The sequence below is a fragment of the Parabacteroides sp. B2-S-102 genome (assembly GCF_023656665.1).
GTDB lineage: Bacteria > Bacteroidota > Bacteroidia > Bacteroidales > Tannerellaceae > Parabacteroides > Parabacteroides distasonis.
In genome coordinates, this window is sequence record NZ_JAMOKM010000010.1 from 115,344 (window position 1) to 173,014 (window position 57,671).

The following is a 57,671-nucleotide window of genomic DNA, read 5'->3' on the forward strand; positions in this document are numbered from 1 at the left end:
AAAAACAAGGATAAAAATAAGCCGTATAAAATTCGCTTTCTCATCTTCTTTAGTTTATAAGTAAAGGATCCGTTACTCCCCATGTAAACTGGGTACTATCTTTCGGATTAATTTGATCGATATAATGAATCCGAACATACATATCCGCGTCGCGTCCACCTTGTTCTCGCATATCCTTGATAAAATTCGCCAGATTAAAGGCATTGATAACCGCGATAGCCTCCTCTGCCTTATCCTCCGGCTTTCCGGTCGTAGCGGCAGCCCGTAAATATAAGGAATAAATTGATTTCCGATTTTCCACAACAGCTTCCTGAGCCGGATCGTAAGTCAATTGCCAATTTAAAGTCCGATCTTTTGTCGTCCAACAAGCAGAGGGCAGAAATAAATAGTCTTCTAATTTGATGTATAAAACAGAATCATTGGGGTTGACCGCAAGTACCGGTTGCTCATTAGTCAATAATTTATGCGTATCCGTAAGAGGGCTCTCAGCGTTTTGCTGGTTAACAGCGGTTTCCCCTTGTATCGTCACCGTATAATACCCTTTTTGTTCCGCATTCGTATTTTCCGGTAAGCTAGGATCATAATCAAAGCTCACTAACAAGCATTTACCCTCTGAGTATGAGCTCAGCTTCGTCGAATAGATCCAACCGAACCGGGTATTAGCCATCATCAACGCGCTATCTCCATGTTGACGAACCACAGCGGCGGTCGTTCCCGGATTATAGACGTTATTTATGTCTTTTAGGCAAGAAGTAAACAGACTCATGAAAACCGCCACCCAGACAAAACCTATTAAATTCTTGTATCTCATTTCACAATACTCCTCTTAAAGTACGCAAAGATACGATCTTTACCCATATACATAAAAAAAACGGCAAAAAAATAGGGCGTATCGATAATCTTCTTATCGGTACGCCCTCAACTTCTATACTAATTTCTTTATGAGTTTTTCACGACTTGGAATAGAACGGTATAAGAAGCCCATTTCAAATCCGTACTATCTTTTTCATTAATCGTATTTAGATAATTGACCTTAAGATTAAAAGACTTTGAATCTTTATTAGCCTCAGCGCTATTCACAGACTCCAATACAGACTTAACATTAAACGCACGGACTTCTCCTATAGATGATGCCGCAGAACCTGTTCCGTCCGCTACTTTAGCGACACGCAAGAACAAGTCATATGTCGGGACATTATCCACCATAGTAGGCTCCTTTGAACGATCCCAATATAAAGTATAAGAATTTTTCTGATCCTTAAACATATCCATTGTTATAAAGAAGAATAAATAACCGTCTACATACACCCCATAGTCGCCATTGCTAAATAGGTTTTTTACAGGTATCTCATTCTGAAGTAAACTGGCCGAATCTGGCACATTATAAAAGACTGGCTGTCCTTTTGTTATCTCATCTGCCACAGAGATTGTCGCTGTTAAATAACCATTTGTCGCCGCATTCGCATTCTCCGGAGAATTTAGGTCTAATTCATAGTTGATCAAGTAACAAGCTCCGTCAACTACTTGTGCCGATAAAGACGGAGAGTATAATGCTCCCATATTTGTATTCAGTACCGTTTTATATGTCTTTTCAGAAAGACCTGCGACACCAAAGCCGGCACGAGTCACCGTATTATTCGATTCTCCAAGACAAGAGGTCAACAACAATAATGACGCAGCCGCCGCTGCTCCAATTAATTTAAATGCTTTCATAATTCAATTTTTCTATTTTTAAGTATTTGTATTTACACTGTTAATCTATCGAGTATTAAAAACCAAAACGAAATCCGAACTGAAGGCTCATGTTAAACGGCTTCTCCGAATGGATGGTTTCGATCTCGCTACCATTATCAAAATAATAGCTGGCTCCCACCTCTGCGAAAGCGCTTACGAAACGGATAATCGGATAACTTACGCCGGCACGGGCATTTACAGACCATAGCCATTCTTTCATTCGAATATGTTCACTTTGCTTTGCGATCTCTACCTCATCCGAGAATAATTTCATTCTACGTTTGCCAGCGACATTCATTTCCGCCATACCTCCGGCTGAGGCGTAAAACATAAAACGATTCCATTCCGCGATCTTATAAGTCAATGATAATGGAATTCCTATAAAATGCAATCGCTGATCATTCTCTATATGGTACGTATTATTCGTACTCCACTCCGATCTTAAGTAAGAATAAGTTAATCCAGTCTGCAAAGAAAAACGATTATTCAAATAACGACTAATTGAGATACCCACCCCAATAGGCGTCTTATGATGAATATCCGTCTTAGCAGGATCTTTCTTCTCCGCATCGAACGAATTTAAGCTCATCAGATTCTCGCTCTTAAGCACACTGCTATTCGTCACATACTGAGGGACCAGATTATCAGCGCCCATGGAAAGACCTCCACCTCCCATACCGAACCCCCATTTCCGAGACGCGGTCTTCTCTGGCTTCTTTTTAGTAACAGGAGTAGCATCCGCGACAAGTACATCATTCTTGAGAACAACTATCTCATCATTATTCCTTTCAACCTCCGGTTCAACGGTATTTTTCTCATTCGCCGATCTATCAGCAGACATTACCTCCGACTCAGAAATAGGCCGATCCTCTGCACTCTCTACATTTTGCCGGAACGCTGCCATCCTAGCCTTAGCTCCCACTTTAACCGCTCCAGATGCCGCTTTTGCCTTCACGACCGCAGCAGCAGGAATAGTCGCTAATACGGGCGCTTGCTCCATCGTTTTCTCTATCGGAACAACCGGGGTATCCACGGATGTCGACTCTTGTGAAGACTGTATTTCTTGGGCTATAGGTAGATCTTCCATCTCCCTGTCATATAAATAGATACCACCCGATACGACCAATAAGGAGATCACGGCGGCGGCAACCCAGTAGCGAAGCGTACGACGCAAAGGAACCGGAGCCTTTCCGGGCAATCGATCGGCTATAGCCTCCCAGTCGCCGGGTAGCGTATCCATCTCGAAATCCTCTAGCTTCGACCGGATCGCATCATCCCATATATCTCTTTCCTTTTTACTCATCTTATCTCAATACAATGCGTTAATTCTACGTTGTAATAACTGCTTGGCACGGGTATATTGTGAACGGGAAGTACTCTCTGTTATGTTCAACATCTCACTGATCTCCTTATGAGAATATCCCTCTATCGCGAACATATTGAATACGGTACGGAAGCCAACCGGCAACTCCTTCACTAGATTCATCAACTCAGCCGCCGACATGTCCGAGATAGCCGAACTATCGGGTTGAATCAGTTCCGCCGTATTGTCAAGATCGGTCGCTTCACGCAACACATCCGACTTTCGCAGATATTCCAACGCACAATTAACAAAGATCTTCCGCATCCACCCCTCAAATGAACCACTCCCTGTATAGGAATCCATACTGGTAAAGATTTTCACGAAGCCATCCTGCAACAAATCACGAGCCGTTTCCCTGTCGTTCACATAACGAAGGCAAACTCCCATCATTTTTCGGGAATATGCATCATAAAGCTCTTTTTGAGCTCGTCTCTCCCCCTTCCGACAACCCTCTATCAGTTGTAGCTCATTCATTCAGTCGTGCCTTGAACGTCTCCCTTCTGGAGACTGTACAATATTAGGATGTAAATAATTAAACAAACGCTGCATTCCGTAGAAAAATTATTTCATAAACAGGGCGGACACTCCGGCCCGCCCTCACGGAACATCTGCAAAGATAAGATGTTCTTATGAATTTCCATGTTAATGAGCGTGAGTATGCTCACTTTTTTTCGCCGGAGGTACCGGACAACCGGCGCCATTATCTACCGGAACCGCTTCCATACCGATCTTTTTGAATGCCGCGGCCAAGCGGGTCTTCGAAGTCTTATCCGTCTTGTAAGTCACAATGGCCGTACGGGTACTCAGATCACATTTCAAGTCGGTCACTCCTTTCTCGAAAGCGATATTTTTCTCGATCTTCTTGATACAGTGATCACAATCCATCGCTTCGATAAAGAATGTCACAGAGTCCTTCTTCTTTTTCGCGTCTTGGGCGAATGTCATCGATACCGTACATACAGCACAAAACAGCAACATAATTAATCGTTTCATAATCAATCATTTTTAATATTAACAATTCTAATTATCCATTCATATCTACCAAAAGAAAAGCACCACTATAGGCATCGGGCTACACGTATATAGGCGTAGGGCCACACCAGTATACGCATAGGCCTACACGTATATACGTGCGGGCTTATACGTATATACGTGTCAATCCCTGCTTATATTAAAGCGGATACCCGCATAAATTTTCCGTCCATGCACCGGTCCCCACACCATAGATCCATCGAAGTTATCCCCTCTGGGATTGCTGGCATCGATAATCGGATTCGGTTGTTTGTAATTAAACAGGTTCTCCGCTCCCACGTAAATAGACCATTGACGGAAATATTTCGTAATCTGCGCATTCACTACCGTATAAGCCTTAAAATTCGGCTCCCATAACGGATTAGATGCATCCGGTGTCGGCATACGGCCACCTCCATTAAACTGGCTGGTCAAATCAAACTGCCATTTTTTCAACGGGGTTTGATAAGAAGCGGTCAATAAACCTTTATAATCACTAACCAACGGCTTTTTCAATCGATGCGCCCCCCCCTCCTCATTCCGGTAATCGGTCTTCGCATCTGTATAACGATAAGCGGCCGTTAACGTAAATCCCCGGAAAAAAGGATAGGAAGCCTCCACTTGGAAGCTATTCGAATAGGAACGCCCATCCAGATTGTAGAAACGAACCGCATGAGGATCACTATCCATATCCACCACGATTTGCTTCAAGAAATCGGTATAATACCATTCCCCGCTCAAGCTCAGTTCCTTCCCGAACAAAGGTATATAAAATGACAGATTCAGACCGGTATTCCACGCTTCTTCTTGATCCAGATTGTCGGCGATATACATTTTTCGACTACTGGATAACAAAAAGTTGTTCTCTGCCAGCACATTCGCTGTCCGAAATCCTTTACCTGCCGAAGCCCGGATATGGAACCAGTCAAAAGGATTATATTTAATATGTACACGAGGGGTTACAAAGAAATCATACAACGTACTATAATCCGCACGTACACCCGCCAATAAGATCAGTTTATCATTCAGATTGAACGTATATTGGGCATAAGCTCCCGGCACGACTTCCGTACGGTCATAGGCATGACGGACCGACTCTCCTCCCGCATATTGAACCAGATTCTCGTCGAAACCATCATAGTTCATACTTAATCCGGTACTCAAGCTATGCATCGGCGTAAACTCCTTTTCATACAGCAAACTGGCATATACATTATTCTGATATACATTATAGGGCGTACGGTCATATCTTGATTTTTGCTCATGATAAGAACCGGAAAGTATCAATGCCACGCTCTCTACCTTTTCCTTATCGATAATATAGGCCTGCTTCGTAAATAATTCGGCCCGGTTCGTATTTAAATGAATCCGATACGGGTCGGTGAAATCATGGTGTTTCGTATCCTGCCCACCGGTACGGCTCTCATGCAGATAGCGAACTCCGTATTGAGCCACGTATTTATCCAATTTATGATACCAACGATTCATTACGTTCACCTGTTCCCTTAGCGGCGTATCGAGAAAACCATCGTCATTACCGTCATGTTGCATTTTATCATTCGAGTAGTGTACCAATAAACCGGTAGAGAGCTTGTCGTTGATATGCCAAGAAGCATCCGCATTCCCTTCATAACGTCCGGCATCACTAGCGAACACATTAGCAGAGAAAATATCCGCCGTAGGGGGCTTCTTGAATTCCACGTTGATTTGTCCGGCCAACGCCTCATACCCATTCTTAACCGAAGAGGTTCCTTTAGACACCTGAATACTTTCCATCCAAGCTCCCGGAACATAATCCAAGCCATATAAGGAAGCGGCCCCCCGGAAATTCGGGTAATTCTCGGTCAACATTTGTACGTAGGTTCCCGCCAATCCCAACAGCTTAATTTGCCGGGCACCTGTAGCCGCATCCGAGTACGATACATCGACAGACGGATTTGTCTCAAAGCTCTCCGCCAGATTACAGCAGGCCGCACGGCAAATCTCATCGTACGTAATTTTCTGAGTTTGCAATACGCTCGTACGGGAAGCGATGGTTCCCATCTTGCGCTCACTAACCACGACCTCATCCAAGGCGATCTCACCTTTTAAGATAATCTGCATAGCATCGTCCTTCTCATCCACAGGGGTGACCTCAGTCATATAACCGATATAGCTAACCACCAGATTCTTGGAGTCACCTTTTCGTTCTAACTCGAAATTTCCATCCACATCGGACGTGGTTCCATTTTGGGTTCCTTCCCAATATACATTTGCCCCGATAATAGGTTGTTTGTTTTCATCACATACACGTCCTTTCACTTTCTTGCCGGAATCCTCGGCCCAAGTCAAAGTAAAAGTCAAACAGAACAGTAAAAATATCAGATATAATTGTCTTAACATGATAGTTGTTATTTGATTGAATCGTTAAATACAGTTTCCGCAGGGATAGAGCATTCCCTACCTTAAAACCAAAGGGTATTCAGCGAGCAGCTTCCACCCTCACGAATACAATCAAATCAAAAGCGTAGTCAATAAAGAAAGGTACACACGAGGACAGGCTACGGGAGGACCTATCACCCTAATCTCATAGGAATCAGCAAATAAGGAAGCAATTTGTAAACTCTCGAAAATAGAGGAGAAGAGCAAATCATGTACGACTGGTTGCAGATCCGGTACTTGTATATTTACAGAATTCCAATCAAAATCAACCCGTTCAATGCCACAGCCATTCATGCCACAACACTCCACCGTATTATTCGCAAGCTTATCACGACTATGATCATGTCCATGAATCTCACAGCACTTAGCTTCCAATAAAGCCTCCACTCCCTCTTTCTCGCAAACGCCACAACAATAAGATACGAAATTAACCCCCGCTCCCCCATAAAAGATTAAGGAAGCAAGAATTACAAGAAACAAGGATGTGGCAAATCGTCTCATATGCCGCAAAAATAAGCAAAAAAACTCGAAATCAAAATACTCCCTTTACTTGATAAATTTAGACAGGTAATAATAGGTATCCGGAGAAGGTTCACTCTCTATCCGGTAACGGGTGGAAGCCGTTACAGAAAATGTATACCCACGTTCAGACTCTACATCGATAGGAAGAAAAAGCTCGTTGCCATAAATATTCGTAGCTAATATGGATTTTGCCGAAGCTGTGTCGATCGAATCCGTCAATGAATAATAAACGGTATAAGTTAAATCCTGCTTTTCCGACACAGGTTTCTGCCAAGTTAAGTGCAACTCATCGTCCAAACGTTCCACTTTGATCCCCTCCGGTGCGGCAGGTACCGAATCATTCAGCCAAGTCAATGGAGGCAATTGGGCCGGATATTTATAGTAATTGTCTCTCAACTCTTTATAAAGTCCTTTATCATTATACAGGACATTTCCACAACGAAAGAACGCACAGCCGGCTCCTCCGTAATAACGACTATAATCGATCTGGTCCGTTATATCATTCACGGCCCAGTCCGCCTCGCTCTTGTCCATTCGATAAGCTCCCAAGCCGGGTACGACCAAACGCCCGTTACAATTATCCACCCAATTATCCACGAAAGGAAAGAAATTCTTATGCAGGTAATACATCATCGGAACAATCATATCTTGTTTACCTTGTTGCATCCACATCTTAGGGTCTTGGAAGACACTTTCGTAAGCGGTCCAACCCGCGTTAGGTACCCGTTCAATACGATTATATTTCCCGAGTGGCGAACTGCTAACCTGTACCCAAGGTTTCGTTTGCTTTACCCAATCGTAAATACGATAAACCATCCGGTTGATATTCTCCCTACGCCAGTCTGCCAGAGACTTTTTCTTACCGGATTTATTATACAGCGCTTTATCCGGGAATTTTTTCGCCTCTTCCGGATAGCGGATATAATCAAAATGGATGCCATCTATATCGTAGCCATTCACGATCTCCTTGACTAAGGATAAGATATAATCAGCGGTCTCCGGTACACCGGGGTCCAAATACCACTCTCCATTATGCCGTTTGCAGAGTTTTGGTTTCTTTTTAACCACGGAAAGCTTTCCTTGCTCCTTCACGCTTTTTTCCGTTCCCAACGGGAAAGTCACGAACCACGCATGACATTCCATTCCCCGTTTATGGCATTCATCAACGACAAAAGCGAGCGGATCATATCCCGGTAATTCTCCATACTTACCGGAGAATGTCTTACTGACTGGTTCGATAGCCGAACGATACATCACGTCTCCCCTCAAGCGAGCCTGAATGAAGACCATATTAAAATTCGCTTCTTGAAGCCGGTCCAAGATATCAAGCAATGCCTGTTGCTGGGCTTTTCGTCCCGCCTCGGTAGTAGCCGGTTTATGAGGCCAATCCAGACCATAAACCGTAGTCAACCAAACCGCACGAATTTCCTTTTTTGGAGGCTCCACCGCTTGTAACAGACAAAAAACGGGTAAAGCCAGCGACAGGATAAGCAACAGACAAAACTTTCTCATCTTTATAATGCCTTATTGAGCCCGCGAATGTAGTATTTTTTGAGTCTCTTCCGGTAAATCAGTCGTAATAAAATCGACTCCCAGATCGATCATCTCTTCCATTAATTTAGGGTCATCTACGGTCCAGACATTCGAAGTCATGCCTAGGACTTTACAATCCTTCACCCAATCCGGATGAGATTGCAAGACTTTATAATGGTAGTCTAATCCTGTAAAACCAAGCTCTTTCAATTCCATCGGGGATAATTCTCCATTCAGATAAGAAACCTCAGATTTCGGACATAGACGGATAAATTCTTTACAAGCATCCATATTAAAAGATATGTAATCCGTACGTTTCGCTAATTTCATACGCTTCACCATATCTACAACAGCTTTAGCAGCCTCACGGTTGCGTTCCGGGGTCTCATGAGCTTTCAGTTCTAAAATTAACCGGACATTCTTCAATTTCTTCGCACGTTTCAAATATTGCTCTAAAGTAGGGAGCTTTTCGCCGTTGCTCAATTGCAAATCTTTCAATTCATCATAAGTACAGGATTGAATATGTTTTCCTTGGATATCATTATCATGGAATATTACCAGCACATTGTCCGCCGTAAGATGTACGTCGAATTCCGAGCCATAGGCACCAATCTCGCTGGCACGTTCCAAAGAACGGATAGAGTTCTGAGCAGAGCCCTCCGTTTTCCAATACCCCCGATGGGCGATCACTTTCGTGTTATCCTTTGCCGCTACCATTCCTGCCATCATCAGGCAAAGTAGCAAAAGAAGAGTAGATTTTAAATTCATGGAAATTAAATTAGTTGACAAATGACAAGTGACAGTTGATAGTTGACAAGTGAAAGTTGACAGTTAAATACCGCTTGTCGCAACTGTCAACTATCAATTGTCAACTGTCAACTATTTTCCGATCTCTGATAAATAACGTTCAGCCTCGATAGCAGCCTTACAACCACTTCCCGCAGCGGTAATAGCTTGACGATAATGGGGATCAGCGACATCTCCAGCAGCAAACACACCCGGAACTTTCGTTCGGGGAGTTCCCGGAACTGTCTCGATATAACCGATCTCGTCCGTATCTATCCATGGCTTGAAAATATCCGAATTAGGTTTATGGCCAATCGCCAAGAAGAAACCATCGATAGCGATATCCACTTCCTCCTCATCCGGCTCTCCCATACGTTTTACCAAATGAGCACCTTCCACGCCATTCTCTCCAAATAAACCCAGGGTGTTATGTTCGAAAAGCACCGTGATATTCGGAGTCTTGAAGACACGTTCTTGCATTACTTTTGAAGCACGCAAATAGGGTTTACGCACGATCAAGTAAACCTGCTTCGCCAAACCTGCCAAGTAAATCGCTTCCTCACAGGCCGTATCCCCACCACCTACTACCGCTACCGTCTTTTTACGATAGAAGAAACCATCGCAAGTAGCGCAAGCGGATACACCCATACCCGCATATTTATGCTCATCCGGAAGACCCAGATACTTCGCGGAAGCACCCGTAGCGATAATCAAAGTCTCCGTCTCGATCACTTTCTCACCATCAATCGTAATTTTATAAGGAGCCTCGCCCAAATCAGCGGCGGTAGCGATACCGAAACGGATATCCGCACCAAAACGGACGGCTTGTTTTTTTAAATCTTCCATTAACTCAGGACCGGTTATACCGTCCGGATATCCCGGGAAATTCTCCACCTCCGTAGTTGTCGTTAATTGTCCCCCCGGCTGTATTCCTTCATAAAGCACCGGAGATAAATTCGCACGGGAAGCATAAATCGCTGCCGTATAACCTGCTGGACCCGAGCCTATAATAAGGCAACGTACTTTCTCATTCACTGAATCGCTCATAGTATCTAAGTATTAATTATCAATTTTCAATTCTCTATTATCGAAGGTCTATCACCTCTACGTCCGGATAATCCCCTTCGTTAAAAACAAAAAAACGATCCGGTTGGTTTATACCTGTTTTCAATTGGCTGATCTGGATCGTACTGCTAACGCCGTTTTTAGAAGTAACCGTGATACGAGCCGGGAAATTTGAATATTTCTCGATTTGCAACTCCACTTTCACGATATCCCCTTTTTTCTTCGGTGTCAATTCCACATCGTAAGCGGCTTTTCCGTTCGGTGCCGTACTCTCGCCTTTATAAGCCGCCGTGAATCCCTTCTTATAACTATTTAATAAAAGAGCGGGATTTGTAAATTGCAACTCTTCTCCCGTAGGATTCGTCACGTTCACCTCATCGTTCCGTTCCACATACGTCCATTGCGTCGTACCATTAAACCAAGTAAGCGCATCCGGCGTGACTAATGTAAACTTATCACCTTTCATCTGGATGGTTCCCTCAAAACTCTCTCCCGCATTCTGACCGGCAGAACGGGTAAACATCGTAAAAGAAGCGCTTATCCCGTTCGAATTCTCATAAGCAGCGGCCGCCTTCCCCAAGATATCATTCGCATTCTGGGCATGCGCCCCCACTCCTAGTCCCAACAGGAAACACAAGAATAGTCCGACAAACGCGATACACCGCCACACTCTTATTTTATGTTCTCTTCTCATATTTATTTCAAAGCATTTAATACTTGCTCCAACGAATACTCATCTTGCACCAATACTTGACGGGCCTTACTTCCCTCAAACGGGCCAACAATACCGGCAGCCTCCAATTGATCCATCAAACGTCCGGCACGATTATAACCGATAGCAAATTTACGCTGGATCAAAGAAGTAGAACCTTGTTGCTGAATCACGATCAAGCGAGCCGCCTCATCAAATAAGGGGTCTCGATCTGATAAATCGACAGCTCCCGAAGTCGATGCCTCTCCCCCTTCCGGTACATACTCCGGAAGCAGATAAGCGGTTTGGAAGCCAGCCTGCTCACCGATATAATCCACGATATCCTCCACCTCGGGCGTATCTACAAAAGCGCATTGCACACGAACCGGCTCTTGTCCCGCCACGACAATCAACATATCGCCCCGTCCGATCAAACGGTTAGCGCCCGGAGCATCCAGAATCGTACGTGAATCGATCATAGAAGCAACCTTAAAGGCAATACGGCTCGGAAAGTTACTCTTGATCGTACCGGTAATCACCTTTGTATCCGGGCGTTGCGTAGCCAAGATCATATGGATACCTACCGCACGGGCCTTCGCCGCAATACGAGAGATAGGCAACTCGATCTCACGTCCGGCCACTGCGATCAAGTCGGCAAACTCATCCACCACTGCCACGATATAGGGTAAGAAGCGATGTCCCTTCTGCGGGTTCAACCGCCGTTCGATAAACTTAGCGTTGTATTCCTTTATATTACGAACATTCGCGTTCACCAGTAAACGGTACCGGTCTTCCATCTCGATCACCAACGAGTTCAATGTAGCGACAGCGTCAGCTGGCTCCGTAACGATCGGCTTCTCCGCATTCGGAAGTTTCGCCAGATAATGACGTTCTATCTTGGAATAGATACTAAACTCAACCATTTTCGGGTCTACCATCACGAATTTCAACTCCGATGGATGCTTCTTATATAATAAGGAAGTGATGATCGCATTTAGACCGACAGACTTACCTTGCCCCGTAGCACCGGCTACCAATAGATGCGGTGTCTTACAAAGATCGAACATGAACACCTCGTTCGTAATCGTCTTACCCATCGCCACAGGCAACTCATACTTACCCTCAACGAATCGGCGTGAAGCGATAACAGATTGCATCGATACCGTCTGAGGATTCTTATTCGGCACCTCGATACCGATCGTTCCCTTTCCGGGCATCGGAGCGATAATACGGATCTGCAAAGCGGATAAACTCAAGGCGATATCATCCTCCAAGTTCTTGATCTTAGAAATACGGACACCCGCCTCGGGTACAATCTCATAAAGCGTAACCGTAGGTCCGACTGTTGCCTTGATCGAGGCGATCTTGATATTGAAATCTTCCAAGGCTTGCTTGATCAAGCGTTGGTTTTCTGCCAATTCGTCCCGATTGATCTCCATGCTCCCACTATCATACGCTTTCAGTAAGTCCAAGGTAGGAAATACATAACGGGAAAGATCCAAACGGGGATCATACGTACCCAAGGCCGAAGCATCGTAGGTTTCATCATTACCGGCGGCAACCTCCACCGTGAATCCAGCATCCTCCCCATCCTCTGATTCCGGGGTATTTATCTCATCTGTCTTTTCGCATATAGGATCGTCGTCACCTTTAGCGATCGTAACTACTAAATCATCACCAGCGACCTCTTCCTCCTGATATTCCGGTTCTGTTTTACGGTTTTCTTTCCCTTCGGCCTCCAACAATTCAGCCTCCGTATCAAACTCTTCGTAATCATCCATTTCGGGTTGTTCATCCGGTTGCTCTACGACAGGCTTAGAGCGAGGAGTTACAACATCCTCTTTTTGCGTCTGCTCCACTTCTACCTCATCCTCTTTCTTCTCACGTTTCAAACGGTTCCTTACCCAGCCCAAAGAGAATACGCGCTGTAAGAACGGGATTGTCTTCTTACTGGTAAAAATTGCGATGATTAAGAATGAGCCTAATAAAAGCAAGATCGTTCCGGGAATTCCGATATTGGTAATAAACATCTCCGAGATGTAATATCCGTGTTGACCGCCTAGATAAATAAACGTATCCTCATATCCCTTGATAAATATGAAAGCAAAAAACACAGATCCCCAGATCAACGCCGAAGCACTGAACAAGAAACGTCTCAACAAGGATACTTTATTTAAATTCATGAGTTTCGCCCCAACCGATCCCAAGAAAAAGAGGATCATAAAAGAAGAGATACCGAACCAACGGTTCATCAATAGATCAGACAAATACGCCCCGCGTACGCCCGTCCAATTCTCTACCGATCCTCGATTGGTCAACAAATCCCCTAAAGGAACATTCTCTATTTTACTTTGATCGGCGGCTCCTGTAAAGAAAAACGAAATCAAGGCAAGCCCTACGTAAATGGTTAGTATAGAGATAATCAAACCTGTAATGAAACGGGTCCGTTCATTTGTAAAAAAAGTCTTCAAGGCTGCGAACCAGCTCGGCTCTGTATGATTTTGCTTCGTTGTTGTTGTCTTCTTTGCCATAAATAGTTTCTCAATAATTCTTTTATAACACGCAAATGTACATAGAAAAATCGAGTCTGACGAACCTTTGAAAAAAAGACGTACGTGTTTTCTGAAAAACATGTACATGTTTTTACGGAAACACGTACATGTTTTTGGGGATAGATTTTAACGGCATTAAATAGATCTGTGCATCTCATGTCCTTCTACATAGATCGCACTATAAGGACGAGATGGACAAAGGTACTCGCAAGCACCACAACCAATACAAGTTTCCGTATTGATCACCGGGATCTTTAACGACTTCGGATCTGCAGGATCTTTCGCCACCATCTGGATCGATTTTGTCGGGCAATGGCGTTCACAATTACCACAACTCATACCGTCCGTATTGACAATACAAAGATCTTTTACCCATACGGCATGACCGATCTGTATAGCAGATTTGTCTTCTTTCGTAATCGGTTTGATCGCTCCCGTCGGGCAAACCTCCGAACATTTCACACATTCCGGACGGCAATACCCTCTATCGAATGCCATCTCCGGCTGCATCAGTTTCATCAGATCCGTAGACGGACGCAGGACATGATTCTCGCAGACAGATACACAAAGCTGACATCCCGTGCAATGTTGGGCCAGATTCCCAATACTCAAGGCTCCGGGAGGAACCAATGACGCCAAACGATTCGGCTCTTTACGTTCTTTAATCGGCGCAAAGCCTCCGTCTTTCTTCATCTCCACATAATCCTCCAGCTTTTTCTGCTGAGCATGCAAAACAGAAGACATGGCTACCAATGCCGTAGCTGACAAGGCTCGACGGCGGGAAACATCCGTAGTGTCCTTCGTTGAGGATTCTTTTACCGAAGTAGCTTTATCAGCCTTGTGTGCCCTCGTATACGAAATCGCGCCTTGACGGCAATTATCCAAACAGTCCATACAAGTCACGCAACGGCTATAATCGATCGCATGATTCTTAGAGTCGATACAAGAAGCCTTGCATTTACGTGCGCATAATCCGCAACCATTACATTTATCGGTATCAATGCGAGGTTTAAGTAAAGCATACTTCGACAAAAAACCGAGAACCGTACCTACCGGACAGATCGTATTACAATATGTACGTCCATTTCTCCAAGCTAAAATCGCCAATATGACAAAGCTCAGAATAGCGATTCCCATCGTAGCCAGGCTACGCACCCATACGTCCACCGAATAGAATGCGTAACTATCCATACGTTCTGCGAAATAGGCCAATAGATTGTTGCCCTCTTGATAGATTGGCGCAAATAAATTAGAAGCGATACGCCCATAAGCGCTATAAGGCGAAATCAACGCTACCAAGGAACCGACACCAGCAATACAAGCCACTATAAAAACAACCAAGGTACCATAACGTACCCACTTCAATGCGGGAGAATAGGAAAAGCGGTATTTCTTCCGTTTACAAGCAAACCACGAAATAATATCTTGCAATACCCCTAAAGGGCAGATAACGGAGCAATATACACGCCCCAATAAAAGAGTCAAGATTACCAACCCTACCACAACACCGACATTCAAAGCCAACAACGCAGGCCAAAACTGTATCTTTGCCAACCATCCGAACCAAGCGTGAATCGTACCCGTGAAATCAAGAAATAACAGGGTTATCAGCACAAAGCAAAAGGTGGCGGCGAATATTCTTATTTTTCGTAACATAATTTTCCGTTTGTTTAAAGGTTAACCATTCACTTTCAACTCTTCCACGAATTTATCGATACGCTGCATCTCTTTGGGGATATCGATACCCTGCGGACAATGAGGATTACATTGCTCACACCCTGTACAATGGTTCGCTTGACGCAACTTTGGGACACTCCGGTCATAACCGACTAAGAAGGCACGACGAGCTTTTGCGTAATTTTCGTCTTGCACGCTTTTCGGAACATTTCCTTCGTTCACACATTTATTATAATGTAAAAGAATGCCCGGAATATCCAACGCATATGGACAAGGCATACAATATTTGCAATCATTGCAAGGTATTGTAGGATATTTCATCATAAGCTGGGCCGTCTCTTCCAAAAAGTCTTTCTCCTCGTCCGTTACCGGAATAAGCGGGGAATAAGTACGGATATTATCTTGCAAATGCTCCATATACGTCATGCCGCTTAACACCGTCAAGACCCCATCCGGAGAGCCGGCGAAACGAAAAGCCCATGAAGCCACGCTATTCTCAGGCCGTTGCTGTTTCAAACGAGCAACGATATGATCCGGAACATTCGATAAGCGACCTCCTAATAGCGGTTCCATGATAACCGCCGGAATACCTCGCTTCTCTAATTCGCCATACAGATAATCAGCGTTTACGTTACGCCCCGAGGCATGTTTCCAGTCCAGATAATTCAGCTGGATCTGAACGAAATCCCATTTCACGCCCATATCCAACACATAATCAAACACTTTTACATCCCCATGAAAAGACCAACCTAGGTTACGGATACGTCCCGCTTCCCGTTCTTTCACCAAGAAATCAAGCATTCCATTATTTATATAGCGGTCATTGAAAAGCTCGATACCATTCCCCCCACCGATAGAGTGAAGCAAATAATAATCCAAATAATCGGTTTGCAAATCACGGAACGACTGCCGATACATCGCCAACGAGTTTTCTCTCGTATAGTTCTGGAAGTTTGACAGTTTAGTGGCCAAATAATAGGAGTTCCTAGGATGGCGTGCCAATGCGATACCGGTCGCTTTCTCGGACATACCTTGTACATAAACAGGAGAAGTATCAAAGTAATTCACCCCATGTTCTATCGCATAATCCACTAAACGATTCACGGCTTCTTGATCAATCTGGTCTTTACCGTCCGATCCTTGTTTCAAGGGCCAACGCATACAACCATATCCTAAAATAGAAACCTTATCGCCATTCGTAGGATGTTGGCGATAGGTCATTTTATCGGTAGGAACCTCACCTAACGCCACAGCCGCCCCCGGCTCATTCTTGGGAGCGCAACCGTAAAGCGCCGCCGAAGAGGCGACAGCCCCACCCCCAAATACCTTCAAGAATTTACGGCGATTCATCTCTTGAGGGTTCTCATTCTTTCCACATGAACTCATAACTCGATCGGTTTTTTTATCCTAATTAGTATATCCAACATTAGTCTATCATTAACATTCCTTCTATTAATTGCACAAAAATAATAAAACAGGAAATATATAGGAGAGCAATCCCCGACTAAAAAGAATATTCGGGACTTTATCACGAAAAAAACGGATTTTTGTTGTATTTTTGCGAATTGTTATCAAGAATGATTAGACGAACAGGCACATGGAAAAAGAAGAAAATCCGATATACGAGCGCAACACGCTAGAATTTGTTACGGTAGCACTGGAATATTGTACCTTTGTTGAGACCGCCGGAAATACCGGGCTTTTCGACTTCGTAGATAAGGCGACAAAACTCCTGCCTCTATTATACTTAAAGGCCAGCCTGTTGCCCGAAGTGGAATCTGAAGAGGAAACCGAACTCGAGCTTTCCGTTTCAGAAGACATGTACGAGTCGGTTCGTTCACGGATAGCCGGTTTGCTTGGCGAACGAGATTCCTATCTGGAAACATTTCATGCGGATATGCGGTATAGCGATACTCCTATCGCAGCATTTATTTCCGAGAACTTGGCTGATGTCTATCAAGATACAGGAAATTTCGTATCTTTATTCCGTCAAGGAAACGAGGAAGTTATGCAAGAGGCTATCGCTTTGTGCCGCACGAACTTCCAAGAATACTGGGGACAGCAATTATTGAATGCCTTGAAAGCGTTGCACGCTGTGCGTTACAGTGGTGATGAGGATTTGGAAAAGAATGAAGAGGAAGAATGATACAACAATTTATACATACAATTGCTAAAGAGGAAATAGCGAAACTTACCGTAGAGGAATTCAAGGGACGTATCATTACGATCCTTAGTAAAGAGGAGGCAGACAAGGCCGTTGAGTACTTGCTGCGTTTTCCGATCGTTGGTTTTGACACGGAGACCCGTCCCAGCTTTAAGAAGGGACAGCGTTACAAGATCTCATTGATGCAGATATCAACGGATGATACTTGTTTCTTGTTCCGCTTGAATCATATCGGTATACCGGAATCTCTGGAGAAATTCCTGAAAAGCAGTTCGACCTTAAAGATCGGGTTATCTTTACGGGATGATTTCGGGGCGATACGGAAGCGTTCGGATATAGAACCCGCCAATTTCCTTGATTTACAGAATTACGTAGGCCAGTTCGGCATCGAGGATGCCAGCCTGCAAAAGATATATGCGATACTTTTCCAAAAAAAAATATCAAAAGGACAACGCCTCACGAATTGGGAGGCGGATGTATTGACAGACTCACAAAAGAAATATGCGGCCCTCGATGCTTGGGCTTGCCTAAGAATATATAATTTATTGAATCAAGCATAAATGGAGTATTGTAAAGTTTTTCTCAAGCCTAAGAAAGAAGAATCGCTATTGCGTTTCCATCCATGGGTATTTTCCGGAGCGATCCAATCTGTTGAAGGCGACCCGGAAGAGGGTGACTTGGTAGAGGTATACGGAGCGAACCAGCGTTTTTTGGCGATCGGCCATTACCAAATCGGCAGTATCGCCGTACGTGTGTTATCTTTCACCCCAATCGCCATCGACGATGCTTTTTGGATCGAACGTATCCGTATCGCTTACGAACTCAGAAAGACCTTGCGGCTGGCTGGGGTAGAAAATAATAATACGTTCCGCCTGATTCACGGCGAAGGCGATAACTTACCGGGATTGGTGATCGATATGTATGCGCATACGGCGGTTATGCAAGCACATTCGGTAGGAATGCATTATGCCCGTCATCAGATCGCGGAGGCTTTGAAAGCGGTATTGGGCGATACTTTACAAAACATCTACTATAAATCGGAAGCGACTTTACCTTATAAAGCGAATTTAGGTAGCGAAGATGGTTACTTATTCGGAGGCGAAGTGGAAGATATCGCTATAGAAAACGGACTGAAATTCTGTGTAGACTGGCAGAAAGGCCAAAAGACAGGTTTCTTCGTGGATCAACGGGAGAATCGCTCTTTGTTGGAGCATTACGCAAAAGATCGCTCCGTATTGAATATGTTCTGTTATACGGGCGGTTTCTCTTTCTATGCGATGAGAGGAGGCGCTAAGGTGGTTCATTCCGTAGATAGTTCGGCGAAAGCGATTTCTTTGACGAAAAAGAATGTCGAGTTGAATTTCTCGGGAGATCCCCGTCATGAGGCATATGCGGAAGACGCGTTTAAGTATTTGGAAAAAATGGGAAGTAATTATGATTTAATCATATTGGACCCTCCTGCGTTCGCTAAACATAAGAATGTACTACGTAACGCCTTACAAGGGTATCGCAAATTAAACGCGATCGCTTTCGAGAAGATCAAGCCGGGAGGAATCTTGTTTACCTTCTCCTGCTCACAGGTTGTCAGCAAGGAAAACTTCCGTTTAGCTGTATTTAGCGCCGCCGCCCAATCCGGCCGTAGCGTTCGTATCTTGCATCAATTAACCCAACCCGCAGACCATCCGGTGAATATCTACCATCCGGAAGGGGAATATCTGAAAGGTTTAGTATTGTATGTAGAATAAGATATGCTCTTTGGGTGAAAACAAAGAATTAGTTTTCACCCAAAATTCAAGTTAATACCCCGGATTCTGTGTCAAGTTCGGATTCAAGGAACGGACTTTATCGGGAATGGGGAAAACGGTGGTATAGCCATTCGATTCATCGGGCAATTGAGGGCGATCCGTATAAGGGCGGGTAAACTTTCCAAAACGTACCAAATCCTGCCTCCTCCAGCCTTCCCAAGCCAATTCCAGTTGACGCTCAGCCAAAATATTTTCTAATGTCGCCTCACGAGGTAACATTCCCACACGGAAACGAACGGCATTCAACTCTTCATCCCCATTCTCTCCATTACGAACTTTCGCTTCCGATCTCATTAACAAGACATCCGCATAACGGAATAATACGATATCATTATCCGATAGCTTTCCATCTTTCGTCCCCATCTTATCGATCTCGTATTTCTTCATGCGGGCACCCGCCGTTTTCTCGGCAGGCAACCTAGACAAATCCAACCTAACTTCTAGAGGTAAATACACCAAAGGAGTCCCATTATCTAACCGAATCGTATCACCATTGAGGTCAAACATCGTATCGGCGTAATAATTCTCATAAAACCGGGTATCGACCGAGTCCGTCCCATACGCAAATACCCGAAGGGCCTCTATCGTAGCGCAAGAGCCGTTCTCTCCCCCCAATCCATATGCTTTGGCATGATTATAGTGACGGGAGCGGAAAAGATATTGCATTTGGTTCGTATATAAGTTCTTATCCATCGGAATCGTGAAAATATTCTCTCCGGACGATTCATTAAATACAGAAAAATTATCCGCATAGTTCGGAGATAAGCTATAGTTTAAGTCCGTTATTGAATCACAGTACGCCACAACCGTTTGCCAAGCGTTCAACTTCCTCTCGCCTACCCTAAAATAGATTTCCCGTCCATTCGGACGCAGACCATCCGTCCAGTCGTTATCCGTAAACACTTCTGCGTTTAAGGCCAACTTCGCCAATAAAAAATAAACAACCGGTCTCGTAATCCTTCCATAATAATCGCCGGGCGAATTACTATGCGCCGTACTCAATAACAAAAGGGATTCTTGTAATTCTTTTACAACAAAATCAAAGACCTCTTTCCGGTCACTCTGCCGCACGTCTTTCACCGGAATGGAAGAAGAAACGATAAGAGGGACACGGCCAAACATATCGACTAAATAATAATAATACATCGCACGCAAGGCACGAACCTCCGCCTCATACCGATCTAAATCGTTATAATCCGTTTTTTGCCGCAACTCGCCTAATATCTCTAAAGATTGATTGCTTAATACGATTACTTTATACAGATATTCCCAAGTAGCTTGGATAGCGTCACTATTCGTTCCCCACTTATGCAAGAAGAGACCTTGCCAGAAACCACCGTCATACCAGTCGCCGCCACGAGTCGGGAGCATGGCCTCGTCAGTCGTAAAGGTATTCAAGTCGTAGACACCCCGGTACGTTCCCTGCAATCCTTGGCTATCGCTATAACCGCCGATATAATTATATAAGGAAGCAACCGTATTCAGATAGACATTCTGAGGGGTATCGTACGCATCCTCCGGATAAAGCTGATCACGAGGGTCCTCTTTCAGATAGCCATCGCACGACGATAATATCAAACCCGCAAATATATAGGATAAAATAGAAAGCTTTCTCATACGAACACCTTTTTAAAAATTAAAACTCAACCCCATCGTATAGGAACGAACCACTGGATAAGATCGCTTATCGTCTATACCTAACGTATTATTTACGATAGAGCTATTTATCATCGGAGTCAATCCCGAATAACCTGTAATTGTCGCCAAATTATTTACGGAAACCGAAAGTCGTACATTTCTTACATATTTCCTTAAATTACCCAGAGGCACGTTCCAACCCAACGTCAAATAATCAAAATTGATATAATCCCCTTTCTCCAACCAATAATCCGTAGCCGTCTGATCTTGGATATTCCGGGATGGGGCTTCTCGCAACACGTTATAATCCGGGAATATATCCATATTCATATAAGTTAGCGATGTTCCATTATAAATCTTATGCCCAAAGGCTCCGTTAATCTGTACTGATAGATCGAATTGTTTATACCGGAAACTGATATTAGAGCCTAAAAGTGTTTTCGGCATGGCTTGTCCCGCAATATAACGATCCTCACCATCCTCCAAACTCACCCCGTTCCCGTTCAAGTCCTCAATCTCATACTTATAGCCGCCATTCCCATCGGAAACCAAACCTGTACATTTCGGTAAATAAAAAACACCCAAAGGCTGTCCGATCATTTGATAAACGATATGATTATACCCTCCATGGAAACCAGCCCCATTTAAATCCGAGATGCTGGTATATTCCGGGGCGGACATATATTCCCCTTTATAGTAACCGCTCAAGGAGAGCAATTTATTCCGTTGGAAAGTTACGTTTACGTTTATATTCAATTCCATATCTTTCGTACGCAAGGGCGTGACGCCAATACCCAATTCCACGCCACTATTTCGCATCGACCCCAGATTCGCCAACATTTTATTATAAGCGAAAGGCGGAACGCTTACATCGTACAAATACAACATATCATCCGTCTTGGAATTATAATAATCTACGGCGAGAATAAAACGATTGTCGAAAAACCCGGCATCGATACCGGCATTGAACGTACGTTTTACCTCCCATTTCAAGTCCGGATTCGCATTACGGATCGTACCCAAGGTAACGGTGGGCGCACCATTTACGGAAACAACCCCATTAGGCTTCATCAATCGCAAAGAATTGTAAGAATCGATCGCATCTTGATTACCGGATAGGCCATATCCCGAACGAATCTTTAAATTCCTTACCCACGAGACACCTTCCATAAACTCCTCTTCGGTCAACACCCAAGCGACAGAAGCCGAAGGGAAAAAACCCCATTTATTATTGGCCCCCACTTTCGAAGAGGCATCCGCACGGGCATTCACGGTAGCGATATACTTTCCATCATAAATATAATTCACACGTCCAAGGAAAGAAGCCAGATGAGGAGCCTCATAGTAAGAACCGGTCCCCTCCCATAAACGTACCGCACCTGCCTGTAAATTATCATAACCAAAACGATCGGTACTGAAATTCGTCGCAGTCGTATAAAAACCTCTCGTTATCATTTTCTGAGCTTCCGCCAATCCCAATACATTTAGTTGATGCAAACCAAAGTCTTTTTTATAGGCCAACATGAAATCTCCCAATAAAGATTCTGTTTTCCGCTCCCCCCGATAAGCCTGCCCATGTGCCCAAACCGAAGTAGGGAGGTATTGGGCGTTATCTATTACATTATAGGTATACGAACCGAAAGCCGTAAACATTAAATGCTTACTCAAGTTAAAAACCAGTTTTAAGTGCGTATTTATATGAGCATTCGAATCATCATCCTTCACCTCCAACCAAGCCAAAGGATTCGTGATCTGGCTAGCGTTAGTTATTTGATCCCAGCTACCCGTCTCCATATTCTTATGATTCGGAAATGTCGGGTTGAAAGTAGCGGCGGAATAGAACATCTTCTGTACGTCATTTAAATAAGCATTTTTCAGCAAGGAACCAAATATGCCTAAATCAAAGACTAGAAGATCATTGAACGCATGCTGTGTAATATTCAACTTGGTCGTAAAATTACGTGAGTTCGTATTTCGGATAACCCCTTCCCTTTCCACAAATCCCAAGGAGGCACGATAACTGGAAGTCTCCGAACCACCCCCAAAAGCGATATGATGATTCTGCACCAACCCCAACCGGGTGACCTCATCCTGAAAGTCCGTATTATTCCCTAAATCTAAAATACCGATATTACGTTCCTCCGCCAGTTTCCGGAAACCATTCGCCGATAACATATCCAAACTTTTATAAGCCGCCTCCACACCGAAACTCCCATCATAACTGATACTAAAAGCTCCCTGCCGCCCTTTCTTTGTCGTTACCTCGATAACACCGGAAGCGCCACGAGAACCATATTGAGCAGTCTCCGAGGCATCTTTCAAGATCGTGAAGTTCTCGATATCCGCCGGATAGATCGAGCTAAGCAAATTAAGATCGGCAAAAACCCCATCAATAATCACCAACGGATCATTACCTCCCGTTAAGGAAGTTGTACCCCGGACCCGGACGGCAGCCAAGGCAGCGGCGCTATTTCCTCCAACCGGGATACTAACGCCGGATACCCTTCCCCGAAGAGCGTCCAAGGGTGTAGAGATCAATCCCTCATTCATCCCCCCTTCATTCACCCGATTTACGGAACCGGATAAAGTACTACGATTGCCCGTAGCATATCCGACAGTGATCAACTCATCTATCAAATTGGAATCCGACAAGAGAGGCTTGATCGTATCCGGCAGAAGCGGCAGCTCCTGACCGTAGCCATAAGAGAAAGACAAGGCCCCGCACAGAAACAAAAACAGGACTTTTCGGATATATATAAGAACTTTCATAAGTACGTTGGATTTAAGATTAATAACCCATGTAAATAAAACTTCCCTCGGTTAAGTTTTGTTCGCCCCCAAGATACAACATTTCCTCAAGATCTTAAAAATAAAAGCGTACCAAGTTGTCAAGAAGCCTCGACAAGGCTTTAGCGATATTTAATAATGTCCCTCAAAAATATATACGGAAATATTTCTTTATTCCGTAATAGATTGTACCTTTGCCATCGTTAAAAAACATAGCGTATTATTAAGTAATAACATACTAAAACTTATTTATTATGTCAAAAGTAACAGTTGTTGGTGCCGGAAATGTAGGCGCTACTTGCGCAAATGTTCTTGCCTTCAATGAAGTGGCAGACGAAGTTGTAATGCTAGACGTAAAGGAAGGCGTATCCGAAGGTAAAGCGATGGATATGATGCAGACCGCTCAATTGCTAGGTTTCGATACTAAGGTTGTAGGTTGCACAAACGATTATGAGAAGACAGCTAACTCTGACGTTGTAGTTATCACTTCTGGTATTCCTCGTAAACCGGGTATGACTCGCGAAGAACTGATCGGTGTTAACGCTGGTATCGTTAAGAGCGTAGCTCAAAACATCTTGAAATACTCTCCGAACGCAATCTTGGTAGTTATCTCTAACCCGATGGATACAATGACTTATTTGTCATTGAAGTCTTTAGGCTTGCCGAAGAACCGTATCATCGGTATGGGTGGTGCTTTGGATAGCTCTCGTTTCAAATATTTCTTATCTCAGGCTCTAGGCTGTAACGCTAACGAGGTTGAGGGTATGGTAATCGGTGGTCACGGTGACACTACAATGATTCCGTTGGCTCGCTTGGCTACTTACAAAGGTATCCCTGTTAGCAAATTGTTAAGCGCAGAAAAATTGCAAGAGGTTGTTGCTTCCACAATGGTTGGTGGCGCTACATTAACTAAATTGTTAGGTACTTCTGCTTGGTATGCGCCGGGTGCTGCTGGAGCATTCGTTGTTGAGTCTATCATTCACAACCAAGGTAAGATGGTTCCTTGCTCTGTTTACTTGGAAGGTGAGTACGGTGAATCTGATCTCTGCATCGGTGTTCCTGTTATCCTTGGCAAGAACGGTATCGAGAAGATCGTTGAGTTGGAATTGACAGCTGAGGAGAAAGAATTGTTCGCTAAGAGCGCTGTAGCTGTTCACAAGACTAACGAGGCTTTGAAAGAAGTGGGTGCTCTTTAATTTGAATTTCTATTAAAGCGATAAAAGAGGCTGATCCTTCGGGGTTAGCCTCTTTCTTTTTATGTGGATACGGACAGTTACGACGGAATGAAGATAATATTCGTGTTTTTCAATCTCTGAAGATACATACGTATCTCCATTGATTTATTTCAAAAGATCACGGTAAAGCATTTATGACAAAAGTACAGTTTTTGTTTGAATATGAAAAGCCTTCACTAGTTCAATACGAGCTTCACTAAGTTTATTCGTTTCATCCCAAACCGGTAATTACTACTTCAACTTTCCAGCCTCATTCAATACTTTCAGGAAGTTGCTCCAAGCTTTCTCTATCTTTTGCATGTTTTCGTCCCTTTCCTCTTGGTTACTTACCTCATTTTGTAGAACATCTACAACAGGATATCCATCATATAAATAATATCTCTGATAATCCCCTAATAAGACTGGGGCATTATAGATAACGGAACTTATCGAAGAGATACTGCCTACCGTGAAGTGACCGTTTCCAGCTATCCGGAATTCAACCTTCTCATTGCCTCGCACGTCTTGCTTGATAGAAATATTCTTCTCGAAAACGATTTCTTTTGTAACTGAATTAAAAGATTTGATATCATCCGGGACTTTGATCACTTGTCCGGTAGTAGCCGTATCAAAATTTTCCTCATCATTATCGCAAGCGCAATAACCGATGAGAAATACAGACATGATAAGATATAATAAAAATGACTTTTTCATATTAAACCTCCTTTATTGGATTTCATTGCGTGTTGTCTTATTAGAAAGACACTTAAAAAGAGACAAATGCTGCACGTTTACCATTATTTAACAAACATTATTAACCAAACCGTCCTTCCATTATATAAAAAAAGCCGGAGGAAATGATTTCCTTCGGCTTTTACCTATCGTTTGTTATTGGTATTTATTTGACAATACCTAATTTAGACTCACCAACGAAATCTATAATATGTTGGATCTCCTTACTCATCGGAACCTGATCCTTTATCATTAACAAGGCATCCGTAAGGCTGCTGTTTCCTTGGAAGATGATCCGGTACGCATGACTGATGTGCTTGATAACCTTTTCACTGAATCCCTCATGAGACATGATGAAAGAGTTCACGCCATAATACGTGGTAGGCTCTTGAGCCGCTACGATAAAAGGAGGTATATCCTTACGGAAACGACAGCCGGTTTGAATCATCGCCCAAGCCCCAACCCGGGATCCTTGGCTCATCAATACATTGCCTCCGAAGATCACATAATCTTCCAAGATACAATTTCCGGAAATCTTACTACCATAGCCGAATACACTACGGTTTCCGATCCGCGTATCATGAGAAACATGTACCCCCTCATGCAAGAAATTACCATTACCGATACTAGTACGTCCTTCCGCTGTCGAGGAACGGTTAATCACCACATTCTCACGAATCACGTTGTCATCTCCGATTACGGCGATCGTATCACCTCCCTTATAAAAGAAATCCTGAGGCTCAGCAGCGATAACAGCTCCGTTAAATACACGGTTGCGATTTCCCATGCGTGTACCGCTCATCAAGCTGGCATGAGGCATGATCTCGCAATCATCCCCGATCTCCACGTTCTTATCAATGTACGCAAAAGGATGAATCGTAACGTTCTTCCCGATCTTTGCGCTTGAATCTACATAGGCTAATGGACTAATCATAACTTTACTACATTTAAAGGTTATTATTCTCTACCACCACCGATGGCACTGTATAAACTGACAACCGCTTGCATACGTTGCACATTGTCGGATACTTCCGTCAACTGAGCGCTCAAGAGGCTCTGCTGGGCGGAAAGGATTTCCAAATAAGTAGATTGAGCCGACTGGAACAAGGCGCTGGTATAAGCCACCGCTTTCTCTAGCTGCTCGATCTGCGCTCTATCTTGGACAAGCTTCTTGCTCGTGGCATCATACTGATGTAAAGCATCACTCACCTCCTTACCTGCTTCCAGAATTGTCTGCTGATAATTCATTTGAGCGATCTTCTCTTCTGCCTTCGATACCTTCAAGTTAGCGACCAACTTACCATTGTTGAAGATCGGTTGGGCCAACGAAGCCAAAGCTTGAAACATAAATTGGCCCGGATTGGCGACAGAGATGCCTGAACCATTCGTCCAGCCTGCTGTCGCCGTGATATTCAATCCCGGATAAAAAGCGGCACGGGCTTTGTTCGTCGTATAATAGGCACTAGCAAGTGTCATCTCCGCGATCTTCACGTCCGGACGATTCTCCAACAATTGCAAAGGCACACCCACCATGATATCCTCCGGCATTACTTGTTCCTCCAAAGTACCCCGATCAATCTGTTGAGGGGCCTTAGCCAATAACACGGACAATGAGTTTTCCACGCTACGCACCTGGCTCTCCAACTCGATCAACGAGCCGGAAACCTGATGGTAAGCGGCACGCATTTGCGTCACGGCAGCCTCGGTAGCCATACCCGCTATCTTCATAGCCTCCATGACACGAACATTCTCTTTATAGATATCAACCGTCTTAGCGGTAATTTCCACCTGCCGATCAAGCATCAACAAGGTATAATAAGTATTCGCTATACCACCGATCAATTGAGAGCGCACGGCCTGTCTTGAATACTGGCTCTGTAAGTAGGAGGCTTTTTGGCCACGGCTCGCGTTCAAGAGCTTTCCGAATAGGTCAACCTCCCAGCTAGCGGCCAAAGGCGTTGAGTAAGCCTTTACGTATTCGCTATTTCCAATCGATGTAATCGTCCCTTGGGGAGCGAAATTAATAGAAGGCAAGAAAGACAGACGGGCGGAAGTCAACAATACTTTCGCTTCCTCTACCCGAAGAACGGCTGCCTGCATATCTACATTATTGGCTAATCCCTCCTCAATTAACGCCTGTAACTTCGGATCACGAAAAACTTCCTTCCAAGGAAGGTTTCCCATATTGGTCGTATCCGCGGAGGCTAATGTATCAGTCTCGGAAACCGGATCACGATAAATTCCCGTCGCATCGATGGAATCCGGACGCTCGTATGCCTTATAGATATGGCAACTGCTTAACAAAGCAGTCGCACATACCATATATATAATTTGTTTCTTCATTGTCATCTCTTATTTTATTTTAGCGTACTGTTCTATTTCCGTACTCATATCGCTGTTATCCAAATCTTCCCATTCGATCGGCTTGAATTTCTCCTGTAAGTACTGGAATACCACGAACAAAACCGGAACAATAAAGATCTGGAAGATCATACCGATGAACATACCGCCGATAGCCGCTGTACCCAATGTACGGTTACCGTGCGCTCCTACTCCGAACGCGAACATCATAGGCAACAATCCGACCACCATCGCCAATGAGGTCATCAAGATCGGACGCAAACGGGCGGCGGCTCCTAATACGGCAGCCCATGTGATACTCATACCCATACGACGACGTTCCAAAGCGAACTCTACGATCAAGATAGCGTTCTTCGCCAACAAACCTACCAACATGATCAAGGCGATCTGCATATAGATATTGTTAGACATGGTTCCTACGATCATCTTCAACGCCGGGATATTTCCCAAAGCGGCCCAACCTTGAACGAACAAGAAGCTACCCATCAAACCGAACGGCACGGAGAGCAATACGGACAAAGGAAGGATGTAACTCTCATACTGCGCACTCAACAGCAAGTAAACGAATACGAAACACAGCAAGAAGATCAAAGCCGTCGTACTGCCACTCGTACTTGCCTCCTCACGTGCCATACCACCTAACTCATAGTCGAAACCTGCCGGAAGCGTTGTCTTAGCCACCTCGTCAATCGCTTTCAACGCCTGACCACTGGTATAACCATCCGCCGGGGCAACCATGACCTTGATGGCGGTATACATATTGAAACGGCTGATGATATCCGGGCCATATACCTTCTTCATCGTAATGAACTGGGAAATCGGAGCCATATCGTTACCACTCTTTACCTTGATGTTCTTCATGGACTCCATATTCTTACGCAAATCAGGATCCGCTTGCACCATTACACGGTACATCTTACCGAAACGGTTGAAGTTAGAGGCATATAAACCACCATAATATCCCTGCAAGGTAGACAAGATGTCCTTCGGACTGATACCGGCTTTCTTACAAGCGGCAGCGTCGATATCGATCTCATATTGCGGGAAGTTCGGGTTAAACGTAGTTTGAGCGGACTTGATCTCCGGACGTGCCGTCAAAGCAGCCATATATTCCTTGGAGATATCAAAGAAACGATCCAAATTACCTCCGGTCTTATCCTGCATATTCAACTCAATATCACTGGACGCAGAGTAACCCGGGATCATAGGCGGCGTAAAGAACAATACCTGAGCGTCTTTCACGATCTTTTGGGCACGCATGAACAAACTACCATATACGATATCCGAGTTCTGCATCATAGAACGGTCTTCCCAGTCTTTCAACTTGATGATAAATGAGCCGTAAGAAGGTCCTTGACCACCGATAAAACTGAAACCAACAACCGCCGTACGCGACTCTACCGCCGGATCCGCAGCGATCAAACTATCGACCTTATTCATCACCTCATAGGTACGCTCCTGGGAAGTTCCCGGTGGTAACGTAACGGCACCCATGATCGTACCCGTATCCTCGTTCGGCACCATACCGGTAGGCGTAACCTGCATCAAGAATACCAATACGGCGATACAACCGGCGACAATACCGAATGAAAGCCATTTCTTCTGGATAAAGAACACGACCTGCTTCTTATACTTAGCTAGCAAAGAATCGTAAGCCGCATTGAATGAGGTATGGAAACGGGAAATAAATGTCGTTTTCTTTTCTTTATGCTCCTCATCATGCGGTTTCAGGAATATCGCACACAAGGCGGGACTCAATGTCAAGGCGTTCAAAGCGGACAAACCGATAGCGATCGCCATCGTCAGACCGAACTGGCGATAGAACGTACCGGCCGTACCTCCCATGAAACTTACGGGAATAAACACGGACATCATGACCAACGTAATGGAGACGATAGCGCCACCCAACTCACTCATGGCATCGATAGAAGCTAGTTTCGCCGACTTGTACCCTTGGTCCAACTTGGCATGGACACCCTCGACGACGACGATCGCATCATCGACCACAATCGCGATGGCAAGCACCATAGCACAAAGAGTCAACAAGTTGATACTAAATCCGATCAAGGATAACATAAAGAAGGTACCGATCAAGGCAACCGGGATAGCGATAGCCGGAATCAACGTAGAACGCAAATCCTGCAAGAACACATATACCACGATAAACACCAATACGAACGCCTCCAACAAAGTCTTGATTACCTCATGGATAGAAGCGAACAAGAAGTCATTGGCATTCATGGAAATATTCACCTTCATTCCGGGAGGCATTGTCAACTGGGTTTCCTCCAGCAAGGTTTCAATGTTACTAATTGTTTCCGTAGCGTTGGTTCCCGGCATCTGGTAAACGATACAGGTAACGGCGTCGTGACCATTTACACGGTTGATAAAGTTGTAAGTCAAACGCCCCAACTCGATATCAGCGATATCTTTCAAACGCAAGACCTCACCATCCGGCAAAGCCTTTACAACAATCTGCTCAAACTCATTAGCCTCTTGCAAACGTCCTTTATAGCGGATCGTATATTGGAAAGACTGATTTCCTTGTTCGCCGAACGAACCCGGAGCGGCCTCTACGTTCTGTTCAGACAAGGCAACGGTTACGTCGCTCGGACTTAATTTATATTGGGCCATCACATCCGGCTTCAACCAAATACGCATGGAGTAGTCCGTACCCAACACGTTGGCATCACCGACACCCGGCACACGCTGGACTTCCGGGATCAAGTTAATCTTCGCGTAATTCTCAAGAAACTCTGAGTCATAACGATCATCTTCCGCATATACGGAGAAAACCAACAACATTGAGTTCTGACGTTTCTGGGTCGTCACACCAATCTGCGTTACCTCGGCGGGCAACAAACCTTGTGCCATAGATACACGGTTCTGCACATTGACAGCCGCCATATCCGGGTCCGTTCCTTGCTTAAAATAAATGGAGATATCCGCGGAACCATTATTAGAGGCATTGGAACTCATATACATCATGTTCTCAACACCATTGATCTGGTCTTCCAAAGGCGCAATCACACTATTCAATACCGTTTGCGCATTGGCACCCGTATAAGTTGCCCTTACCGAAACGGTTGGAGGGGCGATATCCGGATATTGGGTAACCGGCAAGGAAATCAAGCCTAGGAAACCCAAGATGACAATCAAGATGGAAATCACCGTGGAGAGCACCGGGCGGTTTATAAATCTATCTAATTTCATATCTTTCGTTTTTACTCGACAAAAGCGAATATTTGTCTTATTCTATATACCTATTAATTAAAAGCAGTCTGCAAATTACCGTCATGCTGGTCTTTCAAGGCCTGATCGTACTTTGCCTTTTGCTGCTCACGAGTAATCGGCTGGATTTCCTGGCCGTCTTTCAAGATCTGTACGCCTTCCACGACAATCTTATCACCGGACTTCAAGCCTCCCGTCACTAAATAATTTTTGCCATCATTCAAATTGGAAACCTTGATCTCGGTATTCTTCACGGTATTATCAGGCTGCAATACAAATACGAATTTCTTATCCTGGATCTCCACGGTAGCCGATTGAGGGATCGTAATGATATCGTTCATCGTATATGGGAAGATGATATTACCAGTACCACCGCTTCGTAAGACATTTCCCTCGTTAGAGAAAATAGCACGCATGCTTACAGAACCGGTAGATTGATCGATGACACCGCTCACGGCATCAATCTTACCCTCATGATGGTACGTAGAGCCATCCGCCAATTGCAGTCTTACGGCCGGCATCTTCTCTAATTGCTCTTTCAAGGTACCACCGGCTTTCGTCAATGCCAATAGCTCCTTTTCCGTCATAGAGAAATACACATACATATCACCGATCTCAGATACGGTAGTCAACGGTTGAGCGATCGAAGCGCTTACCAAGCTACCTACACGATACGGGAATGTACCGACAACACCGTTCGAGGGACTTGTAACCGTACAGAAAGACAAGTTCTGGTTAGCGCTAACCAATTGAGCCTCCGCCTGCGCCAAGCTCGCTTTTGCCGACATCAGCTGGTTCACGGCAGTCTGATACTCGAAATCACTGATGATTTTCTGATCAAACAAAGTTTTCTTATTCTTCTCGGTCAATGTTAAAGTGCTTACGTTTGCCTTCGCCATCTCTACCGCGGCCTTAGCCTGACCTACCGCGGCAGCGTACTGCGTAGGATCAATTTGGAACAACGCCTGTCCTTTACGAACCGTAGCTCCCTCATCCACACATAATTTCACGATAAATCCAGAAACTTGAGGACGGACTTCGATATCCTGCGTACCTTTGATGGTAGCCGGATAGGATGTTGTTTGGTCGCTAGTCGTTGAATTGACCGCCATCACAGCGAACTCAGCATCCCCTAATTTCATACCACTCTGACTGTTTCCACAGGCAGTTAATAAAGACATACCAACCGCAAACAATGCGATCTGCCTTAACTGAGTAATCGTAATTTTCAGCATTCGTTTATCCATATTTGTATATAATTATATATTCAAGGCTGTTTTTCAGTTACCTTCTCTTTCTAACCCAAGTGGAGATCTTTTACATCTATTCACACAATAGGGTCTTTACTCGCTGTTTCATCCTACAAATGTAGAAACTTTTTACACGATTTTCTGTTTCCTACTTATCTTTTTCACCTAAATTAATAGCACTTAGAAGGAAGCACCTGTTGAAATACTTCTCTTTTGGTTTCAAACGAAAATAAAATTGTTTTTTTCAACAATATATTTTACATTTGTGTCCACACACAATAAACAAATATTATACATTATGGAACCTAAATTTATAATATCAGAAGTATTCAGTACCGCATGGAAGGGAACGAAGTCGCAACTATGGATATTAGCCGGATTATTAATCGGATATTGTATCTTGTCTTTCACGCTGACAGCGTTCGCAATGCCCATGCAAAGTTCTATTATCGGTAAAATCATCGTAAACGTGATCAGCGCGTTATTCTCCATTATTTTCTCCTTAGGATATATGAAAAATATATTTCAGGCGTTGGATGGGGAAGAACCTCAGTTTTCCGCATATGGACAACAGACAAAGAATATCATCACCTACTTTCTAGCGAGTCTTATCACGGGATTTGTCGTATTGGCGGGTTTCTTATTTTTTATCATCCCCGGTATTTATCTGGCATTGCGCCTTCAGTTCTTCCAAGCCTTTATTATCGAGGAAAACGCCGGGATTATCGAGTCTTTGCATAAAAGCTGGGAGATAACGAAAGGACAAGTATTGCCTCTGTTCATTCTGGCGTTGGTTATGATCGGGATCCTGATATTAGGATGTATTTTGTTCGGTATCGGAATTTTCGTCGCCGTTCCTCTTATCTATATGATGTATGGCTACGTTTTCCGTAAATTGAATACTCCTCTTCAAATACTCGAATAAACAGAGAGGACGAATACACACTACAATCTATGCCATGAATAAAAATTACAGGATAAAAGATATCGCCGAATTATCCGGCGTATCAACCGGTACGGTAGACCGCATTTTACATGAGCGGGGAAAGGTATCGGAGGATGCACGGAAAAAGGTGGAGAAAGTCTTAAAAGAAATTGACTATCAACCAAATCTGATAGCCCGTTCTTTAGCGTTGAAGAAAAAATATCATTTCATCGCTTTGATCCCTTCTTTCCATGAAGGGGAATACTGGGCGAAACTAAGCCAAGGGATCGAGAAAGCGGAACGGGAATTGTTTAGCTATAATATAGATGTCGAGCAAATCTATTTTGACCAATACGATAGCAACAGTTTCGACGAATTAATCCCGAAGATTGAGACCGCGGATTGCCAAGGGGTTATCATCGCTACATTATTCAAGCAAAGTGTCTTGACCTTGACCCAGCGGCTAGACCTGAAAGGTATTCCTTATATATTAATCGATTCTTTTATCGACCACACGAATTGTATCTCTTACTACGGAACGCATTCATATGATTCGGGGTATATAGCGGGACGCCTTTTATTCGAGCAAATCCGTGAAGAGGACGATCTAGTGATTTTCCGTTTCACCCGTAAGGGGGATTCATGTTCTACGCAAGTGCAGAAGCGAGAGGAAGGATTCCGGGATTATCTCGCCAATACCTCATTCAAGGGAAAGATTCATTTGCTGCATGTGCACGCGGATGACCGAGAAGAGAATACGAGACTACTGAATACTTTCTTCGACAAATATCCTCAAGTAAGAATCGGTATCATCTTTAATTCGAGGGCCCATTTCCTTGGAGATTATCTAAGTAGCGAACGACCGGACTATCCTTTCAAGCTTCTTGGCTACGATGTGATAGAACCGAATGTCCGTTATCTGGAAAACGGCTTGATCACGCATTTGATCGCCCAGCGACCGGAGGTACAAGGATATCATTGTATCAAGGCACTTTTCAGGCATTTGATCCTTAAGGAGAAAATTGAGCCTGTCAATTATATGCCGATCGATATCTTGGTAAAGGAAAATATACAATACTACAATAATTATATCTGATGAACTCCTTATTTAGCGTAAAAGAGAAAGTGATTTTGTTGACCGGAGGCTATGGTATATTAGGAGCCTGCATGGCCAAGCACTTGGCGAGAGAAGGCGCGTACGTCGTAATCCTCGGACGAAACGAGCAAAAAGGATCTGCCTTGGTTGGTGAGATTAAAGCGGAAGGGGGCGAGGCCTTATTCTTGGTTTCAAACGTACTGGATAAAGCCTTGCTGGAGCAAAACAAGCAAGAGATATTGAAAGCATATGGGAAGATTGATGTTTTAGTCAATTTGGCGGGTGGCAACCAAGCCGGAGCGACGATTCCTCCCGACAAGACGATCTTTGATCTGGATATCGATGCTTTCCGGACGGTCGTGGACCTGAACTTATTCGGGACCGTACTGCCGACAATGGTCTTCGCCGAGGTCATGGTGGGACAAGGGAAAGGAAGCATTATTAACATCTCGTCCGAATCGTCCCTACGCCCATTGACTCGTGTGGTTGGCTATGGATGTGCGAAAGCCGCTATCAACAATTTCACGCAATACATGGCCGGGGAGCTAGCGATTAAATTCGGAGAGGGCCTGCGAGTAAACGCCATGGCACCGGGATTCTTCCTTACCGAGCAGAACCGGGCATTGATGAGCAATCCGGATGGATCACCTAGTGATCGTTGCAACACGATCGTCGCGCACACGCCGTTCCGCCGCTTAGGAAAACCGGAGGAGTTACTCGGTACTTTACAATGGCTGGCGAGCGACGCCTCCGCATTCGTAACCGGTACCGTGATCCCCATAGACGGAGGTTTCGACGCTTTCTCCATCTAAATAATGTGCCAATGTGCCAACCAGCCATGTATCAAACCGCATTGGTATATTGGCACATTGATAAATTTAAAAATTATTCATTATGTATCTATGTGAGCAAACTTGGCGTTGGTACGGACCGAATGATCCTGTCAGCCTTTGGGACATCCGTCAGGCGGGTGCCACCGGTATCGTAAATGCGTTGCACCATATCCCGAATGGGGAAGTTTGGACTACGGAAGAGATTCAAAAGCGGAAAGCCTTGATCGAATCCGCCGGATTACGGTGGAGTGTGGTTGAGAGTGTGCCCGTACACGAGCATATCAAGACGCAAACCGGGGATTTTCAAACCTATATAGAAAACTACAAACAAAGCATCCGTAATCTGGGAGCTTGCGATATCCGGGTAGTTACTTACAACTTCATGCCGGTATTGGACTGGACTCGTACCGATTTGGCTTATACGATGCCGGATGGTTCCAAAGCCTTGCGCTTTGAACGCGCGGCTTTTATGGCGTTCGACTTATTTATATTGAAACGACCGGCGGCGGAAGCCGAATATACGGAGGCGGACAAGGCGAAAGCCAAGGCACGCTATGACGCTATGAGCGAGGAAGACCGCCAGCTGTTGGTTCGCAATATGATCGCCGGACTACCCGGCTCGGAAGAGACTTTTACGATCGAGCAGTTTAGGGAAGCGTTAGACCGTTATAAAGATATCGACGCGGAGAGACTTCGCTCGAACCTGATCTATTTCTTACGGGAAATAGCTCCCGTGGCGGACGAGGCCGGTGTCAAGCTCGTTATCCATCCGGATGATCCCCCCTATTCCATTCTCGGGCTTCCCCGTATCTTGAGCACGGAAGATGATTTCCGGAAGTTAATAGAGGCCGTGCCGAATCCTAGCAACGGGCTTTGCCTATGCACAGGTTCTTTCGGTGTCAGAAGTGATAACGACTTGGCCGGGATCATGGAACGTTACGGGGATCGGATCGATTTCGTTCATTTCCGCAGCACGCAACGAGATTCCGAGGGTAATTTCTTCGAGGCGAACCATCTGGAAGGCGATGTGGATATGTACGGTGTCATGAAAGCCTTACTGGAATTGCAACAACGCCGCCAATGCTCCATCGCCATGCGACCGGATCATGGACATCAAATGATAGACGACCTAAAGAAGAAAACCAACCCGGGCTACTCCTGCATCGGACGTTTACGGGGTCTGGCCGAGCTACGGGGATTGGAGATGGGTATCGCCTTATCCCTGTTCAAAGGACATTAAAAAGACAGCGTCTTACAGTTAGCACAGTACTGTGTACGAAGTACCGCAGTACTGTGGCTAAAGTACTACAGTACTCTGTACGAAGTATTGCGGTACTCAGCACGTAAGTACTGGAATACTTCGTACACAGTACTGCCCTATTTATAGCACAAGGCTACCTCGACCCTATGGGGGAACATCACAAACCGAACAACCGGGGAATCAATAAACTTAAATCCGGCAAGAAGGCCACCAAGAACAAGACAATAACCATCGCCGCAAACATCGGCAGCAACGGACGGATCACCTGATCGATCTTTGTCCCCGCTACGCTACATCCGATAAACAATACCGAACCCACCGGTGGCGTACATAATCCCACACAAAGGTTCAATACCATCATGATCCCGAAATGTACCGGGTCCATCCCCAATTGCCCCGTCGCTATCGGCAGGAAGATCGGGGTAAAGATCAAGACAGCGGGCGTCATGTCCATAAAGATCCCGACAATCAATAGGATCACGTTTATAAGTATCAAGATGACCACCGGATTGTCGCTTATGCTCAGCAGAGCGGCACTTACCGTTTGAGGAATATTCTCATAGCTCATGATCCAAGACAAGCCCGTACAAGTCGCCACCAAAAGAAGGACGATAGCCGTAGTCTTGGCCGATCGCAATAACACTTGCGGCAATTTAGCCCAAGTAAGTTCTTTATAGATAAAAGAGAGGATTAACGCATACAATACAGCGATCGCCGAAGCCTCGGTCGCCGTAAACAGTCCCGCCAAGATTCCTCCGATCACGATCACCAATAGCATCAAACTAGGGATCGCCCTGAAAAATACCCTTGTCGCCTCCGAGAACGGAACACGTACGCCAACCGGATACCCCTTTCGTGCGGCAAACATAGCGGCTACGATCATGATCGCCACTCCCGTAAGAATTCCCGGTAGATAACCAGCCATAAACAAGGCGGATACAGAGACTCCACCACTCGCCAAGGAGTAAACGATCAAGACATTACTCGGAGGTATCGTCATGCCGGTAGTGGCGGAAGAGATATTTACGGCGGCACTGAAATTCGGATCGTAACCGGCCTTTTTCATCTCCGGTGTCATAATACTCCCGATAGCAGAGGCAGCGGCGGCGGCAGAGCCACTGATCGCCCCGAATAACATATTCGCCACGACATTGACTACCGCCAGTCCTCCGGGTAACCGTCCGACCAGCACCTTGGCGAAATCGATCAAGCGCAAGGCGATACCTCCGCTATTCATGATATTCCCCGCCAATATAAAAAACGGGATCGCCAGCAGAGCGAAACTGTCCAGACCCGAAGCCATACGCATCGCATAAGTCGTAAGGGCGGGAAGCGAGTCTATATTCACGAGCATCGTCAATATACCCGCCACACCAATGCTATACGCTACCGGAACCCCGACCACCAGCAGGAAAAAGAAACTTATCACTAATACGAGTATACCTATAATATCCATATCATCAGTCTTTTAAGAATTAGAGGAACGAAATAAGGCGATCGCGTTATCTATCGCATAATAAGCGGTAAGCAATCCCCCTAGCGGCAATGCCAAATACACATATCCTAAATTAATCTCTAAGGAAGCCGAAGTAACTCCCAAATGAAAACGAGTGTATACCAGCCAAGCCCCTCCTACGATCAATACAAATACAGCGAATAAAAATACGATCAAGAAGATAAACAATCGCAAGAGCTTTCTGCGGGAAGGACGCATATGTTGAAGCAATAAATCGATCGCTAGATGCTCATTTTTACCGGATACATAAGCGGCCCCCAACAATCCCACCCAGATCAATAAATATCCGGCCAATTCATCCGTCACGGAACTCGGGGAAACCAGAATATACCGGCTTAATACCTGCCATAGCACATCCACGACCAAGAAAGCCATCAAGAAAATCAACGATAGCTCCAATCCTTTATCAATTATCTTTCTCATGGGTATTCTGTATTTGATCGATTAAATCATGAAAAACCGGATCATTCTTAAACCGCTCGATCATCGGGGCGGCGGCATCCATAAACGGCTGCTTATCCGGGTAAATAATTTCCACTCCGTGCGCTTCCATCTCCTCTAGCGATTGCTTCTCTTGCTCCGCCCAAAGTTTCCGTTGATAAATAGCGGCGGCGTCAGCGGCCTGTCGCAGCCAATTACGTTCTTGTTCCGTCAGCTTCTGCCAAGTAGCCAAGCTAATGATGATCACGTCCGGACACATCGTGTGCTCATTGACTGAATAGTATTTTACCACCTCATGATGGAACGCTGTTGTCACGGAAGGCGTATTATTCTCGGCTCCATCCACGACATTACTTTGTAAGGCCGTATACAATTCACCCCAATCCACGGGAGTAGCCGAACCACCGAATGTCTTCATCATCTCCACGGCTATCGGGCTCTTTTGCACACGGATCTTCAGTCCTTTCAGATCCTCGGGAGTACGAATCTGCTTGTTTACCGTATAAAAGCTACGGGCCCCCGAGTCAAAATAAGCGAGTCCCCTAAACCAATAAGGTTCCGTTGATCCCAATATCTGTTTACCTACCGAACCATCCAACACCTCGAAAAACTGCTCACGGGAACGGAATAGATAAGGTATGCCAAATACCTTAAACGGATCGGCAAATCCTTCCAACGCGGCGGAGGAAACTTTCGTGATATCGAGACTTCCTATTTGAAGCAACTCTATACATTGATTTTCGGATCCCAATTGAGCGGAAGAATAAATGTCCATGCTCATCTTTCCTCCGGACAACTCTTTCAGACGCTCGTTCATATAGAGCAATCCTAAATGGACGGAATGGCTGGGGGGCAATCCGTGTGCCAGTTTCAGCACCCTTACTTCCTTTACTCCTTCCTTACAGGAGAAGGAGAAAGATACGCACATCAGGAATAGCAGGGCGGTCTTTAGAACTTTCATATTAGAAATGTTAACAATTCGTTGTTTATCGACAAATATAAAGGAAATAATCGAATTGTGCACGTACACAGAAGAAAAAAGTGGCCGCTTTCTTCCTGCCTATATTCACATACGGAACAAGAAGAGCACGGCCTTGATTTAACCTATTTCTCTAATGTTATGATGAAACATCGAGACGGTCAAATGTAGAAACAATCAAAGTGACCGGTCTTATATCGACCGTGATCTTATTTCACGAAAGCGTGAAACTTATTCACGCCTTTTCTCTAACAGCCATTTACGGATCTCCTCTATATCTTCCTTGTCCGCTTCTATAGTGATTGAATATCGCCGGGGTTCGTCCGCTAAATACACCTCCCGCAAGAAATCATAGGCTAAGACTTCCGATATACGCAGTAACAAATCCACATCAATACTGCTTCGCTTAAATATCTTATAAATATTGGTACGTTCATAATGAAGCGCATGGGCAAAATCGGAAACCGAAAGTCCCCGCTCTTCCATTTTCTCCTTTATTAACGAACCGATATGTATCTCCTTTTGTTCTTTCATATACAAAAGCCGTTTTTAAGGTAATCTTATCTCATAAATAAACCCACATCTGAGAAAAGGTGTGTTACACTTTACCTTAAACCCGTCAAACTGCGGCACGACCAAATGCCTTGTACACAACAGAAATAAGGCAAAGGAACACACCAAATACAGGTGTATTCGCATTGTCTATTTCTCTGTGTACTTTAAATTGGTCGTTTTCAGTTTAGAGAAATACCAGCAAATACAATATCGTCATCCTCTCTGACCAAAGAGACAAACTAGTCCCCTCAATCATCGTATAATATCTCCATTTTACCTTTACAAAGGTAGGCAAATTCAACTATCAGAAAAAACACAAAGAATAAAAAGAAGTATAAACATATCGGAAATATAGGCCATTGAAAGAGGCTTTTTTATACTTTTGTGGTAAAACAATATCTAATGGCATCTAAAATACACAATGGAATACTCATTCTTACGCTAATTTTATTTGCGTCTTGCCGTACGCAAAAGCCTGCTCCACGCCCGGCCCCTCCCGAAACTGTGGATTTCCCTACGGCAAATATTCCTCTTCCCGTCGTGGATTTCAATTTCATGTTGCCGGAAGCTCCGGAGCTAGCGGTTTGTCATTCTCCTAGAAAAGATATCACGGAAGCCTTTACGCCCCGTGATAAAAGCCAGATAGCGATCAAGGACCCCAAGCTATTCGATGAGAATAACACGGAAATTATTGATTTATCCTTAATCCCCGCCGGGGAATACGCATTTCCCCTTCCAAATGGAAACGTGATCTCTCCTTACGGGGGAAGGAGAAGACATCATTCCGGAGTAGATATCAAAACTTGTGCCAACGATACGATCGTGTCTGCTTTCGATGGTATTGTCAGGATGGCGAAACCATTCGCCGCCTATGGCAACGTTATCGTTGTTCGCCATTATAATGGACTGGAAACGATCTATAGCCACAACTCCAAGAACTTGGTTAAACCCGGAGATCGTGTTCTCGCCGGACAACCGATCGCCTTAACCGGACGTACTGGCAGGGCTACTACCGAGCATTTACATTTTGAGACTCGTATAAACGGAGTTCATTTCAATCCGAATATCGTCTTCAACATGGCTAAAAGGAAATTACGTTCAAAATGTCTGGTTTGTACCCAGAAAGGTAATAACGTAATCGTCAAATCGGTTGATATATTACCCCATCAAAAGGCTGGTCCATACGTACCGCCACCTCCTTATAAATGGGTTTACAATGAATGAAAAAAGGTCTTACGGACAATCCGTAAGACCTTTTTTCATTCCGTGGAGATGGAGAGATTCGAACTCTCGTCCAAACGAGGAATTAATTTGCTTTCTACATGTTTATCTTCGCCTTCATTGTCGGGGAAGAGCAAGACCGAAGCCACCCACTCATCCCTTATCCTCTAAAGTTTCGCCTGAGACCCGAGGCTTATCTCAAACTATCTCCGATATTGCTGCACCACCTGATCGGAACGCTTCGGAGCCACAGCATCCGGGTGATGTCACGTCCCCGCAACTTTTGCAGGGATTAAGCTTGAATCTACTATACTTCGATTAAGCAGCGAGAGCGTAATTATTTTCGCCAGTTAATTGTTCGTTGTCTGAGATTTAAGTGCAAGCCAACCACGCACTACATGCTTACAAACCACTTCTACCCGCTGTCAAAACCGGTCATCCCCATGGTTTTATAACTGATTAAAAATCAAAAGAAAGCGAACACATTTTCCGTTATAGGTAACAAACTGGTAACAAAATCAAAGAACTTCATTCTTCAAATGATCGCTTTCTTTGGTACAAAGATACAAATTATTCTCAATAATACAAAAGACACACATAAATCAACATATGATGCTAAGCGATTACGTAACTATAGCCTATACAATCAAACACCAAAAGAAAAACAAAGGGGGGTAAAGGACTCTCGCCGCCGTCCACAGGTACAAGGCCTCCCCCTAACAATCGAACCCCAGTTATCTACCACGCTCCATATTCTATGCATGCCGTACCCTTCTGGGGATCTATACGCATTGTGAAGAAGGTTCCATCTTCCGAAATCTCATTAAAGTAAAAACTACCGTCCTCCGACATGCTCCAATGAGCCGGGGGATTCGTCTTCATCCACCAATAGAATCTCTCCGTTTCACGACCCGGTTCAAACTTAATATCTATCCGATCAATATAGTCCAAAGTGAACGACTTTTTTCCATAGGTGCGATCTATAACCTCGTACGCTGGCAATCCTACACCTACCTTGTATGAGATCTCCATACGGCTCCCATACGGCTTATTGACGATATCTGATACAAACGAGCAAACATATATTAAGCTAATAAGAGAGATAGGGGATAACAGCGCATAAGAACACCTTCTCCAACTCGCCCGCCGCCATTTCCGCTCAATCCACACGTACAAAGGCGGACAACATCCCCATGAGACCCAAGTAGCCAACCAAAGGCAAAAAGACTTAAATGTCCATCGCTCCGGCCTTGCCCAAAATAGAAGGATTATGAAAGCCAGTAACCCACCACCCCAAACTATCACACTAACTAATAAAAAAAACATCATAACGCCTCAAATTAAGAACTACTATTTTACCTTATTCATACTCCTTCTTTATAATTATCATAATCTCGTATCCAATCCAATTCTTTTGCACTCGAAGGTTCTGTATAAAATAGATCTATAACACTTACATTTCTATTTAGGGCAGCTATCCCTTATAATTAAATCACATGGTCATATAAAGTTCCATTTCTTTCCTATGGAGTTGTTGTTCGCATTGCCAACATGATACATTCCCCAACAAGTGCTATTTCCGCTAGTAAATAATGTCGAGTATTGTTCCACATCACACTATGTCCTGCAATTTCCGCCGTACGTAAGAAATTATTACGTACTCTCACGTCATTGAAATATGTTGCTGCCCCCACAGCGAATGCTGTTCCGGATGGACTGAGGTTGAACAGTACCGGGCCTGCATCAATGTCAAATCCCAACCAACACGAATAATCATGATATTCCCGTATACCAGACAATAAACCTGATTGCAAAAAATGGGATTTGAGCCTATGATATTGCTCTCTTGCAAATACTGAATCTATCTGCGTGAGGTATAGACAGTTTAATGCGGAATACGAGCCTTTCACCGGGGCGGCTTTAAACGGTATGCCATCCTCACTCAAAAATGAGACAAGTAGGCCTGTTTCTTTGTCAAGCCATTCAGATTTAGCCTTTCGTACCCATTTACGTACCGTAGAAATATATTTTCCCTTGTTTAATTTCGAGTAATTATTCAGTGCGACAATCGCAACAAGCATATCAGGGACATATATACATTCGCTTGGATATGTTGGTAAGTTTAGACTTTTACTTCGAAGAAGCCGACGATTCATAGTTCCGCAAAGATCATCAAACAAGTTATTATATTTATCATTTCCTCCGGCCATCTTATACTCGCTTATCATCCACGCAAGATGACTGATATATGAAATATGACTCCTGTCACCATCCAATGTTTCCAGAGGATCCTCGCCCCAACGCTCAGCATCATATTTTCTCAACTCAAAGGAAAGTACCATCTCAATAAGATTATCTATGTTCTCTAGATTCTCTGTTTTTGTTTCGGGATAAAGTTTCGACATATTGAATAAGGCTGCCGCCAGCATTGAACAAGAATACAACGCCCACTCACCTTGAAATTGTGTTCCAATTCCTTCTGGCATTTCACACAACAACGCACGTGGTGAAGTTACTACACGATCGATCAGGAAATCCCGACGTTGAATGAGTTCCCCCTTCTCATCCTCCCATGTACCATTATCAGTACACGACCAGTAAACCCATAATATTTTGACCAATATAAATGCAACCATCACCACTGCGATTTTAATTGATTTGTGTATCAAATCAATATTGTCTCGTATAATATCTACATATTTCTCAGGCTCAACCGTTTCACGCTTGGGTTGCAAGCACGAACAGGGCAAACTAATCTTATTTTGCCATTCATTGTCAAGATAATCCTCAAAACGGATGACGACCTTCAACAGATCATCGGATAAACGTTTCTGGCACTCTTTAATAATGTATTCAGGAATTGGATAAACACAAGCCGCTATTGCGCCAGCTATAGCACCTTGCGTATCAGCGTCACCACCGAGTGACACGGCATTTCTTATCGCATCTTCATAACTATCGGCTTCTAAAAATGCGATGATAGCCTCAGGCACGCTACCTTGGCAAGATACATCAAATTCATATCGGGGCCGAATCTCATTCAATGTACGGTTCATGTTATATTCGAACTGATTGGTAACAAAATCTCTTATGTGTACTTTTAATTCGTCTATTTCCCCAGTCCAATGTAGCGCAATGAATATACTTGCAGCTACAGCCTGCGCTCCCTTTATAGCTTCCGGATGATTGTGTGATACTGCGGCTGTTTGTTTCGCTAAGCGCAAGCATTCATCCAAAGTCTTAGCAACAAGACCTACCGCACTAACACGCATAGCGGAACCATTCCCCCATGAGTTATAGGGGGTTGGATCATTACATAACCAATTACAGAAAAGGCCACCGTAGCCAACAGCCGGATAACGGTTGCCAAATTCACACATAGTGTCTACAAGCGTGTATTCTGAGCGGGTGACATCCTCCATTAGCCATCGTGCGATAGCTAATGTCATCACCGTATCGTCTGTAAAACAGGCACCATACGGAAACAACTCGAAGTCTTTGCTCTTGACAGAACGAAACTCATACATCGAACCTATAATATCACCAGCAATCGCTCCATAGATAGTTCTGTAAGTATTTTTCATCATGGCTAACTTCTCTCTATACATAAATTCTTTAACACAAAGATTGCAAAAAAACTCGATTTATCATCGGTAACTTGTTTCATTTTCGACCTACCACCAAGGATCTTGTATGGCGAAAATCATTCCGACTCCAATTATCGAAGTCCCTCCATATCACATATATGCCTTATTCTCTCTAGGATCTATATCCATAAAGAAGTAAATTCCATCATCTAATTCTCATCGAATGGGAAATCACCATCTTCCGATATACTCCAATGAGCCGGGGGATTCGTCTTCATCCTTTGTTGGAACTCTCCGTTTCACAACCCGAATCAAACCAAATGTCAACCTCATCCGTATCCCCATTTCGGCCATGAGAATTTACAATCTTGTATGCTGCCCCTATCCCTACCTTGCTTGAAAGATCTCTTCGGTTATAGAAAGGCTTATTGACGCACTTACATACCAATGAACAGATATATACTAAGTAAATAAGAGAGATTAGAGATAACAGCGTATCAATCCCTGTCCAGTCTCTATTAATAGCATTGAGATCTATTATCAGGCTATTAAGGCTATGGATGAAGCGATGCGGATCGAACGTACAGGCATCCACCAAGAAAAGAAAAGAGACTGGGGATAACAGCACAAATAGCACCCTTCTTAGACTAGCCTGCCGCCACTTCCGCTCAATCCACACGTACAATGGTGGAAAACAACACCACGAGACCAAAGAAACCAACCAAAGACAAAAAGACTTAAATGTCCATCGCTCCGGCCTTGTCTTGAATGCAAGGATCATAAAAAACGATAATTCAAAGATAATCAAACTTATACAAGCTAACACCAAAAACACCATAACGCCTCAAATTAGGAACAACTTATTTAATACCATAGTACACACTATCGAATAGAAGATCAAAAACCTCGTTTTTACCATATTCACGACCTTACTCCTTTCTTTTAATTAGTGTTATCTCGTATTCAGACCGTTTCTTTTGCCCTCTAAGGCACGATATAGGACAGATCTATAATACCCTTTATCAGTTGTCACCCCTTATTCACAAGGAATAGGCTTATGTTTCATATCCTCATCGCCAAGCACCACAATAGAAAACGGGGCTGGTGTCCCCGCCGCCGCCTTCCGCATCCACTCGCAGCCTCCTCCTTTGGTGCCGCCCCGATCCACGCCAAATAAAGCCATTCGTACCCCAAATACCCCCTAAAGATCATCCTTGAATATAGTAGGATTCAATTCAACCGGGGATCTCCACTCTATTCGATAGTCCTCCCATAAAAAACGTTTCATCACTTGCCAATACTCGAAACATGAGACCGGGGTACGAAACCAGCTACCAGAATCAAATTTTTTATCAGAGAAGTAAGATCGTAGCTTTTCCTCCAACTCCGTCTCTATAGACAAATAGGCCTCAGATTCCTCAACCGGATCATGTATTAAACCCGTAATCCGAGGTTTACAATCCCAGCTACAAGAAGCACGATCAAAGCATTTACTTGTTTTCATACCAAACTAATATCCGTTATCAACTCTTTTTCTTCACCTGTTTTTATTACCACAAAATAAGTACAAATCCTCCGATTTACCTCGGCCTTATGTTACCACCCCCAATCCAATAATATAAGGCCATATACTAAAATCATGATATCTCCAACTCCCTTCAAAACAAATTACCTGTTGCCACACTCTCTGAGACCTTATTCAAATTGCAGATTTCAATAAGCGTGGCACCGTTCCGTTTTAGACTATAAAAATCATTTTCACTTAACAATATATAAAGCCACTGTCGGTTCATTCTATATTGGGCTCTCAGTTGATTAATCTTATTACACCATTCAAGAGTTGCCAATTGTTTTTGTCGGACATTTTTGTCGAAAATCTTGTCTTGCCCTTTCGTTTCTATAATATAGATGTGTTGTGATGTACATACCATAAAGTCCGGATGATAGGTGGCCAATAGACCGTCCTGCCGGATATAATGGATTGATGCGAAGCTATGTTGATTCTCATTTATTTTGATAAAGCAGTTCACTTCCGAGTCGGCATCCAAAAATTCAAGGAAAGCTTTCTCGAAACCTCCTTTATTGGAAGGGTAGCCCACTTTTTCATAGATAATCTTTTCCAAATCAAGTGAAAAACTTTCTCGTATACGTAGTGTAGGTATGGAAGAAAAATAAATCTTCTCAACTATTGCATCTGTTATATCTATCTGTTCTTGCATATAATAGATCGCCTTACTGATCTCTCTTACAATATGCTGGGTCGCGACTCCCTCATTGTGTAGTAAAATCTTCCAATTATAATTCTCGAACGGATTGAATGAACGTGAAAATAACTTGGTTCGGATATATCGGTCGATGACCCGTATGATTTCTTGCTGATTAATTTGCAATGTAGGTAGTTCCTTAGGCTTGCTCCTTCCTACCTTGTCGAAGCGTGTTGTGACGATGCGTAATACCTTTTGCAAGTATTCATTGTAACTTTGTGCATTGCATAAGTCTGCGTTTACCTCATATTTGCCGAATTGAGTACCGACTAAGACGTCATGCGAGATAAAGGATTCACCGGGTTTCGCCAAAATTTCTTTTAGTTGTTCATACGAAAAGTCTGTAAAAGGTGCGAGTCTGTTTATATCTATTTCTGAAGGATGTATCTCCTCCTCTTGCTCTTTGATAATAAGAGGCCAGAATAAATCATAGTCTTGATAATTGTCTTTTAACCCTACCTTTATAATATCACCGGTTACATTGGAGCCATCCGGCAAATCACCTTCGTCTATACCGGCAAGCTCTTCGTTCATCAAATCATTGTAGAAATCAAGAAAGGCCGGATGTTCAATGATGGAAAGCATATCGATATAAGATTTAGGTGCTTTCTTTTTAACCAATACTTGCAATCGGTTTTCCCTTTTTTCTTCTGAATATTCAGGCTCTCTCCACATCAAACGAAGACCACGCCCTACGGTTTGTTCCAACAAAATAGCGGATTGCGTAGATCGTAACGGTACGATGACACATATATTGTTGACATCGAAACCTTCCCGAAGCATCAACACGGAGACGATGACTTTGGGTGATTCATATTTATCGATATTGAACAATCGTTCTTTGACTTGCATCCAATCTTTTTCTTTTACTTCGCCTTTAGCGTTGCTGTCAATACGGAGAACATCCTTTTCGGCTAATCCCTCTTCTTTTAGGAATGATTCGACAAACGGGGTGACATTGGTATCCTCACAAATCACCATCATCTTCGGTCGTTTCTTAGAATCCAGCTTGATAAAACCTTCTTCAAGGATTTGTAATTTTCGTAATCCGGCACGAAGCATTAAACGTTGTCCGTCGCTCAATCCAATCACTTTTTTTCGTTCATCACGTAAAGCGTTATAATCCAGATTGGCAAGATCTGTCAATTCTTGTCGGCGATCCAACAACAAGGTCTTAACCAATCCGCTTTTCATCGCTTGGCTTAAATCAAAGTCGGATATAATATGCGGGAAATAACATTTCATCTTTTTCTTCCCGGAACCGACCGTATCGTAGGGTGTAGCTGAGAAGTCGATTTGGATGAAGTGACCTCCTTTGTTGTGGGCAATCTTATTCAATCCTTTTTGCCATTCAACCTCTTCTATTTCTCCTTGCTTTTTATTCTCATGGATATGATGGGCTTCGTCATTGATTACCATTAAGTCCGATAGTTCGGATAGATAGTCCAATTCGCTTCCTCGTAGATATTTCCTATCCAGTGCCTCTAAGACATTACCACCACTCAGCCCTGGTGTAATAGGCAATAAATCTCTTATAATAGAGGGAGCGGAATCTGAGTCCATATTCTCTTTCTCTTCATCAGACAAGAACAGATGCCAGTTGGTTAAGGCGATCAGTCCGTTTCCGGTTATTTTTCGTCCGATTCCCTCTTCTTTGGTGACAACATTGTTTTGTATAAAAGAGAATACTTCGTCCCGATAAGCCGGAGGTATAAAAAGGTCTTTATGCAAATAAAGGTCATTCGTGAAAGGATCTCTTTCCGTGCAGTTCTCTTTCAGGCGTCCACAATAGGCATCCTTTAGCCGATCATAAACAATCAGGCCAGGAGCTACGATCAGGAAGTTTTGGGTGTAGCGTCCGCTTCGTTCTTCTTGTTCTTCATGTCGTGCGTTAAGGAGTTGCCATAAAAGTAAAGCGTGCATGACCCATGTCTTACCTGTTCCGGTTGCCATCTTTACGGCATATTTGGGAATACGATATTTTTCTTTAGCCAAATCACTTAGATTACATTCGGCTAATAGATCCGGCGCAACTTGCCGGTATATTTCTTCTACGGTTGTCACTTGTAAAACTTCATGCAGATAAATGATGTTTAGAATACTTTGTTTTTGTCCTTCATGAAAGTTCTTGGAGCGTTCTTCCGTATAAGGCCCCATGAACCAAAACTTCAGCAAATCTTGTGTTACCGGGGTAACGGCATCTAATAAACTGCCGTTTTCAAAGGCTGTTTTGACTTGTTCCGTTAACCGGCTTGCCAATTCCAAGGATATATCGTTTCTCATGTTGTGTGTCGTTTTTAAGAATGAATAGTCTCTGTTACCATGCTCTCAAAGCCGAATACATCGACCGCTTTCACGCAAACCGTCCGTTCTGCTTTTCGAGGAGTGATTAATGTAGCTGTATAGATACAATGAAGTGGATCGCTATCATTGTCCGTGTTTTCCCGATAGTCTTGCCATTGGCTGCGGAATGTGATGCCGTCGTAATCCGGATCGATGCTCCAATACTCGATCAAAGCAAGCGGATCTTTCTCCAATACCTGTTGCAATTTGGCTTTATCTTTATCATCCAACGGGATATTGTCGGGTGAAAGAAGCACATAATTATCCAATTCGATTGTTAGTTTGTCCTGTTCACCGTAATGCGGTTCTGTCTGAATAGGTTTTACCAATAGATATTGATAACTGCTGAAACGGACAGAGCCTTCCCTTATCAGTTTGTCATATCCTTTCTTGGAGAGTTTGTCCAACAGGTCTGGTGGAATCACCAAGACCTCAACATCCTCCTTGTATTGTTGGATAGCCGCAGAAATGTCAAAAGCAAAGTTCCAAGCTAATACGACCACCTTGTTCCATCCACCTCCCAACAGGTTCTTTTTGGCTTCGTATGCTCGGCGGATTGTGGCGGCTCCGGTTACTTTATTAGGACTATCTACCAGTACCAAAGTCCGTCCGTTCTTGATATATCCCCAGTTCCGATCATTCAGCTGTTCTTGGGTGAAAGGGATGGCACCATACAGTTGCATGATGATCTGGCTCAAATCTCCAATACGTTTGTATTGTTTATTGTTTTGGAAAGCCTCTTTTTGATAATCGCCGATAGCTTGATAAAGGAATGGTTTTACCTCTTGGTCGATAAAGCGTTTACGCATCACCAAGGTTGCCGGTTTGCCAATATCCGTAGTAATCCAACGACGGCCTAAACGTTCGGCAACGGCAGCGGTTGTTCCACTTCCACCGAAGAAGTCGCAAACGAGATCACCTTCGTCGCTGCTGGCTTTGATGATGCGTTCGAGAAGTTTTTCGGGTTTTTGGGTGGCGTATACTAAACCTCTTTCATGATTGATGTCTGTCCAAATATCAGTACAGCGAAGTCCGTCTGTTTTTTGATATAGTTTGCGTTTAGGACATTTTCCCTTTTCAACTATTAATTCTCCTGATTCAATCCACTTTAAGGCTGTTTCTTTGGGCATTCGATATCCATTTGTCGGAATATTTTCTCCATATCCTAAATCGTATATGTATCCACCTCCACCTGGATTATCAATAGGAACAAATCTGTAAGTCCCTTTTTCATCTTCATAACGATACGCATTTTTGTTTTTTTCTGAATACTCTTGAAATATATCATTCCATACTTGAATACCTTGTATTTTGTTATAAAAGAAAATAGTATCGTGAGATTTTATATATTTCTTATTTTTATTTGATGTATCTCCAACTGCACTTTTCCAAATAATTTCATTTTTAAAATTCTCTTTACCCAATACATCATCCATTATAACTTTTAAATACGCCCCTATATGCCAATCAATATGCACATAAATACTTCCTTTCTCCGAAAGCAACTCCCGCATCAACACCAACCTTGGATAAAGCATCTTTAAATAAGAAACCGTCCCATCCTGCCATGTATCCGAATAAGCAAATTGCTCAATTACCGTAGGCTTTTGCTCAATATCAACACCCGGCAAATTAATCTTTGTCCGATAATCCGCTTTGCTATCAAAAGGAGGATCAATGTAAATCAAATCCACCTTTCCCCGAAGCGAAGGTAATCCGGTCGTTTCATCTCCAGCTAACAGAGCTTGCATCACCAATAAGTTATCTCCATAGATGAGGCGATTCATCCATTCTTTGTTTATCACTTGTTCGTTTTTTCCTTTCCATAATCCGGAAGTGTCTTTGGCGGGAAGAACCAATTCATTTGTTTGTAATCCGATATGGGTGTTGCTGCTCAAACGTTCTAAGATACGTTGCGCTTCTTGTCTTCCTTCTTTTACGATTTTAGGAAGTTCTTCTATAAGGGATATTGTTGGCATAATTGAATATTGTAATTTGATGTTCGACAATGTTATATGTATTACAGGGGACTAGTGTTCCCCTTATTTGTTTTTTTTGCGAAGTAATTTTATGAAAAAGTCCTTATATATTTCTGCTTCATAATCGCTCATTATGTATGACTCTGTTATATTTAAATACGGGCTTTTTCTTTTTAATAGTTTTATTAGCAATGAAGTTTCAATGTTCAATATATTTGATATTTGAGATAGACTCTTATTGTATAGAATACTTATTTTTGATTTTCTTAATCCTCCAAATCTGAATCTTCTGTTTGACATTTGTTTTGCAATTGGCATTATAATATCATGTAATTTTTTATGCCAATAATGGAAATTCACATGAGATATATTACCTAGATAATAGGGTTTATCTTTCAAACTATAAGTTTCTATCTTATTATTGTTAATATAAAATTTGTTTTTTATTCCATTTCGTGTTGTATATATATATCTTATATCATTTTTAATTATTTGAATTTGATTTTCAAACTCATTTTCAGATAATAATAAAAATACATAAGTGGCGGTATAATTATCTGGCGATTCTAATACTCCAAAATATATTTTTTTACGTTTTAGCACATAAAATTTGGTATTACGAGTATTGTACGAGTACGAAAAAGGATCATAGGTAAAATTTTCATCCCATGTTTGATTATATTCAGAAATAGATACTCTTTCAAGGTAAGTTATGGTCGCTTCTCTTATGGGAAGGAGACTTAAATCTTCTCTATCTTTTTTAGGGTGAGCATTCTTTAAATCGTTTTGTGTTATCATGATGGAGATTGAATATTTGTCTTCCTGCTCCCCTATGGAAAGATTAACAAACAAAAAAGCGTGGGAACCGTACCTTGTCACTCGTTCCACGCTCTAAAGGCTCTCGCATTGCCCTATCTGTCGAAACGAGCAACGCCGAAAGCCCCACGCCGATGTGAATATATATGATACACCCAGTTCCCTTATGGATACACCAATGGCTACACAAGGTACAATGAGGGCTATATAATACACCCTTGAGGACATCCACCGTTGCTTTGTTTTTGACAGATAGTTGAGAATTTGCGAGATTCTTAGAACGTCAAAACCAAAGCGTAAAGTAAACGCCTTTTCTAATTTATGTCAGTTCCCGCACCACCCTGATCGGCGTGGTGCTATTGAGAACTATACAAAAATACAATTTAATTGAACAAATAGGTAACGTTTTCAGGAAAAATTTTAATATTGTTTATGCCTCCAATGATAATTTTATCACAGCCATTCACGGCGCATTTTAGAAAAAGACAAAACTCAGAAACAGAATTATATAACCTAAAACGGACTTAAAAACATCAACAGATACTATCAATAGTTATCTACCTAAGAGCATTAGATAGGTACTTTATTGATAGTGATCGCATTAAAAATGAGAGAGGCGAAAGATACCACCTCCTCGGAAATATCCCCCACCTCTCTAAATTTATTTGATATACCCCCCAATAAAGGGTTATTTTCTAAAACAATACATTGAGTTATTTACAGAGCAACCGTTCTATCTTATCCTTAAGCGGAAATAAATCTGTTTGAATGGTTCCCCACACAATCTCATCCCGAATCTGATAATACCCATGCACTAACACATGGCGCATGCCTATGACCTCATTCCATGCGATCTCTTGATGTTCCTCCCGAAATTCCTTTGTAATCAAATAAGCAGCCTCCCCTACAATCTCCAAATTCTTGATGACAGCAAAACGCAATATCTTGTTTCTGGAATACTCCTCAAAAGTCACATCTGTCGTGAACTCAATGATATTATTTATCGCCTCCAGCATATGCCGTAGACGTGTATTATCTTTAGGCTTCTCTCTCATATACCAATATTTTATCCCGATCTACAGAAGAAACGGCGAAATCCTTCAATTGTCCTTCCTCCACCAAATCAACCTTACGATGCAACAATTGGCTTAGAGCTTCCACCATACCCGCATACTTGAATAATGTAATACGAGCGTGGGAGTCAAAACGAACTAGAATATCAATATCACTATCTTTCGTCTCCTCTCCACGTGAACAGGAACCAAACACCCATGCTTTCTCTATTGGTTGCAAAGAGAAAAAGCCTCTTAGCTTATTAATTATCTGTTGTTTCATCTTTTAGTGATTACCTCACGCAAATATAACGAACATTTTCTAAATTCCGTTTTATCGTGATTCTTTTTTGGAAAATCATTTACAGAACAATATCCTCTAAAAACAAAAGAAGCGAGAGATACCACCTCCCCGGAAATATCCCCCACCTCTCTAAATTTATTTGACAGATCCCCGACAAGGGTATTATTTCCTACATTTTATTAGGAAAAAACTAAGCCTAAATACGTTGTAAGCCTCAAATATGGGCAAAACAATGATATTTAATCAAATCTCTTTAACTTCAAAAATGACCTGAATTTCACATCAAATTCTTCTATCTCTGGGCCAACGTCTTTTCCTTGAGAAGAGAAACAACACTTCTTGATCTTTTCTATAATAGACTTGCAGGCTCTTTGCGCTAATTCTCCATCACGTACACGAGCCTTAAATCCAGACCTCAACGGATCAAATCCATTACGATTAACATAATCACATAAGGCACAATCTTTCAAAATCTTTATCCCATTTATCTTATCAAGCGGTAAAGACTCTTTACTCACCTTGACTTTGGAATAACAAGATAAGAACCGATCCAGCAAATCATTCCAAAAGCTAGGATCATATAACATTGACGCAGTAACCGATCCCCCAAAGCACCTCCTAACTTTCTTTATCCGAAACTCGCATCGAGCTATATTCTTATTATTACTCCCCTGTTCCTTTCCTTTATCGTAAAACAAAAGTTCTTTCTCTGCTGTTTGAAACGTAATTCCTGTAGAATATGAATGACACCTAAAATAAGGTAAATCTAACATCCGATTGAAATATTCTATTGGAGACCGCTGTAACTCCAAATCCATTGCTAAATCCAGTCTAGTCACAATGACCTTATCCATAGGGATGTTTAAATCCTCTCCTATCCTCTCAATGGCTTTCCGTACGTCCTCTAAAGGGAAATCGTGCATGTTGATACCGTAGTAATATTTACATAAGCTACAAGCATTGATTTTTAGAATATGAGTATTTACATACACATTATACCCCTTATATTTCCCACGTACATAAGGGAGGCCATCATTACCAATACAATCACTTCTATTCATCAAATATGGCGACACTTCCGCTAACAAATCTATTTCTGGAACATCTTTCTGATTAAGAACAAAGTCAACCGTATCATATAACATATGACCATGTACCATATCATGCAACATACTACTATATTCAGTACATGAATCATGTCCTTTCTCACACCTTGATAGATTGACATAGATTTTAGAAGCTATCTCATCTTTCATACTCTCCCCCTTCCTTTTTTATTCATTACAACATGATTAATGGCGGCTTGCTCTATCTCTTCTACCGAATCAACACGATTTCGTTTAAGCCACTCCTCAATCTCCGAGCGATCAAAATAGACTTGCTTTCCAGATGGTTTGTAATGAGGTATCTGATGACTATATGTAAGCTTGTATATATGACTCTTACTTAAGCCAGTAAGAGTTGCTACATCATCAACAGTTAGTACTGTCTTTGTCGCAAGTAGAGTATTACACTCTATTCTTTTTAAGATATTTTTAATCGACTCCATTTTTTTTATTTTTAATTATCATATCTTAATGCTGAATGTAGGTAGATTCAGCATATTCACATATTGTCAATATGTACCTACTCAGTATTGACACAACAAAGATCATATTAAAAAACAACTAAAAAGGGTGATAATAAAAAGTATCACCCAAAATCACCTACTATCACCTAAAGAGTGTCACTTCTCTTTTAACCAACATGCAAATTTTTTTTCTATATTTTCAATATCATCTTCCTTACTGACAGCAGTAGTTAAGCTTCTATAGTTCAAAAATTTATCACCATATAAAAATATTTCACTTGCCTTTTTCCACCTATTTCGCTCTGACTTCCAAAACACATCTATAAGAACATGCAATTCCTTCAATGAAGCTAACCATTCAATATAAAAGTGCTCAGGCACATTATCGATATTCCCAAATAAATAAAGAAACGTATCTAAACTTGTATTACTATTAATATAATTTTCCTCTTTCAAATGAAGCCAGATAGCTTTTAATTTATCATCGTCATATTTTTTCGTAAACCGACTTTTGCAATTTTCCAAATATCTATCAATCTTCCCCGAAATTAAATCATTAAAATACCGCATGCTTTCTACTATATCTAAATCTAATTTTTTATCGGTTGAATCATCCCATCTGGCAGCCCCCGTTGTAGCATATCCTTCTTCTCTTTCTTTTATATAACCAGTATCAAATGCTATTTTTAATCGTGTGCTTGTTACTTCCATCACTTCCACGATTGCTTTCTTCAATAATAGAGCTCTTTTATATAACAAAGTATTAGCATTCATTCCTCTAACCTTTCTACAAGAGATATCATATTGATATAACAAATCATCAAGAATAAGAGAAATGTATATCCATCTATCTTTTGGTGTCATACCAGATAACAAGATAATAGTTTCCAATTTTCGACCTTCACTATAAATACTTCTCTCTAATTTATTTAGTGTTATTAACTCATTAATAGGATCACCTGATAATGAGTTATTCATGCTTATAATATTTTCAAATGGTCTTTCTTGTATACCCATATCGTATGATTAGTTTAAGATACTTATTATTCTATTTACTAAGGATCAATCAAATACGCCGTCTTGCTTATGAACAGCAGCCTTTTTATTTGCGTCAATAACTTTTGCATAAATTTGAGTTGTACTAATCTTAGTATGTCCTAATAGCTTACTAACTGTTTCTATCGGTACACCTAAACTAAGATTCAATGTTGCTGCTGTATGCCGAGCCACATGGAAAGTGACATTCTTTGTTATACCAGCCAAGGTACACCAATGTTTTAGTTTCCGGTTTGAATTATCATTTTTAGGCAATTTAAAAATTTTCTCATCACCAGAGCCAATTCTTTCCGGTAGCCATTTCAAAGCTTCTTTACTTATAGGAAAGTCCTCACAACGTTTCGTCTTAGTCACACGAATCCGAAGGATAATGGCACCTTCATTATCTTCATACAAATCATTCCAGACCAACTTCTTCACATCACTGTAACGAAGCCCAACTAAACAGCAAAAGATAAAAGCGCATTTCAACATATCATCTTCACATGGTGTATTCATCAACCTCTTTATTTCCTCAATCGTTAAAAATTCCCTTTGCCCATCCTCCGGCTTAGGTTTATCCGTGTTATCTATCTTATCAAGAGGATTAATCGCCATTATATCAGCTTGCATCGCTTTACGAATTACCCAAGCAAATTTTTTGTATAGATTATGTTGAGTATTCTGTGAAAGAACTTCATATTTTGATTTCTTTTCACTATTCTCATAGTTAAAATTCATTGCAGTACGAAGATAAGCAATGAACCCTTTAACAAACTCTGTATTTACCTTTGTAAAGGTGATTTTATCACCAGCATAAGCCTCTAAATGCTTAGCAAGTGAATGAAGCGTATAATAATAACTTCGCTTGTTACCCGATTTTGCTAGTTGTTCATCTGCCAAGTGTAAGACAAATTGAATAAGATTCATCTTTGATCTGGTAGTATTTGTTTTAAAGCCATGTTCGTTATTTTGCAACTCTACGATCCGTTTAGCCTTGATCGCATTAGCTAACTCTAACGTTTTACGGTTCGCTTCCTTATCTGCTTTTGATTTTTCCGGAATAAGATAGAGTTTGAGAAACTCGTACACACGATCACCGTCTTTGTATAGATCCAGGTAGATCGATTCATTCCCGTTAGCCAGTTTCTTTGTACGAATACGTACCGGCTCTTTAACTTTGACTTGCTTTGCCATATCGTTACTTTATTTGTTACCCACCGTAAAGATAAGTAACATTTCCGTTCACGGGTAACAAACGAGTAACAAAAGTAACAAAAAAAAGAGCTAAACAAAGGAAAACACGTTGTTCCTGTTTAGCTCTCATATTACTTATAAAACACTAATATTTAGTATT

Annotated in this window: 48 protein-coding genes and 1 other RNA gene (1 of these 49 only partly in view); 9 read left to right on the forward strand and 40 right to left on the reverse strand. The window is 42.8% G+C overall.

All coding sequences use genetic code 11. The features are described 5' to 3' along the window. From NBH07_RS13865 to NBH07_RS13935, 15 genes are all read right to left on the reverse strand, one after another. On the reverse strand, window positions 1-44 hold the 5' end (the start) of the coding sequence (locus NBH07_RS13865) for a BFO_2992 family lipoprotein (protein WP_057319669.1). The gene continues 706 nt to the left of window position 1, outside the view; 44 of the gene's 750 nt are visible here — the first part of the coding sequence; the start codon lies at window positions 42-44; the stop codon falls past the left edge of the window. A 5-nt stretch (window positions 45-49) separates the two neighbouring features. Continuing rightward, window positions 50-811 (reverse strand): BFO_2992 family lipoprotein, encoded by a 762-nt coding sequence (locus NBH07_RS13870; RefSeq protein WP_005855454.1) that lies wholly within the window; start codon window positions 809-811, stop codon window positions 50-52. 128 nt (window positions 812-939) lie between these two features. Further along, a complete protein-coding gene (locus tag NBH07_RS13875; RefSeq protein WP_005865187.1) occupies window positions 940-1,713 on the reverse strand; it encodes a BFO_2992 family lipoprotein in 774 nt (257 codons plus the stop codon). 55 nt (window positions 1,714-1,768) lie between these two features. Continuing rightward, window positions 1,769-3,037 (reverse strand): porin family protein, encoded by a 1,269-nt coding sequence (locus NBH07_RS13880; RefSeq protein ID WP_005855450.1) that lies wholly within the window; start codon window positions 3,035-3,037, stop codon window positions 1,769-1,771. 6 nt (window positions 3,038-3,043) lie between these two features. Next, window positions 3,044-3,571 (reverse strand): RNA polymerase sigma factor, encoded by a 528-nt coding sequence (locus NBH07_RS13885; RefSeq protein ID WP_005865183.1) that lies wholly within the window; start codon window positions 3,569-3,571, stop codon window positions 3,044-3,046. 168 nt (window positions 3,572-3,739) lie between these two features. Then, on the reverse strand, window positions 3,740-4,090 hold the full coding sequence (locus NBH07_RS13890) for a cation transporter (RefSeq protein WP_005855446.1): 351 nt from the start codon (window positions 4,088-4,090) through the stop codon (window positions 3,740-3,742). A gap of 162 nt (window positions 4,091-4,252) precedes the next feature. After that, on the reverse strand, window positions 4,253-6,490 hold the full coding sequence (locus NBH07_RS13895) for a TonB-dependent receptor plug domain-containing protein (protein WP_156682601.1): 2,238 nt from the start codon (window positions 6,488-6,490) through the stop codon (window positions 4,253-4,255). 111 nt (window positions 6,491-6,601) lie between these two features. Then, a complete protein-coding gene (locus tag NBH07_RS13900) occupies window positions 6,602-7,030 on the reverse strand; it encodes a hypothetical protein (protein ID WP_005855442.1) in 429 nt (142 codons plus the stop codon). A 45-nt stretch (window positions 7,031-7,075) separates the two neighbouring features. Beyond that, window positions 7,076-8,563 (reverse strand): glycoside hydrolase family 10-like protein, encoded by a 1,488-nt coding sequence (locus NBH07_RS13905; RefSeq protein WP_005855440.1) that lies wholly within the window; start codon window positions 8,561-8,563, stop codon window positions 7,076-7,078. Between the two features lie 12 nt (window positions 8,564-8,575). Continuing rightward, entirely contained in the window at window positions 8,576-9,352 is a 777-nt protein-coding gene (locus NBH07_RS13910; protein ID WP_087346686.1) for a glycerophosphodiester phosphodiesterase, read from the reverse strand. A 111-nt stretch (window positions 9,353-9,463) separates the two neighbouring features. Beyond that, window positions 9,464-10,417 carry a thioredoxin-disulfide reductase gene (gene trxB, locus NBH07_RS13915; RefSeq protein WP_009017542.1) on the reverse strand — a complete coding sequence of 318 codons (954 nt, stop codon included), beginning with the start codon at window positions 10,415-10,417 and terminating at the stop codon, window positions 9,464-9,466. 37 nt (window positions 10,418-10,454) lie between these two features. Then, entirely contained in the window at window positions 10,455-11,129 is a 675-nt protein-coding gene (gene lolA1, locus NBH07_RS13920) for an outer membrane lipoprotein periplasmic chaperone LolA1 (RefSeq protein ID WP_005865168.1), read from the reverse strand. A gap of 2 nt (window positions 11,130-11,131) precedes the next feature. Further along, on the reverse strand, window positions 11,132-13,657 hold the full coding sequence (locus NBH07_RS13925) for an FtsK/SpoIIIE family DNA translocase (RefSeq protein ID WP_156682602.1): 2,526 nt from the start codon (window positions 13,655-13,657) through the stop codon (window positions 11,132-11,134). A 156-nt stretch (window positions 13,658-13,813) separates the two neighbouring features. Further along, window positions 13,814-15,334, reverse strand: a complete 1,521-nt coding sequence (locus NBH07_RS13930; RefSeq protein WP_009017540.1) for a 4Fe-4S binding protein — start codon at window positions 15,332-15,334, stop codon at window positions 13,814-13,816. Between the two features lie 21 nt (window positions 15,335-15,355). Further along, entirely contained in the window at window positions 15,356-16,741 is a 1,386-nt protein-coding gene (locus tag NBH07_RS13935; RefSeq protein ID WP_009017539.1) for an aldo/keto reductase, read from the reverse strand. Between the two features lie 211 nt (window positions 16,742-16,952). On the opposite strand from NBH07_RS13935, the gene NBH07_RS13940 reads away from it, so the two are divergent. The 3 genes from NBH07_RS13940 to NBH07_RS13950 are packed head-to-tail and all read left to right on the forward strand — an operon-like array spanning window position 16,953 to window position 19,264. Further along, complete coding sequence (locus tag NBH07_RS13940) at window positions 16,953-17,501, forward strand: DUF5063 domain-containing protein (RefSeq protein ID WP_005865156.1); 549 nt, start codon at window positions 16,953-16,955, stop codon at window positions 17,499-17,501. Further along, entirely contained in the window at window positions 17,498-18,079 is a 582-nt protein-coding gene (locus tag NBH07_RS13945; protein WP_005855416.1) for a 3'-5' exonuclease, read from the forward strand. The genes NBH07_RS13940 and NBH07_RS13945 overlap by 4 nt, the downstream gene beginning before the upstream one ends. Next, the gene (locus NBH07_RS13950; RefSeq protein WP_009017538.1) at window positions 18,080-19,264 is read left to right on the forward strand and encodes a class I SAM-dependent rRNA methyltransferase; all 1,185 of its coding nucleotides are present in this window, start codon (window positions 18,080-18,082) and stop codon (window positions 19,262-19,264) included. A 51-nt stretch (window positions 19,265-19,315) separates the two neighbouring features. Here the strand turns inward: NBH07_RS13950 and NBH07_RS13955 are convergent, their stop codons facing one another. Together NBH07_RS13955 and NBH07_RS13960 are read right to left on the reverse strand one after the other, a co-directional pair. Continuing rightward, the gene (locus NBH07_RS13955) at window positions 19,316-20,941 is read right to left on the reverse strand and encodes a RagB/SusD family nutrient uptake outer membrane protein (protein ID WP_009017537.1); all 1,626 of its coding nucleotides are present in this window, start codon (window positions 20,939-20,941) and stop codon (window positions 19,316-19,318) included. Window positions 20,942-20,953: 12 nt separating this feature from the next. Then, window positions 20,954-23,731 carry a SusC/RagA family TonB-linked outer membrane protein gene (locus NBH07_RS13960; RefSeq protein ID WP_009017536.1) on the reverse strand — a complete coding sequence of 926 codons (2,778 nt, stop codon included), beginning with the start codon at window positions 23,729-23,731 and terminating at the stop codon, window positions 20,954-20,956. Window positions 23,732-24,003: 272 nt separating this feature from the next. Between NBH07_RS13960 and mdh the strand changes: the two genes are divergently transcribed. Next, on the forward strand, window positions 24,004-24,945 hold the full coding sequence (gene mdh / locus NBH07_RS13965) for a malate dehydrogenase (protein WP_009017535.1): 942 nt from the start codon (window positions 24,004-24,006) through the stop codon (window positions 24,943-24,945). A 270-nt stretch (window positions 24,946-25,215) separates the two neighbouring features. Here mdh and NBH07_RS13970 read toward each other — a convergent pair whose 3' ends face one another. The 5 genes from NBH07_RS13970 to NBH07_RS13990 form a co-directional block, all read right to left on the reverse strand. Further along, on the reverse strand, window positions 25,216-25,677 hold the full coding sequence (locus tag NBH07_RS13970) for a hypothetical protein (protein WP_005855403.1): 462 nt from the start codon (window positions 25,675-25,677) through the stop codon (window positions 25,216-25,218). A 184-nt stretch (window positions 25,678-25,861) separates the two neighbouring features. After that, window positions 25,862-26,629, reverse strand: coding sequence for an acyl-ACP--UDP-N-acetylglucosamine O-acyltransferase (gene lpxA / locus NBH07_RS13975; RefSeq protein WP_008780868.1), 768 nt, complete (start codon window positions 26,627-26,629; stop codon window positions 25,862-25,864). A gap of 23 nt (window positions 26,630-26,652) precedes the next feature. Then, entirely contained in the window at window positions 26,653-28,044 is a 1,392-nt protein-coding gene (locus tag NBH07_RS13980) for a TolC family protein (protein WP_005865140.1), read from the reverse strand. Between the two features lie 3 nt (window positions 28,045-28,047). After that, window positions 28,048-31,269, reverse strand: coding sequence for an efflux RND transporter permease subunit (locus tag NBH07_RS13985; RefSeq protein WP_005865138.1), 3,222 nt, complete (start codon window positions 31,267-31,269; stop codon window positions 28,048-28,050). A gap of 53 nt (window positions 31,270-31,322) precedes the next feature. Further along, window positions 31,323-32,534, reverse strand: a complete 1,212-nt coding sequence (locus NBH07_RS13990; protein ID WP_008771622.1) for an efflux RND transporter periplasmic adaptor subunit — start codon at window positions 32,532-32,534, stop codon at window positions 31,323-31,325. Between the two features lie 301 nt (window positions 32,535-32,835). Between NBH07_RS13990 and NBH07_RS13995 the strand changes: the two genes are divergently transcribed. The 4 genes from NBH07_RS13995 to uxuA all read left to right on the forward strand — a co-directional run bounded on the left by NBH07_RS13995 (window position 32,836) and on the right by uxuA (window position 36,631). Continuing rightward, window positions 32,836-33,462, forward strand: a complete 627-nt coding sequence (locus tag NBH07_RS13995) for a DUF7847 domain-containing protein (RefSeq protein ID WP_008780866.1) — start codon at window positions 32,836-32,838, stop codon at window positions 33,460-33,462. Window positions 33,463-33,496: 34 nt separating this feature from the next. Beyond that, a complete protein-coding gene (locus NBH07_RS14000) occupies window positions 33,497-34,558 on the forward strand; it encodes a LacI family DNA-binding transcriptional regulator (protein WP_009276245.1) in 1,062 nt (353 codons plus the stop codon). Further along, complete coding sequence (locus NBH07_RS14005; RefSeq protein WP_005865131.1) at window positions 34,558-35,370, forward strand: SDR family oxidoreductase; 813 nt, start codon at window positions 34,558-34,560, stop codon at window positions 35,368-35,370. The genes NBH07_RS14000 and NBH07_RS14005 overlap by 1 nt, the downstream gene beginning before the upstream one ends. An 82-nt stretch (window positions 35,371-35,452) precedes the next feature. Beyond that, window positions 35,453-36,631 (forward strand): mannonate dehydratase, encoded by a 1,179-nt coding sequence (gene uxuA, locus NBH07_RS14010; protein ID WP_005855384.1) that lies wholly within the window; start codon window positions 35,453-35,455, stop codon window positions 36,629-36,631. A gap of 178 nt (window positions 36,632-36,809) precedes the next feature. On the opposite strand, the gene NBH07_RS14015 is transcribed toward uxuA, so the two are convergent. The 4 genes from NBH07_RS14015 to NBH07_RS14030 all read right to left on the reverse strand — a co-directional run bounded on the left by NBH07_RS14015 (window position 36,810) and on the right by NBH07_RS14030 (window position 40,122). Further along, a complete protein-coding gene (locus NBH07_RS14015; RefSeq protein WP_008780864.1) occupies window positions 36,810-38,108 on the reverse strand; it encodes a TRAP transporter large permease in 1,299 nt (432 codons plus the stop codon). Between the two features lie 12 nt (window positions 38,109-38,120). Beyond that, entirely contained in the window at window positions 38,121-38,591 is a 471-nt protein-coding gene (locus tag NBH07_RS14020) for a TRAP transporter small permease (protein WP_008780863.1), read from the reverse strand. Next, window positions 38,575-39,570 carry a TRAP transporter substrate-binding protein gene (locus tag NBH07_RS14025; protein ID WP_005855377.1) on the reverse strand — a complete coding sequence of 332 codons (996 nt, stop codon included), beginning with the start codon at window positions 39,568-39,570 and terminating at the stop codon, window positions 38,575-38,577. Before NBH07_RS14025 ends, NBH07_RS14020 begins: the two co-directional genes overlap by 17 nt. A 249-nt stretch (window positions 39,571-39,819) precedes the next feature. After that, a complete protein-coding gene (locus tag NBH07_RS14030) occupies window positions 39,820-40,122 on the reverse strand; it encodes a helix-turn-helix transcriptional regulator (RefSeq protein ID WP_005865121.1) in 303 nt (100 codons plus the stop codon). A 423-nt stretch (window positions 40,123-40,545) separates the two neighbouring features. Between NBH07_RS14030 and NBH07_RS14035 the strand changes: the two genes are divergently transcribed. Continuing rightward, a complete protein-coding gene (locus NBH07_RS14035) occupies window positions 40,546-41,367 on the forward strand; it encodes a M23 family metallopeptidase (protein WP_008771615.1) in 822 nt (273 codons plus the stop codon). Window positions 41,368-41,407: 40 nt separating this feature from the next. Here the strand turns inward: NBH07_RS14035 and ssrA are convergent. The 14 genes from ssrA to NBH07_RS14100 form a co-directional block, all read right to left on the reverse strand. Beyond that, window positions 41,408-41,807, reverse strand: a transfer-messenger RNA (tmRNA) gene (ssrA, locus tag NBH07_RS14040). Window positions 41,808-42,102: 295 nt separating this feature from the next. Further along, window positions 42,103-42,693 (reverse strand): hypothetical protein, encoded by a 591-nt coding sequence (locus NBH07_RS14045; RefSeq protein ID WP_005859346.1) that lies wholly within the window; start codon window positions 42,691-42,693, stop codon window positions 42,103-42,105. A 194-nt stretch (window positions 42,694-42,887) separates the two neighbouring features. After that, the gene (locus tag NBH07_RS14050) at window positions 42,888-44,972 is read right to left on the reverse strand and encodes an ADP-ribosylglycohydrolase family protein (RefSeq protein ID WP_005859348.1); all 2,085 of its coding nucleotides are present in this window, start codon (window positions 44,970-44,972) and stop codon (window positions 42,888-42,890) included. Window positions 44,973-45,225: 253 nt separating this feature from the next. Beyond that, window positions 45,226-45,789 (reverse strand): hypothetical protein, encoded by a 564-nt coding sequence (locus NBH07_RS22630; RefSeq protein ID WP_009017530.1) that lies wholly within the window; start codon window positions 45,787-45,789, stop codon window positions 45,226-45,228. 363 nt (window positions 45,790-46,152) lie between these two features. Then, window positions 46,153-46,455, reverse strand: a complete 303-nt coding sequence (locus tag NBH07_RS14055) for a hypothetical protein (protein ID WP_009017528.1) — start codon at window positions 46,453-46,455, stop codon at window positions 46,153-46,155. A 154-nt stretch (window positions 46,456-46,609) separates the two neighbouring features. After that, window positions 46,610-49,498, reverse strand: a complete 2,889-nt coding sequence (locus NBH07_RS14060) for a DEAD/DEAH box helicase family protein (protein ID WP_009017527.1) — start codon at window positions 49,496-49,498, stop codon at window positions 46,610-46,612. Window positions 49,499-49,512: 14 nt separating this feature from the next. Continuing rightward, complete coding sequence (locus NBH07_RS14065; protein ID WP_009017526.1) at window positions 49,513-51,537, reverse strand: site-specific DNA-methyltransferase; 2,025 nt, start codon at window positions 51,535-51,537, stop codon at window positions 49,513-49,515. Window positions 51,538-51,600: 63 nt separating this feature from the next. After that, complete coding sequence (locus tag NBH07_RS14070) at window positions 51,601-52,425, reverse strand: hypothetical protein (RefSeq protein ID WP_227805054.1); 825 nt, start codon at window positions 52,423-52,425, stop codon at window positions 51,601-51,603. Between the two features lie 641 nt (window positions 52,426-53,066). After that, window positions 53,067-53,408 carry a HepT-like ribonuclease domain-containing protein gene (locus NBH07_RS14075; RefSeq protein WP_009017524.1) on the reverse strand — a complete coding sequence of 114 codons (342 nt, stop codon included), beginning with the start codon at window positions 53,406-53,408 and terminating at the stop codon, window positions 53,067-53,069. Then, window positions 53,392-53,688 (reverse strand): nucleotidyltransferase family protein, encoded by a 297-nt coding sequence (locus tag NBH07_RS14080; RefSeq protein ID WP_005865085.1) that lies wholly within the window; start codon window positions 53,686-53,688, stop codon window positions 53,392-53,394. The genes NBH07_RS14075 and NBH07_RS14080 overlap by 17 nt, the downstream gene beginning before the upstream one ends. 260 nt (window positions 53,689-53,948) lie before the next feature. Then, entirely contained in the window at window positions 53,949-54,965 is a 1,017-nt protein-coding gene (locus NBH07_RS14085; RefSeq protein ID WP_005865083.1) for a hypothetical protein, read from the reverse strand. Beyond that, entirely contained in the window at window positions 54,962-55,258 is a 297-nt protein-coding gene (locus tag NBH07_RS14090) for a helix-turn-helix transcriptional regulator (RefSeq protein WP_005865081.1), read from the reverse strand. Before NBH07_RS14090 ends, NBH07_RS14085 begins: the two co-directional genes overlap by 4 nt. Window positions 55,259-55,435: 177 nt before the next feature. Then, entirely contained in the window at window positions 55,436-56,296 is an 861-nt protein-coding gene (locus tag NBH07_RS14095) for a hypothetical protein (protein ID WP_009017523.1), read from the reverse strand. 45 nt (window positions 56,297-56,341) lie between these two features. After that, window positions 56,342-57,511 (reverse strand): site-specific integrase, encoded by a 1,170-nt coding sequence (locus NBH07_RS14100; protein ID WP_009276233.1) that lies wholly within the window; start codon window positions 57,509-57,511, stop codon window positions 56,342-56,344. Window positions 57,512-57,671: the final 160 nt, after the last annotated feature.

Bases quoted from the DNA above. Each gene is read 5' to 3' on its own strand.
- uxuA (WP_005855384.1), top strand. From the start codon at position 35,453: ATGTATCTATGTGAGCAAACTTGGCGTTGGTACGGACCGAATGATCCT.
- NBH07_RS13985 (WP_005865138.1), bottom strand. From the start codon at position 31,269: ATGAAATTAGATAGATTTATAAACCGCCCGGTGCTCTCCACGGTGATT.
- NBH07_RS13950 (WP_009017538.1), top strand. From the start codon at position 18,080: ATGGAGTATTGTAAAGTTTTTCTCAAGCCTAAGAAAGAAGAATCGCTA.
- NBH07_RS13970 (WP_005855403.1), bottom strand. From the start codon at position 25,677: ATGAAAAAGTCATTTTTATTATATCTTATCATGTCTGTATTTCTCATC.
- NBH07_RS14015 (WP_008780864.1), bottom strand. From the start codon at position 38,108: ATGGATATTATAGGTATACTCGTATTAGTGATAAGTTTCTTTTTCCTG.
- NBH07_RS13885 (WP_005865183.1), bottom strand. From the start codon at position 3,571: ATGAATGAGCTACAACTGATAGAGGGTTGTCGGAAGGGGGAGAGACGA.
- NBH07_RS13940 (WP_005865156.1), top strand. From the start codon at position 16,953: ATGGAAAAAGAAGAAAATCCGATATACGAGCGCAACACGCTAGAATTT.
- NBH07_RS13995 (WP_008780866.1), top strand. From the start codon at position 32,836: ATGGAACCTAAATTTATAATATCAGAAGTATTCAGTACCGCATGGAAG.
- NBH07_RS22630 (WP_009017530.1), bottom strand. From the start codon at position 45,789: ATGGTGTTTTTGGTGTTAGCTTGTATAAGTTTGATTATCTTTGAATTA.
- NBH07_RS14025 (WP_005855377.1), bottom strand. From the start codon at position 39,570: ATGAAAGTTCTAAAGACCGCCCTGCTATTCCTGATGTGCGTATCTTTC.
- NBH07_RS14020 (WP_008780863.1), bottom strand. From the start codon at position 38,591: ATGAGAAAGATAATTGATAAAGGATTGGAGCTATCGTTGATTTTCTTG.
- NBH07_RS14060 (WP_009017527.1), bottom strand. From the start codon at position 49,498: ATGAGAAACGATATATCCTTGGAATTGGCAAGCCGGTTAACGGAACAA.
- NBH07_RS13935 (WP_009017539.1), bottom strand. From the start codon at position 16,741: ATGAGTTCATGTGGAAAGAATGAGAACCCTCAAGAGATGAATCGCCGT.
- NBH07_RS13895 (WP_156682601.1), bottom strand. From the start codon at position 6,490: ATGTTAAGACAATTATATCTGATATTTTTACTGTTCTGTTTGACTTTT.
- NBH07_RS13960 (WP_009017536.1), bottom strand. From the start codon at position 23,731: ATGAAAGTTCTTATATATATCCGAAAAGTCCTGTTTTTGTTTCTGTGC.
- NBH07_RS14095 (WP_009017523.1), bottom strand. From the start codon at position 56,296: ATGGGTATACAAGAAAGACCATTTGAAAATATTATAAGCATGAATAAC.
- trxB (WP_009017542.1), bottom strand. From the start codon at position 10,417: ATGAGCGATTCAGTGAATGAGAAAGTACGTTGCCTTATTATAGGCTCG.
- NBH07_RS13870 (WP_005855454.1), bottom strand. From the start codon at position 811: ATGAGATACAAGAATTTAATAGGTTTTGTCTGGGTGGCGGTTTTCATG.
- NBH07_RS13925 (WP_156682602.1), bottom strand. From the start codon at position 13,657: ATGGCAAAGAAGACAACAACAACGAAGCAAAATCATACAGAGCCGAGC.
- NBH07_RS13990 (WP_008771622.1), bottom strand. From the start codon at position 32,534: ATGGATAAACGAATGCTGAAAATTACGATTACTCAGTTAAGGCAGATC.
- NBH07_RS14080 (WP_005865085.1), bottom strand. From the start codon at position 53,688: ATGAAACAACAGATAATTAATAAGCTAAGAGGCTTTTTCTCTTTGCAA.
- NBH07_RS14050 (WP_005859348.1), bottom strand. From the start codon at position 44,972: ATGTATAGAGAGAAGTTAGCCATGATGAAAAATACTTACAGAACTATC.
- NBH07_RS14075 (WP_009017524.1), bottom strand. From the start codon at position 53,408: ATGAGAGAGAAGCCTAAAGATAATACACGTCTACGGCATATGCTGGAG.
- NBH07_RS13880 (WP_005855450.1), bottom strand. From the start codon at position 3,037: ATGAGTAAAAAGGAAAGAGATATATGGGATGATGCGATCCGGTCGAAG.
- NBH07_RS14030 (WP_005865121.1), bottom strand. From the start codon at position 40,122: ATGAAAGAACAAAAGGAGATACATATCGGTTCGTTAATAAAGGAGAAA.
- NBH07_RS13910 (WP_087346686.1), bottom strand. From the start codon at position 9,352: ATGAATTTAAAATCTACTCTTCTTTTGCTACTTTGCCTGATGATGGCA.
- NBH07_RS14100 (WP_009276233.1), bottom strand. From the start codon at position 57,511: ATGGCAAAGCAAGTCAAAGTTAAAGAGCCGGTACGTATTCGTACAAAG.
- NBH07_RS13980 (WP_005865140.1), bottom strand. From the start codon at position 28,044: ATGACAATGAAGAAACAAATTATATATATGGTATGTGCGACTGCTTTG.
- NBH07_RS14055 (WP_009017528.1), bottom strand. From the start codon at position 46,455: ATGAAAACAAGTAAATGCTTTGATCGTGCTTCTTGTAGCTGGGATTGT.
- NBH07_RS14090 (WP_005865081.1), bottom strand. From the start codon at position 55,258: ATGGAGTCGATTAAAAATATCTTAAAAAGAATAGAGTGTAATACTCTA.
- mdh (WP_009017535.1), top strand. From the start codon at position 24,004: ATGTCAAAAGTAACAGTTGTTGGTGCCGGAAATGTAGGCGCTACTTGC.
- NBH07_RS13945 (WP_005855416.1), top strand. From the start codon at position 17,498: ATGATACAACAATTTATACATACAATTGCTAAAGAGGAAATAGCGAAA.
- NBH07_RS13905 (WP_005855440.1), bottom strand. From the start codon at position 8,563: ATGAGAAAGTTTTGTCTGTTGCTTATCCTGTCGCTGGCTTTACCCGTT.
- NBH07_RS14000 (WP_009276245.1), top strand. From the start codon at position 33,497: ATGAATAAAAATTACAGGATAAAAGATATCGCCGAATTATCCGGCGTA.
- NBH07_RS14085 (WP_005865083.1), bottom strand. From the start codon at position 54,965: ATGAAAGATGAGATAGCTTCTAAAATCTATGTCAATCTATCAAGGTGT.
- NBH07_RS14065 (WP_009017526.1), bottom strand. From the start codon at position 51,537: ATGCCAACAATATCCCTTATAGAAGAACTTCCTAAAATCGTAAAAGAA.
- NBH07_RS14045 (WP_005859346.1), bottom strand. From the start codon at position 42,693: ATGATGTTTTTTTTATTAGTTAGTGTGATAGTTTGGGGTGGTGGGTTA.
- NBH07_RS13955 (WP_009017537.1), bottom strand. From the start codon at position 20,941: ATGAGAAAGCTTTCTATTTTATCCTATATATTTGCGGGTTTGATATTA.
- NBH07_RS14035 (WP_008771615.1), top strand. From the start codon at position 40,546: ATGGCATCTAAAATACACAATGGAATACTCATTCTTACGCTAATTTTA.
- NBH07_RS13890 (WP_005855446.1), bottom strand. From the start codon at position 4,090: ATGAAACGATTAATTATGTTGCTGTTTTGTGCTGTATGTACGGTATCG.
- NBH07_RS13900 (WP_005855442.1), bottom strand. From the start codon at position 7,030: ATGAGACGATTTGCCACATCCTTGTTTCTTGTAATTCTTGCTTCCTTA.
- NBH07_RS14005 (WP_005865131.1), top strand. From the start codon at position 34,558: ATGAACTCCTTATTTAGCGTAAAAGAGAAAGTGATTTTGTTGACCGGA.
- NBH07_RS13930 (WP_009017540.1), bottom strand. From the start codon at position 15,334: ATGTTACGAAAAATAAGAATATTCGCCGCCACCTTTTGCTTTGTGCTG.
- NBH07_RS13875 (WP_005865187.1), bottom strand. From the start codon at position 1,713: ATGAAAGCATTTAAATTAATTGGAGCAGCGGCGGCTGCGTCATTATTG.
- lpxA (WP_008780868.1), bottom strand. From the start codon at position 26,629: ATGATTAGTCCATTAGCCTATGTAGATTCAAGCGCAAAGATCGGGAAG.
- lolA1 (WP_005865168.1), bottom strand. From the start codon at position 11,129: ATGAGAAGAGAACATAAAATAAGAGTGTGGCGGTGTATCGCGTTTGTC.